Source organism: Sphingomonas sp. P4_D12 (assembly GCF_056401895.1).
The window spans coordinates 55,577-111,930 of record NZ_JBFUIL010000002.1 but is presented as its reverse complement, the minus strand read 5'-3'; the positions used below and the strand labels follow the sequence as shown (position 1 = coordinate 111,930).

54 protein-coding genes and 1 pseudogene (2 of these 55 running past the window's edge) are annotated in these 56,354 nt (G+C 65.2%); 27 read left to right on the top strand and 28 right to left on the bottom strand.

The features are described 5' to 3' along the window. From AC1DSD_RS03170 to AC1DSD_RS03160, 3 genes and pseudogenes are all read right to left on the bottom strand, one after another. Positions 1–1,633, bottom strand: the 5' portion of a protein-coding gene (locus tag AC1DSD_RS03170) for a TonB-dependent receptor (RefSeq protein ID WP_478028442.1). Its footprint begins 1,082 nt before the window's first position; 1,633 of the gene's 2,715 nt are visible here — the first part of the coding sequence; the start codon lies at positions 1,631–1,633; the stop codon falls past the left edge of the window. A gap of 420 nt (positions 1,634–2,053) precedes the next feature. Next, positions 2,054–3,091, bottom strand: a pseudogene (locus AC1DSD_RS03165) (glycoside hydrolase family 43 protein); the annotation flags it as partial. A gap of 4 nt (positions 3,092–3,095) precedes the next feature. After that, entirely contained in the window at positions 3,096–4,283 is a 1,188-nt protein-coding gene (locus AC1DSD_RS03160) for an arabinan endo-1,5-alpha-L-arabinosidase (RefSeq protein WP_478028441.1), read from the bottom strand. Positions 4,284–4,436: 153 nt separating this feature from the next. On the opposite strand from AC1DSD_RS03160, the gene AC1DSD_RS03155 reads away from it, so the two are divergent. Then, positions 4,437–5,186: a FadR/GntR family transcriptional regulator gene (locus AC1DSD_RS03155; RefSeq protein ID WP_478028439.1), complete on the top strand. Its 750-nt coding sequence runs from the start codon at positions 4,437–4,439 to the stop codon at positions 5,184–5,186. 128 nt (positions 5,187–5,314) lie between these two features. Here the strand turns inward: AC1DSD_RS03155 and araD1 are convergent, their stop codons facing one another. Next, positions 5,315–6,295 (bottom strand): AraD1 family protein, encoded by a 981-nt coding sequence (araD1, locus tag AC1DSD_RS03150; protein WP_478028438.1) that lies wholly within the window; start codon positions 6,293–6,295, stop codon positions 5,315–5,317. Positions 6,296–6,615: 320 nt separating this feature from the next. On the opposite strand from araD1, the gene AC1DSD_RS03145 reads away from it, so the two are divergent. The 15 genes from AC1DSD_RS03145 (at position 6,616) to AC1DSD_RS03075 (ending at position 27,704) form a co-directional block, all read left to right on the top strand. Continuing rightward, entirely contained in the window at positions 6,616–7,773 is a 1,158-nt protein-coding gene (locus tag AC1DSD_RS03145; RefSeq protein ID WP_478028436.1) for an aldose epimerase family protein, read from the top strand. 592 nt (positions 7,774–8,365) lie between these two features. Then, positions 8,366–9,340, top strand: coding sequence for a sigma-54 interaction domain-containing protein (locus AC1DSD_RS03140; RefSeq protein WP_478028434.1), 975 nt, complete (start codon positions 8,366–8,368; stop codon positions 9,338–9,340). A gap of 147 nt (positions 9,341–9,487) precedes the next feature. Next, complete coding sequence (locus AC1DSD_RS03135; RefSeq protein ID WP_478028433.1) at positions 9,488–9,883, top strand: DUF3467 domain-containing protein; 396 nt, start codon at positions 9,488–9,490, stop codon at positions 9,881–9,883. Between the two features lie 4 nt (positions 9,884–9,887). Then, entirely contained in the window at positions 9,888–14,291 is a 4,404-nt protein-coding gene (locus tag AC1DSD_RS03130; RefSeq protein ID WP_478028431.1) for an N-acetylmuramoyl-L-alanine amidase, read from the top strand. Positions 14,292–14,314: 23 nt separating this feature from the next. Further along, complete coding sequence (locus AC1DSD_RS03125) at positions 14,315–15,427, top strand: hypothetical protein (RefSeq protein WP_478028429.1); 1,113 nt, start codon at positions 14,315–14,317, stop codon at positions 15,425–15,427. Beyond that, positions 15,424–15,681, top strand: coding sequence for a hypothetical protein (locus AC1DSD_RS03120; RefSeq protein ID WP_478028427.1), 258 nt, complete (start codon positions 15,424–15,426; stop codon positions 15,679–15,681). Before AC1DSD_RS03125 ends, AC1DSD_RS03120 begins: the two co-directional genes overlap by 4 nt. Further along, positions 15,678–16,520, top strand: coding sequence for a hypothetical protein (locus AC1DSD_RS03115; protein ID WP_478028426.1), 843 nt, complete (start codon positions 15,678–15,680; stop codon positions 16,518–16,520). The genes AC1DSD_RS03120 and AC1DSD_RS03115 overlap by 4 nt, the downstream gene beginning before the upstream one ends. Further along, positions 16,517–17,971: a S8 family peptidase gene (locus tag AC1DSD_RS03110; RefSeq protein ID WP_478028424.1), complete on the top strand. Its 1,455-nt coding sequence runs from the start codon at positions 16,517–16,519 to the stop codon at positions 17,969–17,971. The genes AC1DSD_RS03115 and AC1DSD_RS03110 overlap by 4 nt, the downstream gene beginning before the upstream one ends. Positions 17,972–18,026: 55 nt before the next feature. Further along, positions 18,027–19,823, top strand: a complete 1,797-nt coding sequence (locus AC1DSD_RS03105; protein ID WP_478028422.1) for a hypothetical protein — start codon at positions 18,027–18,029, stop codon at positions 19,821–19,823. 42 nt (positions 19,824–19,865) lie between these two features. Beyond that, positions 19,866–20,918, top strand: coding sequence for a hypothetical protein (locus tag AC1DSD_RS03100; protein WP_478028420.1), 1,053 nt, complete (start codon positions 19,866–19,868; stop codon positions 20,916–20,918). A gap of 31 nt (positions 20,919–20,949) precedes the next feature. Next, positions 20,950–22,272, top strand: coding sequence for a hypothetical protein (locus tag AC1DSD_RS03095; RefSeq protein ID WP_478028419.1), 1,323 nt, complete (start codon positions 20,950–20,952; stop codon positions 22,270–22,272). Between the two features lie 10 nt (positions 22,273–22,282). Continuing rightward, positions 22,283–23,557, top strand: coding sequence for a hypothetical protein (locus AC1DSD_RS03090; RefSeq protein WP_478028417.1), 1,275 nt, complete (start codon positions 22,283–22,285; stop codon positions 23,555–23,557). A 9-nt stretch (positions 23,558–23,566) separates the two neighbouring features. Beyond that, complete coding sequence (locus AC1DSD_RS03085; protein WP_478028415.1) at positions 23,567–24,544, top strand: hypothetical protein; 978 nt, start codon at positions 23,567–23,569, stop codon at positions 24,542–24,544. Between the two features lies 1 nt (position 24,545). Next, complete coding sequence (locus tag AC1DSD_RS03080; RefSeq protein ID WP_478028414.1) at positions 24,546–26,171, top strand: hypothetical protein; 1,626 nt, start codon at positions 24,546–24,548, stop codon at positions 26,169–26,171. Between the two features lie 474 nt (positions 26,172–26,645). Next, positions 26,646–27,704: a ParB/RepB/Spo0J family partition protein gene (locus tag AC1DSD_RS03075; RefSeq protein ID WP_478028412.1), complete on the top strand. Its 1,059-nt coding sequence runs from the start codon at positions 26,646–26,648 to the stop codon at positions 27,702–27,704. On the opposite strand, the gene AC1DSD_RS03070 is transcribed toward AC1DSD_RS03075, so the two are convergent. After that, on the bottom strand, positions 27,701–28,828 hold the full coding sequence (locus AC1DSD_RS03070) for a GNAT family N-acetyltransferase (protein WP_478028410.1): 1,128 nt from the start codon (positions 28,826–28,828) through the stop codon (positions 27,701–27,703). The genes AC1DSD_RS03075 and AC1DSD_RS03070 overlap by 4 nt on opposite strands. Positions 28,829–28,963: 135 nt before the next feature. Here AC1DSD_RS03070 and AC1DSD_RS03065 point away from each other — a divergent pair, with 135 nt between their 5' ends. Beyond that, complete coding sequence (locus AC1DSD_RS03065) at positions 28,964–29,422, top strand: DUF2721 domain-containing protein (protein WP_478028408.1); 459 nt, start codon at positions 28,964–28,966, stop codon at positions 29,420–29,422. On the opposite strand, the gene AC1DSD_RS03060 is transcribed toward AC1DSD_RS03065, so the two are convergent. After that, entirely contained in the window at positions 29,419–31,002 is a 1,584-nt protein-coding gene (locus AC1DSD_RS03060; RefSeq protein WP_478028406.1) for an amidase, read from the bottom strand. The two genes, AC1DSD_RS03065 and AC1DSD_RS03060, sit on opposite strands and share 4 nt — an antisense overlap. An 80-nt stretch (positions 31,003–31,082) precedes the next feature. Here AC1DSD_RS03060 and AC1DSD_RS03055 point away from each other — a divergent pair, with 80 nt between their 5' ends. Further along, positions 31,083–32,540: a flavin-containing monooxygenase gene (locus tag AC1DSD_RS03055; protein ID WP_478028404.1), complete on the top strand. Its 1,458-nt coding sequence runs from the start codon at positions 31,083–31,085 to the stop codon at positions 32,538–32,540. 33 nt (positions 32,541–32,573) lie between these two features. Here AC1DSD_RS03055 and AC1DSD_RS03050 read toward each other — a convergent pair whose 3' ends face one another. The 4 genes from AC1DSD_RS03050 to AC1DSD_RS03035 all read right to left on the bottom strand — a co-directional run bounded on the left by AC1DSD_RS03050 (position 32,574) and on the right by AC1DSD_RS03035 (position 34,351). After that, positions 32,574–32,909 (bottom strand): hypothetical protein, encoded by a 336-nt coding sequence (locus AC1DSD_RS03050; RefSeq protein WP_478028402.1) that lies wholly within the window; start codon positions 32,907–32,909, stop codon positions 32,574–32,576. 376 nt (positions 32,910–33,285) lie between these two features. Then, positions 33,286–33,561 (bottom strand): DUF3175 domain-containing protein, encoded by a 276-nt coding sequence (locus tag AC1DSD_RS03045; RefSeq protein WP_478029012.1) that lies wholly within the window; start codon positions 33,559–33,561, stop codon positions 33,286–33,288. Between the two features lie 3 nt (positions 33,562–33,564). Beyond that, positions 33,565–33,714 (bottom strand): hypothetical protein, encoded by a 150-nt coding sequence (locus AC1DSD_RS03040; protein ID WP_157082174.1) that lies wholly within the window; start codon positions 33,712–33,714, stop codon positions 33,565–33,567. A gap of 100 nt (positions 33,715–33,814) precedes the next feature. Beyond that, positions 33,815–34,351: a hypothetical protein gene (locus tag AC1DSD_RS03035; RefSeq protein ID WP_478028400.1), complete on the bottom strand. Its 537-nt coding sequence runs from the start codon at positions 34,349–34,351 to the stop codon at positions 33,815–33,817. Positions 34,352–34,466: 115 nt separating this feature from the next. Between AC1DSD_RS03035 and AC1DSD_RS03030 the strand changes: the two genes are divergently transcribed. Next, complete coding sequence (locus AC1DSD_RS03030; RefSeq protein WP_478028399.1) at positions 34,467–34,835, top strand: PRC-barrel domain-containing protein; 369 nt, start codon at positions 34,467–34,469, stop codon at positions 34,833–34,835. Position 34,836: 1 nt separating this feature from the next. On the opposite strand, the gene AC1DSD_RS03025 is transcribed toward AC1DSD_RS03030, so the two are convergent. Both AC1DSD_RS03025 and uvrB read right to left on the bottom strand, forming a co-directional pair. After that, positions 34,837–35,562, bottom strand: a complete 726-nt coding sequence (locus tag AC1DSD_RS03025; RefSeq protein ID WP_478028398.1) for a hypothetical protein — start codon at positions 35,560–35,562, stop codon at positions 34,837–34,839. Between the two features lie 341 nt (positions 35,563–35,903). Then, the gene (uvrB, locus tag AC1DSD_RS03020) at positions 35,904–38,099 is read right to left on the bottom strand and encodes an excinuclease ABC subunit UvrB (RefSeq protein ID WP_478028396.1); all 2,196 of its coding nucleotides are present in this window, start codon (positions 38,097–38,099) and stop codon (positions 35,904–35,906) included. A gap of 83 nt (positions 38,100–38,182) precedes the next feature. On the opposite strand from uvrB, the gene AC1DSD_RS03015 reads away from it, so the two are divergent. Next, on the top strand, positions 38,183–38,725 hold the full coding sequence (locus tag AC1DSD_RS03015; RefSeq protein WP_478028394.1) for a DUF3617 domain-containing protein: 543 nt from the start codon (positions 38,183–38,185) through the stop codon (positions 38,723–38,725). Between the two features lie 68 nt (positions 38,726–38,793). Here the strand turns inward: AC1DSD_RS03015 and AC1DSD_RS03010 are convergent, their stop codons facing one another. Further along, positions 38,794–39,252: a hypothetical protein gene (locus AC1DSD_RS03010; RefSeq protein ID WP_478028392.1), complete on the bottom strand. Its 459-nt coding sequence runs from the start codon at positions 39,250–39,252 to the stop codon at positions 38,794–38,796. Positions 39,253–39,329: 77 nt separating this feature from the next. After that, complete coding sequence (locus tag AC1DSD_RS03005) at positions 39,330–40,487, bottom strand: MBL fold metallo-hydrolase (protein ID WP_478028391.1); 1,158 nt, start codon at positions 40,485–40,487, stop codon at positions 39,330–39,332. Between the two features lie 100 nt (positions 40,488–40,587). On the opposite strand from AC1DSD_RS03005, the gene AC1DSD_RS03000 reads away from it, so the two are divergent. After that, positions 40,588–40,830, top strand: a complete 243-nt coding sequence (locus AC1DSD_RS03000) for a helix-turn-helix transcriptional regulator (RefSeq protein WP_478028389.1) — start codon at positions 40,588–40,590, stop codon at positions 40,828–40,830. Continuing rightward, positions 40,827–41,336, top strand: coding sequence for a hypothetical protein (locus AC1DSD_RS02995; protein WP_478028387.1), 510 nt, complete (start codon positions 40,827–40,829; stop codon positions 41,334–41,336). Before AC1DSD_RS03000 ends, AC1DSD_RS02995 begins: the two co-directional genes overlap by 4 nt. 7 nt (positions 41,337–41,343) lie before the next feature. Here AC1DSD_RS02995 and AC1DSD_RS02990 read toward each other — a convergent pair whose 3' ends face one another. From AC1DSD_RS02990 to AC1DSD_RS02950, 9 genes are all read right to left on the bottom strand, one after another. Continuing rightward, entirely contained in the window at positions 41,344–42,690 is a 1,347-nt protein-coding gene (locus AC1DSD_RS02990) for a methyl-accepting chemotaxis protein (RefSeq protein WP_478029011.1), read from the bottom strand. Between the two features lie 96 nt (positions 42,691–42,786). Beyond that, entirely contained in the window at positions 42,787–44,151 is a 1,365-nt protein-coding gene (locus tag AC1DSD_RS02985) for an MFS transporter (RefSeq protein ID WP_478028385.1), read from the bottom strand. Next, the gene (locus AC1DSD_RS02980; RefSeq protein WP_478028383.1) at positions 44,148–44,612 is read right to left on the bottom strand and encodes an SAM-dependent methyltransferase; all 465 of its coding nucleotides are present in this window, start codon (positions 44,610–44,612) and stop codon (positions 44,148–44,150) included. The genes AC1DSD_RS02985 and AC1DSD_RS02980 overlap by 4 nt, the downstream gene beginning before the upstream one ends. Positions 44,613–44,622: 10 nt before the next feature. Beyond that, positions 44,623–45,540 (bottom strand): EamA family transporter, encoded by a 918-nt coding sequence (locus tag AC1DSD_RS02975; protein ID WP_478028381.1) that lies wholly within the window; start codon positions 45,538–45,540, stop codon positions 44,623–44,625. Further along, on the bottom strand, positions 45,537–46,019 hold the full coding sequence (locus tag AC1DSD_RS02970; RefSeq protein WP_478028380.1) for a hypothetical protein: 483 nt from the start codon (positions 46,017–46,019) through the stop codon (positions 45,537–45,539). Before AC1DSD_RS02970 ends, AC1DSD_RS02975 begins: the two co-directional genes overlap by 4 nt. Before the next feature lie 31 nt (positions 46,020–46,050). Next, the gene (locus tag AC1DSD_RS02965) at positions 46,051–46,416 is read right to left on the bottom strand and encodes a GIY-YIG nuclease family protein (protein WP_478028379.1); all 366 of its coding nucleotides are present in this window, start codon (positions 46,414–46,416) and stop codon (positions 46,051–46,053) included. A gap of 97 nt (positions 46,417–46,513) precedes the next feature. After that, positions 46,514–48,037, bottom strand: coding sequence for a fumarate hydratase (locus tag AC1DSD_RS02960; protein WP_478028377.1), 1,524 nt, complete (start codon positions 48,035–48,037; stop codon positions 46,514–46,516). Between the two features lie 50 nt (positions 48,038–48,087). Continuing rightward, complete coding sequence (locus tag AC1DSD_RS02955) at positions 48,088–48,495, bottom strand: hypothetical protein (RefSeq protein ID WP_478028375.1); 408 nt, start codon at positions 48,493–48,495, stop codon at positions 48,088–48,090. Positions 48,496–48,518: 23 nt separating this feature from the next. Beyond that, positions 48,519–48,953, bottom strand: a complete 435-nt coding sequence (locus AC1DSD_RS02950; protein ID WP_478028374.1) for a hypothetical protein — start codon at positions 48,951–48,953, stop codon at positions 48,519–48,521. Between the two features lie 144 nt (positions 48,954–49,097). Between AC1DSD_RS02950 and AC1DSD_RS02945 the strand changes: the two genes are divergently transcribed. Continuing rightward, positions 49,098–49,814, top strand: coding sequence for a haloacid dehalogenase type II (locus tag AC1DSD_RS02945; protein ID WP_478028373.1), 717 nt, complete (start codon positions 49,098–49,100; stop codon positions 49,812–49,814). Positions 49,815–49,826: 12 nt separating this feature from the next. Here the strand turns inward: AC1DSD_RS02945 and AC1DSD_RS02940 are convergent, their stop codons facing one another. The 4 genes from AC1DSD_RS02940 to AC1DSD_RS02925 are packed head-to-tail and all read right to left on the bottom strand — an operon-like array spanning position 49,827 to position 52,074. Beyond that, entirely contained in the window at positions 49,827–50,351 is a 525-nt protein-coding gene (locus tag AC1DSD_RS02940; protein WP_478028371.1) for a DUF1993 domain-containing protein, read from the bottom strand. 24 nt (positions 50,352–50,375) lie between these two features. Continuing rightward, complete coding sequence (locus tag AC1DSD_RS02935) at positions 50,376–51,035, bottom strand: glutathione S-transferase family protein (RefSeq protein WP_478028369.1); 660 nt, start codon at positions 51,033–51,035, stop codon at positions 50,376–50,378. Then, complete coding sequence (locus AC1DSD_RS02930; RefSeq protein ID WP_478028367.1) at positions 51,032–51,685, bottom strand: dihydrofolate reductase family protein; 654 nt, start codon at positions 51,683–51,685, stop codon at positions 51,032–51,034. The genes AC1DSD_RS02935 and AC1DSD_RS02930 overlap by 4 nt, the downstream gene beginning before the upstream one ends. A 14-nt stretch (positions 51,686–51,699) precedes the next feature. Continuing rightward, positions 51,700–52,074 carry a YciI family protein gene (locus AC1DSD_RS02925; RefSeq protein ID WP_478028365.1) on the bottom strand — a complete coding sequence of 125 codons (375 nt, stop codon included), beginning with the start codon at positions 52,072–52,074 and terminating at the stop codon, positions 51,700–51,702. 98 nt (positions 52,075–52,172) lie between these two features. On the opposite strand from AC1DSD_RS02925, the gene AC1DSD_RS02920 reads away from it, so the two are divergent. Together AC1DSD_RS02920 and AC1DSD_RS02915 are read left to right on the top strand one after the other, a co-directional pair. Beyond that, positions 52,173–52,667 (top strand): winged helix-turn-helix transcriptional regulator, encoded by a 495-nt coding sequence (locus tag AC1DSD_RS02920; RefSeq protein ID WP_478028363.1) that lies wholly within the window; start codon positions 52,173–52,175, stop codon positions 52,665–52,667. Positions 52,668–52,706: 39 nt separating this feature from the next. Then, the gene (locus tag AC1DSD_RS02915) at positions 52,707–53,873 is read left to right on the top strand and encodes a serine hydrolase domain-containing protein (RefSeq protein WP_478028362.1); all 1,167 of its coding nucleotides are present in this window, start codon (positions 52,707–52,709) and stop codon (positions 53,871–53,873) included. 6 nt (positions 53,874–53,879) lie between these two features. Here AC1DSD_RS02915 and AC1DSD_RS02910 read toward each other — a convergent pair whose 3' ends face one another. Beyond that, positions 53,880–54,878 (bottom strand): aldo/keto reductase, encoded by a 999-nt coding sequence (locus tag AC1DSD_RS02910; RefSeq protein WP_478028360.1) that lies wholly within the window; start codon positions 54,876–54,878, stop codon positions 53,880–53,882. A 91-nt stretch (positions 54,879–54,969) separates the two neighbouring features. On the opposite strand from AC1DSD_RS02910, the gene AC1DSD_RS02905 reads away from it, so the two are divergent. After that, on the top strand, positions 54,970–55,869 hold the full coding sequence (locus AC1DSD_RS02905; RefSeq protein WP_478028358.1) for a LysR substrate-binding domain-containing protein: 900 nt from the start codon (positions 54,970–54,972) through the stop codon (positions 55,867–55,869). A gap of 108 nt (positions 55,870–55,977) precedes the next feature. Beyond that, on the top strand, positions 55,978–56,354 hold the start of the coding sequence (locus AC1DSD_RS02900) for a putative bifunctional diguanylate cyclase/phosphodiesterase (protein WP_478028356.1). 2,239 nt of this gene lie beyond the right edge of the window; only the first 377 of its 2,616 coding nucleotides appear in the window; it begins with the start codon at positions 55,978–55,980; its stop codon lies beyond the right edge, outside the window.

The following is a 56,354-nucleotide window of genomic DNA, read 5'->3' as shown; positions in this document are numbered from 1 at the left end:
CTCCGGCCGGCCGGCCGGCAAGCGCCCGCAAGGTGTCGATATTGCCGCGGATCCAGCTGCTGGAGGTCAGCGCGAAGCCGTCGATGCCCACCCGGCCGTCAATGATGTTGTCCGACGAATTTGTCGAAAAGTTCGCGTAATTCGCCGTCGGCGTGAAGCCCAGCCCGTAGCCGCCCGTCGGCGTGCCGGCCGAATTGCCGGTGCGTTCGGCGTAGCGCGCGCCGATCTTGAAGTTCTTGAGGAAACCGCCGTTGAACGTGTGGAGAACGTCCGCATGCGCAGCATATTGCTCGCTGGTTGCGACATTGGCGTTATCGAACAACGTCAAGAAGTTGAGATTTGCCGGGTTCCTGATGTCGAACCCGTTGAAATTGACGCTCGGCGTCCGGTCGTTGTCGAAATTATAGTCGATCCGGGGAACCACAAAGGCGGTATCGACGACATATTGCCGACTGGTCACCTTGCTCTTGTTGTAGGTGATCTCGCCCGACAGCACCGTGTCGCCGGTGGTGTAGCGCGTCCCGAAGTTCGCCTGATATCCGTCGGTGACCTGATGAAAGGTCTGCTTGCTGGTGATCGTGAAGTTGTTGAGCGTGGTGATCGTGTGCGCCACGGGGCCACCGGTATCGCTTCCGGCCGAACCATCCTGAACGCTGGTGACGGTCACGCCTCCCGCCTTGGGCAGCCCGACGAAGAAGTCGACATCATAGTCCTGGCGATACCCCGTATAGAGACCGTCCAGGTAGAATTCGAGGTTGGGGGTCGGTCGCCACTGCAGCGCGACGTTGACGGACGGACGGGTACGATTGCCGTCGGTGACAAGGCCGCCCACCGTGTCGGGGATCCGGGTCGGATCCGTCGCTGACAGCGGATTGAAGCCGAAGTTGAAAGCGGTCTGATCCTCGTACTTGCGATTGTTGTACGAGGCCGCAACCAGGATACCGAACTCCCCGATTCCGGTCGTCCAACGGTCGCTGATCAGGCCGCTGAGGATGTAGCTGCCCTTGCCGCGCTGGTCCGAATAGATCCCGCGCGCGCCGCCGGCGATCTGCAATCCGTCAAAGTCGAACGGCCGCCGCAACCGGATGTCGATCGTGCCCGAAACGCTGCCCTCGATCTGTTCGGGCAGGTTGGTCTTGTAGACATCGACACCAGCAACCAGCTCCGCCGGAATGTCCTGCAACGCGACGCCCCGGCCGGTGCCGGTAAACGTCTCACGTCCGTTGATCAGCGTCTCGATGTCGGGCAGGCCGCGGACCAACACGGTTCCGACCTCGCCGCCGCTGCGCGAAACCTGGATACCAGTCACGCGCTGCAAGGCGTCGGACACGGTATTGTCAGGCAATTTGCCGATATCCTCGGCGACGATCGAGTCGACCACCTGCGAAGCGTTGCGCTTGATCGCCTGCGCACCCTGAAGGCTGGCGCGGACGCCGGTGACGACGATATCCTTGTCAGCGCCGTTGGCGGCGGCGGCATCGCCGGGGGCCGCGCCACCCGCGGGAGTTCCGGTCTGATCTTCAGTCGTGCCCGCCTGGCCGGGCTGCTGGGATTGCGCTTGCGCCGAGGCATTCGCCGCCGCGAACAACGCGAAGATGGAAACCGATGCTAAGATGAAAGGCTTGGGTGCCACGTGATCCTCCCCCAGAGATGGCAATGGGATGCGTTCTGACGACGCTAATTACTCCGACATAAATAAGTCGAGTCGCGCCGGTTCGCAAGCGGAATGTTGCGGCTTTCGGTGTTTCACGAGCGGACCGCCGAATCGCCGCACGTTAATCGCTCCGACTAGAGCGCGCTGCGAATGGGCGCATTTCGGCTATTCGCGGTGAAGAGCGTGTCGCGCTCGGCAGGACCAGGCGCCCGAGCGGCAGCATGTCGGCGTCGAGCCAGCGGCCTATAGGCGCTGCACTTCTCCACGCAGGGCTAGTTGCGCCTCGATCAGCGGCCATTCATCCCAGATATCGTCGGACATCCGCCACATCTTCGCCCGGGCGCAAAATGGGCAGCGCAAGCGACCGGGGTCTCGCCGGGCGAGAGGAGAGGATCATCGCCGCGATCGCAACGGGCCATTGGCGACCGGCACGCCGAAATCGGGTGTGCCGTCGGCGTGGTACCGGAAATATTGCATCCGCGTATGGCGATTGGGGTCGAACAGCGGGTCGCCCGTGATCTTCTCATAATCGCGCCCGTGATAGACGAGGACGTCGCGTCCGCGCTCATCAACGGTGAAACTGTTATGCCCGGGGCCGAACACCTTGTTCTCGCGCGAGGTCTTGAAGACCGGCACGGGCGACTTGGTCCAGTTCGCCGGGTCCATGATGTCGGCGGCGTCGCGGCAGGAGAGCATCCCCATGCAATAGCGCGCGTCGGTCGCGCTCGCGGAATAGGTCATGAACAGCCGGCCGTTTCGCGCGAGCACCGCCGGCGCCTCGTTGACTTTGAACCCCTGCACTTCCCAGTCGAGCGTCGGGACCGATAGCCGTGCAGGCTTGGCCGCAAGCGTCAGCGGGGTTGCGAGGGGCGCGATATAGAGGTTGGAATTGGTCTCGATCCCCGGCTCGCGCTGCGCCCAGGCGAGATAGCGCCTGCCGCGATGGACGAAGCTCGTCGAATCGAGCGTGAAAGTATCCCACGCCGTTTGCAGTTGGCCGAGCACCGACCATTTGCCCGTCATCGGGTCCGCGCCGTCGCATTCGATCGCGTAGGTGCGGATGCGGAACACGTCCTCGCCGCCACCGCTGGGTCCTGCGGCGAAATACATGACCCACTTACCGTCGATCAGGTGTAATTCCGGCGCCCAGATGAAGCCGGACATCGGTCCGCTGGCGAGATGCCGCCACAGCACCGCTTCACGTGCCGTGGAGAGGCCCTCCAACGTCCGCGACCGGCGCAGGACGAGCCGGTCATATTCGGGAACTGACCCGGTCATGTAATACCAGCCATCGTGGTGGCGAAACACCTGGGCGTCAGCCCGCTGCCTGACGACCGGATTGACAATCGTCGGCGCGGATGAGGTTCGGGCGAAGGCGGGTACGGCGGAAGTGGCGGCGGCCGCCGCCAGGAAATTACGCCGGGAAAGCTCTTGCATCACATCAATCCTCCGCTTGCGGCCAGCCGTCCGCACCCCAGTGAATCCGTGCGATCCTGAGTGTCGGCGCGCCGTTCTTTTCGCGATCATAAGCATGGTAGGCGAGATAATCGGTGCCGCGGTCGCGCAGCACCCCAACATGGCCCGGCCCACGAAAGCGTTCCTTTTCGGGCAGGTCGGCGCGCAGCAATATGGTGCCCCCACCCCGCATCATCGCGCTGCCGTCCTTGCCAAGATATGGCCCGATGATCGCGCGCGCACGGCCGACGACGGTATAATAAGTGCTCGCGACGCCCTTGCAGCAATAGTCGTAGCTGGCGATCAGCCAGTAGAAGCCGCCGTGATCGATGATGAACGGCGCTTCGACCGGATCGGGCGCGCCGGCCGGCACCGGGCGGCGCGCGATCGCACGGGGCGCCTCACCCTCCTTGGCCAACTTGCCCGTCTTCGGGTCGAGCGCAAAAAGCTTCAGCCCGGTCCAGAAGCTGCCGAGCGCGAGCCAGTGGCGCCCCTCCCGATCGATCACGAAATTGGGGTCGATCGCGTTGAAATCGCTCCGCTCGGTCGACATCACGACCAGCCCCTCGTCGCGCCAACCATAGCCTTGCGCCTTGGGGTCTAGTGTCGGGCTAGTGAACAGGCCGATCGCCGAGCGGTTCGACCCGAAAGTGGAGACCGCGTAATAAAGCCGGTAGCGTCCGTTCACATAGGAGATGTCAGGCGCCCACATGTCCTGCGTGCCGGGCACGGCCCGGGTCGCCCAGTCGGGCAGGCGATCGATCAGCGCGCCCGCCGCTGTCCAGTGAACGAGATCCTTGGACGTCTTTGCGCGAACGAAGCGCCCATTGTCGCTGCCCGTGCTGAAGACATAATAGGTATCGCCCTCGCGGATGATGACCGGATCGTGCGTCGGCACAAGGTCGCCCGTCAACTGGGCATTGAGCGGCGTACCCGGCGGCGCGGACGCAGCGACCGCGGCCGCGCGCGCAGACGAATCCGGGCCGACCCTTGGACCTTCATAAAGGCCATCGCCGGGATGCTCGACGAATTGGGTGAAGGTGCGCGTGCCGTAGATCGGCCGGGACATATCCGCACGGACGGTCGCGGTGGCGCTGTCTCGCGCCGTCGCGGTGGACGCCGTCACGACGACAATCGCGAGTGCACCCAGCATCGTCGTGACCCGTACCGTCAACTTGTCCTCCCCATCACCGCTGCGCCGGCTTTCCACCGTCACCATTGCGGCAACTACTCCGACATATTAGCGTAGTACGGCCAATGCAATCGTCGTTTGATCGCAAGCGTCGAACTGATAAGGGAGCGAGGGGAGATAAGAATGACGGATGAAATGTCCGCGCTCGATTCAGCGCGGCGTCGCCCCGATGGAGCGCGGCAACCTCGCGGCACGGGCCGCCGGCTGCACGGCGCCATCGCCCGCAAGCTCGGCACCGCGATCGTCTCCGGCGAATATGTGCCGGGGGACATTTTGTCTGGCGAGGTCGCCTTCTCCGAAGCGCTCGATGTCTCGCGCAGCGCTTATCGGGAGGCCGTGCAGGTGCTGGTCTCCAAGGGGCTGGTGGAGAGCCGACCCAAGGCGGGAACCCGCATCCTCCCGCGTGACCGCTGGAACCTGCTCGATCCAGATGTCCTCGCCTGGGCGTTCGCGGGGGAGCCCGACACCCACTATGTCCGCTCCCTGTTCGAGCTGCGCGCAATCGTCGAGCCCGCCGCTGCCGCACTCGCGGCCGAACGCCGCGACCGCGTCGAGCTCAAGACGATGAAGGATGCTGTGGCTGCGATGCGCCGGCATACGCTCGCGACCGAGGAGGGGTGCGCGGCCGACCGCGACTTTCATAACGCCATCCTGCGCGCGACCCACAATGACGCCCTCGTCGCGCTCTCCGCCACCGTCGGAGCGGCGGTCAAGTGGACGACCCAGTTCAAGCAACGCCAGCGCGCCCTACCGCGCAACCCGATACCCGACCATGCCCGCGTTTACGACGCCATCGCCGCGCAGGACGCCGACGCCGCCCGCGACGCGATGCGCGTGCTCGTCGACCTCGCGCTCGAGGACACGCGGAGCGCGATGCAGGCCTGAGCCGGCGATTTTTCTACCAATGGTTCGACCGAAATCTGCCGGCAGCGCATGAGCGTATTGGCGACCAACTCGAGCAGCGCGCGATCGCCAGACGATCTCTACTCGGCTGATCGGCCAGCGAATGGCCGTTATAGTGCGCGGACGGCCACGGTGCGCGGCTCGGCGGCGGCAATCGGGTTGCGGACCGGGAGCACAAAGGGTGCCGCGGAAATCTCGAACACGTCCCCGGCCTGCGTCTTGATCTCGTCACTGAATGACAGGGTCGCCGTGCCGAAGAAATGGACATGGACGTCGCCCGGTCGGCAGAACAGGTCGTATTTGAAGTGATGATGTTCCAGATTGGCCAGGCTGTGCGACATGTTGGCCTCGCCGGAGACGAACGGCTTCTCCCAAATCGTCTCACCGTCGCGAACGATGCGGCTGGTGCCCTCGACATGCGCGGGTAGGTCGCCCAGCAGCAGCTCGGGGCCGAGCGCCGCGGGGCGCAGCTTGGAATGCGCGAGCCACAGATAATTGCCACGCTCGGTGACGTGATCGGAAAATTCGTTGGCGAGCGCATAGCCGAGCCGGACGGGCATACCGTCACCGGCGATCAGATAGACTCCCGCGACTTCCGGCTCCTCACCCGCGTCGAGGGCAAAGGCGGGAGACGGCAGCGGGCTGCCCGGCGCGACGATCTGCGAGCCGTCGCCCTTGTAGAACCATTCAGGCTGCACGCCGGCTCCGTTCTCCGGCTTGCCGCCTTCGACGCCCATCAGGAACATCTTCATCGAATCGGTTTGCTGGGCGGCGTCGCTGATCGCGCGGTGCATTTTGTCGCGGCCCTCGGCCGAGCCGAGATGGGTGAGGCCGGTCCCGGTCATCAGCAGATGCGCAGGATCGGCATGGTCGATCGGCGCAAGCAGCTCCACCGTGCCGAGGTCGAGCGCTTCGCCCTCCCCGGCGGCATCGACGAGCGCGGCCAGCGTGGCGCCTTCGGCAATCGCCCGCCGTGCCAATGCCAGTGTCGTCTCGGCGCCCGGTACGATATGCGGCGCACCGCCGTCGCGCAGCGCCGCCACGCCCCGCAGGCCATCGGCGCCGCGATACTGAATCAAGGATAGGGTCATCAGGTCGTCTCCAAGTCAGCCCGCGGCTCAGGTCAGCACGAGCGCGCCAATCGATGCGGCGCGCGGCGTCAGAGGGATTGTCGCTGCGGAGGGCGGGCGGCAGCGGCCGGTCGGGTAGGTTCTGGAAAACACGCCGGTCGCAGGAGATCCGCGATCGCCGGCGCCCCACCCGAAGGCGCTGCGATGGAAACCGGAACCGAAAGCATCCGAAAAACCCCTCCTCGAGCGGCGGCGTTGCCGAAAGCAAATCGCGCGCCCGCCGCTTTACAATTTGTCTGAGTTTAAACTATAGAACCTACAGGTCAAATCAGGAGGGGAACATGGCAATTGCGCCATCCGCGGTAACTCGGCTTGCCGGCATTCTATCGGCAGTGTCCGGGCTGCTCGCGTCCACTAGCGCTTTCGCTGCGACGGCCGAGCGGTCGGCGTTCGGCATGCTTCCCGACGGCCAGGCGATCGAGGCCGTGACACTGACCGGCGCGAATGGGGTGAAAGCCCGAATCATCACGCTCGGCGCAACGCTTCAGGCGCTCGACGCGCCCGACCGCGCGGGAAAGATCGCGGACGTGACGCTCGGCTATGACGATGCGAAGAGCTATGTCGAGCATCCGAATTACTGGGGTCAGACGATCGGGCGCTATGCGAACCGGATTGCAGGCGGGAAGTTCACGCTCGACGGCAAAAGCTACCAGCTGACCCAGAACGACAAGGCCAATTCGCTTCACGGCGGCACCGTCGGCTTCGACAAGCGCGTGTGGCGAATCGTCTCGGTCAAGAACGGCCCGGTCGCCAGCGTCACCCTGGCGCTCACCAGCCCTGCGGGCGACCAGGGCTATCCCGGCACATTGCAGGTGACGACGACCTACACCCTCGACGACAAGGGTAGTCTCACCATCGATTTCGACGCGAAGAGCGACGCGCCGACGATCGTCAATCTCACCAACCACGCGATCTTCAACATGGCCGGCGAAGGCGCTCCCGGGGGTATCTATCGCCATCGGCTGACGATCCCCGCAAGCCGCTACACGCCGGTCAATGCCCTTTTGATCCCGACCGGCGAATTGAAGGCGGTAGCGGGCACCGTGTTCGATTTCGAGAAGGGGCGCATCATCGAGGACGGGATCCGGGACGGGCGCGACCCGCAGATCGTGATGGGGCGCGGCTACGACCATAATTTTGTGCTCGACGCCGGCAAGACCGCGGAGCCCAAGCTGGCGGCGCGGCTGGAAGACCCGGCCTCTGGCCGCGTGCTCGAGCTGTTGTCGGATCAACCCGGCGTGCAGATCTACACCGGCAACTTCCTCGACGGGACGCTCGTGGGCAAAGGCGGGCATCTCTATCGGATGGGTGACGGCATTGCGATGGAACCGCAGCTGTTCCCCGACACGCCCAATCAACCTTCATTCGGTTCGGCGCGCGTCGCGCCGGGGCAACCCTATCACCACCGCATGATTTACCGCGTGTCCGTGGCCCGCTGAGTTCCAGAGAGACCCGACTATAACGGCCGAGGCAGGCTTGCGCCCTGATTTCGGGCGTTCAACCCGTTGAAGGGGCGCCCCGAAGCTGCCATTCCTTCGCTTGAGAAGCTGCTGGGAGCTTTCTCGGTGGGAAAACGGTGGTCAATTACCGAGGACGCCGAACTGCCCCGTTGCAGCACGGCTTCTGCCAAGCGGCGACCGGAGGTTCGCCTTTGCCGTCGCCAAGTTCGCAAGACTGGTCGGACCTGAATCAAATCCTGACCGGGCCGCTGGATGAGGATCGCACGGGCGTCGGCACTTGTTTTCTGGTCGCGGTCGCTGCGTTTTTGCTTGGCTCACCTGTAACCATAATATTGAGATAGGCCGAGTTTATGCGGCGGTGAACCGTCCGTTTCGGGGCGGATTTGATTTGTCGACTCGGCGGATCTTGCCGTAACATGCAGCGACAGGTCGCAGCCACGACTGTCAGGGCGAAAACGCCGATCGTCACGAACATTGGAAGAACCCGACGCCGCAGGTTTACCTGACGGTAAGGGCAGCTTTCTCTGGAACGGCCGCGCTCAAGAGCGCGCAGCCGAACATGGGGCTGGTCTTGACTCAGGGGGGGGACATTGCGGCGCGGGACGGCCTGTTTGGCGCGAGCACGGCAATCTCCCAATTGCGCGGCTATCTCGCCAAGGTTGCGCTAAGCGACGCCACGGTGCTGGTGACTGGTGAGACGGGTACCGGCAAGGAGCGGGTGGCCAGTGCGGTGCATCGGTTGGGCCCGCGCGCGGCCCGGCCGTTCGTCGCGGTCAATTGCGCGGCGATTCCCGACAGCCTGTTCGAATCCGAGATGTTCGGCCACGAACGGGGCGCCTTTACCGGCGCGCAGTCCAGCTTCCCCGGTCGCTTCGTCGAGGCGGACGGAGGGACCCTGTTTCTCGATGAGATCGGTGAGATGACGCCGCCTGCGCAGGCAAAGCTGCTGCGCGTGCTGGAAGATCGCACCGTCACCCCGGTCGGATCGCTCCGCCGTCAAGCGGTGAACGTCCGGATTGTCGCGGCGAGCAACGAGCGGCTGGAGGAGCTCGTCGCCGAGCGCCGCTTTCGCGCCGACCTTTTCTATCGGCTCAACGTCGCGCGGATCGAGATGCCCCCGTTGCGTGCGCGGCCTGAAGACATCGGCCCGATCGTCGACCAGTTCATCGCCGAGCAGAACCGCCGCCGGTCGCTGCACGTAGGACGACCCGACACGGCATTGCTCGATCACATGCGGCGCTATGATTGGCCGGGGAACGTCCGCGAATTGCGCAATATGGTCGAGGCATTGTTCATCGATCCGCCCGACGGTCGCGCGGTCGGGGTCGGTGATTTGCCCCCCGCCTTCCGCCGCCTGTTCGAGCAGAATCGCTCGGCGGGTGAGCCCGAGCGCGAGCGGTTGGTCAATGCGCTACGCCAGACCAACTGGAACAAGGTCGAGGCGGCGCGGCAAATGAACTGGTCGCGCATGACGCTCTACCGCAAGCTTGCCAAATACGATCTCGATTCCGACCCGAACGGCGATTCCAATGATGTCACACTGTGACACTCGAGAGTGTAACATGCGACAGCCGGAATTATGGCTCAATCCGCCAGCTTTTCAAAAAAGCCCTGTAAAATAGATCGATAGCCTCGTTCGGGCAATTTGGCCCGAGCCTTGCTGAAGGATTCTCATCGCAACGCGAGAGGTTCCGTGACAGCAACCGACCTTGAGCCCGACCGTTACCCGGCAGGCGCCGCAGCGCGCCCCGACCGGCCGCCGCTCGCTTGCTATGCGAACTATTTCGAAGTCGGGCACAACGCGTTCGAGTTCCTGCTCGACGCCGGCCAGGTCGAGCCGCAATCGGGCGACATTCAGCTGATGAGCCGGATCGCCGTCAGCCCGGTTCACGCCAAGTTACTGGCTACCTTGCTCAACCAGTCGATCGCGCAGTTCGAACGCGCGCACCACGACATCCCCGACATTGCCGAGCTCGACGGCGACTTGTCGATCATCAACCCTCAGGAATTCGAACGGCGCGCGATCAACGCCCGCCGCAAGCGCACCGCCGCCGACGGCAGCGCGCATCCCCATCGTGACGAGAGGTAGAATCATGGCAGCGCAACTCCGCCCCAGAAGCCTGAAGGTGACCGACCGCTTCCCGATGCTCAGCTTCACCATCTGGACCGACAGCCCGCCGCGCGTCGCCGAAGTCGTGCTGGCGACCGACCCCGGGTTATTCGTCAGGAAGGAGGGGCGGACGCCATCCACTTTCTACACCAGCCGTGAGCACGGGATGCTTTCGGTGCCGCGTGGCGAAGCGGTCTATGTCGTGCCGCCCGAAGTGCTGGCGCGGTTCATTTCTGCCGACAAATTGTGGTTCGGACTCGCCACGGCGACGCCGCCAACCGCGACTGATTGGATGGTCGACGCGATGCCCACGGCATCGAGCCCGTACATCTCGCTCGGCGAGCTGAGTGACCGGGCGTTGCGCCGCGTCCGGATGTTCCCGACGCGCGTCAGCGGAGCCTATGTCGCCGGGCCCGCTTCGGTCGCGGAATGGGTTGGCGACCGCGCCCAGCCAGGCACGACGCCGGCCTCGCCCGCTCCCGCGGCGGGACAACCTGCGCCGGTCGGGAATAGTGGCACTTCATCGCCAACCACTGCTCCGCCGGCGCATCCGGATGTGCCTTATGACGATGGTTTTGGGCCGCTGCCCCCGCTCAAGGCCGTCGACCAGGGCCCGGTCGCGGCGCCGACAACCGCGACCCCACCCACGCCGGGTGCGATCGCGCCCGCTCCGGCGACGGCGACGGCGCCCGCGGCAACCGCGGCGGGCCTCGCCTTCGGCCGAGCGTTCGACGTCGATCCGGAGAATATGGGAATCGATGCCGCGCCCTACAGCGACGATTCCGCTTCACCACCGGTGGCACAGGCGAGCGCGCTGGCGCTGACCACCGCCGATTACAGCCGTGTCTCGCGTATCGCGCCATCGCCGGCCTTCACCGCGGGGCGCAACGGCACGACGATCGACCGTATCGTTATCCACATTACCGATGCGCCGACCACATCGAGCACGGTCAACACCTTCACCGCGGCAGGCGCCCAGGCCAGCGCGCATTATCTGGTCGGGCAGGACGGCGAGATCGTCCAGTTCGTCAACGAGGCCGACACGGCCTGGCACGCGAAAGGCGCCAACCGCCGTAGCATCGGCATCGAGCATGTCGCGATCAAGCAAGGCGGCGCCTGCTACCCCAAGCCGGGCGGCGGCCAGCAATGCTATCCCTATACCCCGCCGACCGACACGCAATATTGCGAGTCCGCGGCACTCGTCACCTATCTGTGCGACAAATACGGGCTGACGCCCGACCGCACGACGATCATCGGCCATCGCGAAGCCGATCCCAACACCAGCCATGGCTCGTGCCCCGACGGCGCCTGGGACTGGGATCATTTCATGAATCTGGTCAGCAACCGCTTCTGCGCGCCGCAACCGCAGCCGACCGGCCAGTCGCTCGGCGTCGCGCATGCGCTCGACGGGGGCGGCAACACGATCGAGATCAAATATCGCGCCTTCATCCCGTCGCCGCTGATCAAGGGGCCGCTGTCGGACTACGACCTTGGCAGCCACCTGATCGGTGGCGAGGATTTCGGCGGCGACAATCGCAGCTTCAGCTACGACCAGGGTACCAGCCGCGCCGAGATCACCGCGACGCTGACCCTGGGAGCCGACAGCGGCATCAGCGACCTGCGCACGGTCGACCGGCACTGGGGCGAATCGACCGCCTACGATTCGACTTACACCTATCATGTCGACGGCAAGCCCGATTGGTGGATGGACAAGGTCGCCGGTGGCCCCGGCCCGTCGCGCCGGGCACGGCTGGCGGTGAGCGATTCGAACCTTCGCATCTATCAGGGCGCATCGAGCACCAGCCGCAGCATCCTGGCGATGACCAGCCAGAGTTCGGTCGTGTCGATCGAAATGGCCGGCGCGCTGCCGCTGATCACCTCGCCCGACATCGATTCCGACGTCGCCATCTATCTCAAGCAAGGCGCCAACGGCCCCGAAGCGATGATCGTCGGCGACCATGACGGCTTCCCGGCGCATGAACTCTATATCAATCGCCAGTTGGTCTATTCCTATGACCCGGTGGCGAACGGCAAGGGGCCGGACTCGCTTATGGCGCCGACCGATCAGGATATCAGCACCAGCTGGATCCCGATCCAGGCGCTGCCATCGGCGGCGGCGCAGTCGCTCGGTGCGGCCGCGCGACGGGTGGCGGCGCGTGCGTCGCGGCGCCCCGCCCGGCTGTCGCACGCGATGGCGGGGTCGTCATTGGTATTCGCCGACGTGCCCGGCCATTGGCACACGGTCGACTACAAGCATGTGAAGCTGACCTCGGTGGCGTGGGACAACGCGCCCGATCAACCAGTCGCGTTCGTCTTCTTCGGCCATCCCAATGTCGATTTCGACGGCTCGCCGACCGCCTATCACCCCGACGACACCGGCGACGACAATCTCGCCAATGCGGTCAGCGACGACGGCCGCTGGGTCGGCGTGGTCGCGATGACGCCGTCCGATCCCCAGGTGGTGAACGGCAACGCGTTGCTCGACCAGCGCCCAGAGCGCGAGAAGAAGGGCCGCTATCCGGTCATTCAGCAAGCGAAGAACGGCGACCCGTCGCCGGGCTATTACGTCTCGCAGACGGCGCGCGCGGCCGACGCGTCGCAACCGGCCTACGCCCAGCGGCGCTATTTCGACGCTTCGCGCGTCCCTTATGGTGCGCTGTCGGGCAAGCTTCGCGACCAAGGCATGGCGCTCGGCGATTTCGGCCTCGCCATTCGCCACGACCAGGCGCTGCAGAGCCCGTTCTACTTCGTCGATTCGGGCGGGGCGCAGAGCTCGGCGCTGGGCGAAGGCTCGCAGAAAGTCGGCACCAATCTCGGCGGCAGCGGCCGCGGCAGTCGGTTCAACAACAATTTTCCGGTCAGTTTCATCGTCTTCCCGCACAGCGCCTCCGACCAGAGCGGGGCGCTCGACGACGCGGCCATCGGCTCGGGCGTCTCGGCCCAGCTTGCTCAGCTCGCCACCGCGAGCAATGCGCGCGACCTCGCGCTGCTGATGGCGGCGAACGAAGCGGCCCCGGGCGGCACGCCCGCCGGCAAGGCCGGCCTCGACACTTATGCCGCCGACCCCAGCCGGGCACTGCCGGGCAATTTCGCGACGGTCTGCGCCGGCTTGCGTGCTTTTGGCTTCGCGTTGCCCGACCCGGCCGCCGCGCAAAGCTATGGCAGTGTCCGCGCGCTCGATGCCGACGATTGGTCGATCAATTGGGACGAGGTCTATCCGATCCCGCAACCGACCGACAACAGCTGCTGGGCGACCGCCGCGGCGATGGTGATCGGCTGGCGCGACCGCCAGAGCGTCTCGCCCGAGCTGATCGCGCAATGCCACAACCTCACCAGTTCGCTGACCAGCGGCCTCGCGCCCGGCGACAAGCGCGCCTTCGCCAATGCGATCGGCCTGACGGTCGAACCCAATGCCTGTTACACGCCCGAGGGATTCCGCGGCGTGATCGAGGCGAACGGGCCGATCTGGGTCACCGCCGACGTCCCCGGCATCCACGCGATCGTCGTTACCGGCATGTATCGCAAGGACGGCGCCTATTACGTCCGCATCACCGATCCCTGGGACCGCGTGGTCGGCTCGCCCGGCGCGCCGGGCAATTATGCCGACACGCACCAGACCGGCAGCCAGTACATCATGACCTATGACGCCTTCACCACCGAGTTCGAGGCGGCGGGCAATATCGACCGGATCCAGTTGCTTCATTCCGGCGGAACGTTCGGCCACACGATCAACCGCGGCAGCGCGACGGGGGCGGGCTATGCCTTCTCGCTGGGCGCCACTCCGCCGCGCCGCGTGGTGGCCCGGACACACGCTCTGGCCGATCCCGCGGCCGGCGATGACGGGTTCGGCGTCGGCATCGCCCTGACGCGCCAAACCAGCAGCAAGAACGGGCGTAATTACGACCTCGCCCAACTTGCCGGCATGGTCCTGCCAGAGAACGCTCTGGCGGGTGGGGCAGGCGCGCCGGCAATGCCGGGCGAACGCGTGGTGCTCGACGACTGGCCCTATATCGAGGGGCCGAGCGGGCGCACCCAGGCGGGCGTCGCGATCGACTGGAAATTCCAGGGCGGCGCGGTCGGCGATATCGCCATCACCCCGACCGAGGGCCAGGTGCTCGACGGCTGGAGCGCCACGGTGCGCGCCGACATCTGCCGAAACGGCTCGACTCCCGAGCGGGTCGGGTTGAAGGTGCGGGTGACCACCACCTTCAGCCGCGCGGGCGAGGAGGATCAGGTCGCGGTCACCGAGGTGACGCTGTCGGGCGATGGCCGCCAGCAGACGCGGCACGGCGCCGATCACGCGCCGGCCGATCCGGTCGCGCGCCCCGCGCCCGCCCCAACGCCAGCTCCCGCTCCGGTCCCGCAACAGCAATTGCAGCCGGCCTGAGCCCGGCGCGCGGATAACGGCTGATGGCTCGCCTCATCCCTCCTCCGCCGCCGGCGCGCGGCAGCATCGCTCCGGCGATGGCGCTGGCGCGCGACGCTTTCGGGCGCGAGATCGCCGATCCGAGCGCCCCGGCGGGCGAAGAATCGACCGACGGCGTGCTGCCGGCGTCGGACACAACGACGACCGGCGGATCGACCGCGCCCAAGGAAAAGGCGACCGATGCGCTCGGGCGGCGCGCCGGCGCCTTGTCCGACGAGATCGATTTCCCGGCCTTCGTCGCGTCGCTGGTGCACGGCACATTCGATGCGATCGTCGACAGCTCGATCAAGCAGATGGAGGCCTTTGCCGACCTCGTCAGCGCGGTTTCCAAGCCGCTCGACCAATTCACCCAGGAAAACGTCACCCAGGGGCAGGCACGCGCCTGGCTGGTCGAGCAATATCCGCGCGACGTGACCCTGGTGCAGAATGGCGGCGACTATACGCTGGCGCCGCTCACCAAGCCCACCAGCAATGGCAGCAGCGACGACAGCGGCGACGACGCTGCCGAACCGAGCTGGCTCGCCGACTTCGGGGAGGACGGCAACGAATTCTCGACCGACACGCTCGAGAACAACATCCTGCCCAAGGCGCGCGAGCGCGTCGCGCAGCAGCGCCTGTCGACCCTGTCGACGATGGTGCTGCTCGGCATGCAGCGCGTCGTCATCAAGGACGGTTCGATCGGCGCGCGGCTACGCTTTCGCGCTGCGGCGACCGACAATGCCGCGGTCCAATATGCCACGTCGAACGACCCCGGCACCGGCGGTACCACCTGGGGAGCGCGTGGGAGCGAAGGCGCGATCACGAAGGTCTCGACGGTCGGCGTCAACGCGCAGTCCGACAGCGAGCTCAAGGCCGAATTGTTCGGCGACGTGAAGATCAACTTCGCGTCGGAAACACTGCCGCTCGATCGCTTCCTCGATGAGGCGCAGCGGACCTTGCTCGAACGCCACAGCCGCCAGGCGGCGCCGAAGCCCGCGGCCGCGGTGGCCGCCCCCGCCCCGGCACCGGCCGCTGCCTTGCCCGCTCCGCCGACGCCCGCGCCCACCCCCGTTGTCGCGCCGGCCCCCGCGCCCGCGCCCGCCGGAGCGCAGGCATGAACGGCCGCCGACCGCTCGGTGAATTGCTCGGCGATCTCGCCGATGCCGCGCACCTGATGGGCGGTGGCGGTGCCGTCCGCGCGCGATCGCTCGAAATGACGTTGCCGATCGACGTGCGGTTGGTGACGTCGGCCACGGGTACCGACGTAATCGGCGACGTCCCGTTGTTCGTCACGCGCACCGCCTTCGATCCCGAGCCCGCTCGGCTCGCGGTGACGTGGCACGCGGTACCGGCCGACGGAGGCGCGTCATGAACGGCACCGCGACGCTCCGGCTCGAAGACTTCATCCAGGCGGTGCAGAGCCAGCTCGACAACGCCCAGTCGGCGATGGCGATCAAGGCGCGCAACCTCAACCTGCCGCTGACCTTCGCGATCAAGGACATCAACCTCGATCTGCGCGCGCATGTCGAGTTCACCGACAGCGAGATCCGCATTCGCCCCGCCGGCCCGGGTGAAACCGACACCAGCATGTTCCACCTGGTGTTCACCGCGATCACGCGTCCGGCGATCGAGGAGAATGCGGTCGCGATGTCGGACGATCCCGACGACCAGCCGCTCGACGAACTCGGCGACGAGCTGACCAGCGACGAACGCAAGCGGCTCGAATGGGCGGGCGTGCGGACCGTCAAGCAACTCCAGCGCGCCGAGGAAAAGGGGTCGGTCCACACCATCGGCCGCGTCACCAACCTGTCGATCGACCGGCTGCGCAAGGCGCTTGACCGTTCGTCCGAACCTCTGGTCCAGCGCGTCGAGCCGGTGCGTCCGGCGCCGGGTGCCGATCCCGAAGCGCCACCGATGATCCGGGTCACCGGGCGCAACCTCATCCGCGGTAATCTGTTCCCGCACGTCCGGATCGGCGACAAGCCGGTGTCGATCCTGAAATCCGCGTCGAACGAGTTGCTCCTCGCACCGAGCCATGACCAATGGGCTGGCGAACTCGCGATCGCGCCCGAACCGGCGCTGTCGACCGCGATGAGTTTCGACCTCAGCGCGTTCGCGCCGGTCCGCCGTCCGGCCGACACCGCGCCCAAGCCCGTCCTGGCGCCGATCGGTATCGCCGCCATCCCCGAACCGATGGAGACGCGGCAATGACGATCCGCGCACTCGGCACGCCCTGGGCCTCGCCAGGCGAACGGCAATACAGTCTGCCGACCAGCTTGATGCTCAAGCTCGCGCTCGGGGAAGCGCCCGCGCACGTCCCCACGGTGCGCGACATAGCGCGCGGGGCACTCGCCGCCGCGACCTCGATCGACGGCGGTGCGATCGACCGCATCATCCGCGAACGAACGGGCGGGTTCCGCGCCGCGCGAATCTTCTCCGCTGTGGGTGCGCATGGCGCCGGGCATGGTCATCTCGGTTATGACGCGATCGAGCAGCAGACCGGGATGGCGCGGACGCTGATGCTGCGCGTCCCCACCGGCACGCCGGTCGGCCAACTCTGCCAGACGCTCGCGCAACTGCCGATGGTCGAAAGCGCCACGCCCAATTACGTCGCGGTGACTCCGTTCGACGCCGCCCACGCGCTCGCCGCGCCCGACAATGACGATGGCTGGGCGCCGCGCGAGATGGTGCGCCTGGCCGAGGCGCATGCGATCGAACCGGGCGACGACGGCATCGTGGTCGGACTGGTCGACAGCGGGGTCGAGAAGCATCCCGAATTCCCCCACACCTTCCGCGCCGGGTTCGACACGGTGCGGCTCGAAAGCGCGGACGTCGCGCCGGGCGTGCAACTGCTCGGCGATCATCGCCGCAGCGACGGCAATCCCGAGGATCGCTTCGTCGGCCACGGCATGGGCTGCGCCGGGATCATCGCGGGTGAGGGCCTGCGGATGCCGCGCGGTTTGGGCGGGGCGTGCCGGATCATCCCGATGCGCGCGCTGGCCGCGGCGCGGTTGCCGGGCAAGAACAATGCGGTCGGGCTGGGCGCGATCAGCGACCTCGACATGGCGATGAAGCTCGCGGTCGATCTCGGCGCCAAGGTCATCAACATGAGCTTCGGGACTGACGATTCCGCGCTGGCACCGCACAGCCCGAAACCGCACGCCGACACCGTCGCTTATGCCATCGCGCGTGGCTGCATCCTGATCGCGGCGAGCGGCAATAACGGGCGCGAGACGATCTATTGGCCCGCCGCTTATCCCGACGTGATCGCGATCGGCGCGGTCGGGGCGGATCGCCGCCCAACCGCCTTTTCGACGCGCGGCGACCATGTCGCCTTGTGCGCGCCGGGCGAGCGCGTGCTGACCACCGCGATCGACGGCTATCAATATGCCACCGGCACCAGTTTCGCCGCACCGTTCGCGGCCGGTGCCGCGGCCCTGCTCGTCGCGCGCAGCCATCGCCGCGCCCGGCCGATCGATGCCGAGACGGTGCGCAACATCCTGATGCGTACCGCGCAGCCCTTCGCCGCGAGCGGTGTCAACGGCTGCGGCGCCGGCATTCTCGACGCCGCGGCAGCGCTTGCCGCACTCGACCAGGATCTCGACCGCGCGCTCGGCCAGCCGAGCGACGGGGATGACGATGGAGGCGCCGATGACGGCTGATCCGACATCCCCACGCTGACCAGCCAATCCCGAACGAATTCAAGGAGACACCAAGATGAACACGATCAATCCCGAAACCCGGTTCCGCGACCTTGCCGACCGCGAGCGGATCGCGCACGATCGCCACGTCAATACGGTCGCACGCCTCGTCGCGATCGAGAAGAAGGGCCGCGCGCTCAGCACCGCCGAACAGGCCGAGAAGGAGCTGTCGGAAAAGATCCTCGACGAGATCGCCAAGAGCCAGCGCAACAACAGCAAGATGGATGAGGTATGCGATCCGCTGTTCGTCGCTGCGCGCACCTTGCTCAACACGCAATCTCTGATCAGCCCCGAGCTGCGCACCGAAGTCGACGGCGGCAAGTTGCTGTTCGACGTGGAAGAGAATCAGCCTTACTCGATCGTCGCGCTGACGATGGGTATCCTCGCGCTCGACGGCGCGACCGCGCCGCCGGTCATGTTGGTCCCGCAGCATACCAACAAGACGGGAATGACCATCGTCGCCGGTGGAAAAGGCAACGGCCTGACGATCTATCCAAACGTCAATCATCCGCTGATGGACACCTTCACGCGGCAATTCTTCGCTGCAGTGGGCGAGGCGCGGAGCTATGGCGAGCTTGCCGACCGCGTTCTCGTGCTGCTGGCGCGCGAAGGTGACCCCGACGGACGCGGCGGCGATGCGCCGGGGATCAGCACGCAGGAATATGCCGCAGTGTTGCGAGGGCTTGCCCAGCGCAAGGTGACTGTCACCGAGCCGCAATTGCGGCGCCGCGTCAACGAAGTGCTCGATCAGGTCCAGAATATCGGCGGCGAGGACAGCATCGCCGATCTCGGCATCGACTTGCCCGATCTCGAGGATCTCGCCGACCAGACCATCGTCGCGGAAAACGTCCGCGTGATGGGTCCGATGATCGTCTCGGCGATGTTCGAGGAGTTGAAAGTGTTCCAGGTCGTCGACCGCATCGTCGAGCAATTCCAGCACGGCATGCTGCCGATCGGCCCGGGCAATGCCGGCAAGATGCTCTACCGATATTGGCGCGAGGCGCCCAACCGGATGTCCGAACAGGAGCGCAAGAACTTTGCTGCGATCACGCTCGGTATCCCGGGCGGCGATCCCGGCGGGATGGTCAATCGCGAATTCAACGATCTGTGGATCCGCTTCGTCTCATCGGTCTCGTCGTTCATCCGCCAGAGCGAAGTCGATCAGTTGCTGCGTTCGGCGACGCCCAGCCCGATCAGCCACCAGCAGGTGCGCAAGGCTGCTCGCGATCTCGCCGGCAACCTGTCGCTCCACGGATACGGCATGGCGCATTATGCCGCGCGCGAGATCCAGTCGCAGGTCAAGTTCATGATCGGCCTGCTGCAGGATCCCGAGATCCTGGGCTCATACGGCGCCAAGGACATGTGGCAGGTGGTCGACCAGGTCGCGACCTACGAGCTTGGCGGGGCCAAAACCAGCTCGCGCTATCGGACGCTGGCGACGTGCGGGACGATCATCACGGCCTGGCTCGCCAATAACGTGGTGCGGGTCAACGCGGCGACCGGCCCCATCATCGACATCGATCAGGTGCGCAACCCGGATGTCGCCGCGACGCATCGCTCGACGATCGATCCGACCGACTACGACCTCGTCAACGCCTGCGAGCTGTGGCTCGCCGATACCGCGACGACCGACAGCCAGATCGAGGAATTGTCGCAGCCGCGCGAGGCACCGCAAATGACCTCCAAGCCGATCCAGATCCCCGCCATGGCCCGCGACATGCTCGACGGGATCGGCGACCTCGGGGTCGGGCTGGGGCGCGGAACGCCGGCGCACCCCGCTTACGCCAACGGCCATGGCTACCGCCCGAATTGACCTCGGGCGGTCGTCCACCCTCGAACACTTGAGGAACAGACAATGCCATTTCCTTCACGAGACGCGCCGCTGGTGCAGAGGGTCGAACACCGGCTCAAGAGCGCGGCGCGCGCGCTCGGCACCGCCGATCCGTTCGCGCCGTCGCGCGACCTGTTCATGCGGACCTTCGCCTATCCCGCCGACGATCCGCGCTATCGCGACAATGCGCTGATGCCGATGGCGGCGCCATTCGAGCCGAGCTTTTCGGAAACCCAACCGGGCAAACTGCGCTTCACGATCGAACCATTGCCGCCCCAGGCATCGTCGATCGACCGGCGCGACGAATCGACCCGCGAGATGCGGCGACTGGTCGGCAGTTTCATGGGGCGAGACGCATTGCGCTGGTTCGACCAGGCGAGCGAGCCGTATCGCGGTTTTGCGCGGCCCGGCGGCAACATGGATTACGGAGCCTTCTTCGGGTCGAGCTTCGATCGTGACGGCCTCTATGCGTCGAAAATCTATTACGAGTTGCCCGGCGGGCGCGGGTTGATCGACGACATGCCGGTCACGCTCGGCCGCATCGTCCAGGCCGCACTGCAATTGGTGCCGGGGCTCAAACCCTTGTTCACGACGATGGCGGCGCAGCGCGATATGGGCGGGCAACGGCTGACCTTCGCCTGCACCGAACCGTTGCGGCTTGCCGACCTCCAGCCGGTGATGGACGTGCTCGGCATCGGGCATCGCCTGCCGGGCATCATGCAGATGCTCGGGCTGGTGCTGGGTGGGCGTTTCGAGTTGCCCGCGCACGGCGCGCTGCTGGCGTTCGGCGAAGGGCCAAACGGCCCCGATTTCGAGATTTACGTCCTGCTCTCGGCGATTCCCGACGTGCCGCCCAGCTTCCTCAGCCTGCTCACGATGGGATTGGCCGAGCGTCCGCGCGGGCTTGCGGCGCTCGAACGTTGGATGGGCGCGTTCACGCCCGAGGACGAGCATTGGCCGGGTCGCTTCTCGATCGTCAGCCTGCGCACCGATGCGACCGCGCCACCGCGCGTCAGTCTCTACCTGCGCCCGGTCGAGTTCGAGTTGCCGCCCGAGGCGCTCCAAGCCGCCGCCTGACCCGAAAGACGCTTTCCCCGCGAGGTTCGCCATGTATGCCGCCGCTCAATCGATCGCTTCGCCGCCGCCCAGCCGGCCCGCAGGGCCGACGCCCGATCCGCACGTGCGGCAGAGCGTCGCGCAGTTGCTCACCCAATCGGATGCATTTCGCCGGATGTCGCCCGGTGACCAGCAGGACATCGCGCGCAACACCGCGTTGATCGCCGACTATCTGGCGCGGCCCGAAGGCATCCAGGGCAACCGCATCCCCGGCGGGATCGGCCAGCCGGCGGCGCAGGCGCTGGCCGAGGGCGACGACAAGTCGGCGGCGGAAGCGAGCTGGCAGGAACGCAACGCCGCGGTCGATGCGATCGGCAAGGACGAGTTCAAGGCGGACGCGGCGACCGCCGCCGCTAACACCGCCGGGTTACTGCTCAACCAGGTCCAGTTTCCGTCGTTCGTCTCGGCGCTGATCAGCGGCGTCTTCCAGTCGATCACCAAGAGCTCGATCGAGCAGATGCAGGCGTATCAGGAGATGATCGCCTCCGTCGCCAAGTCGCTCCACCAGTTCATGGACGACAATGTCTCGGACAATCAGGGACGCGACAATATGGTCGACCAGTTCCCCGATCTGTTCCAGATCGGTCAGAGCGACGACGATTGGGGCGACCAGCCTGCGGGTCCGAAGCTCGAGTTGCGCGAGGGTGTCGACGAAGGCGACGCGCTCAAGCAGGTCAACAACAAGCTCCAGTTCGAGAATGGGGCGCTCAAGAGCCTCGACCTGTCCGATGCCAATGTCGAAAAGGCGCTGATCGAGAACAGCCGGATGCAGCTCGCGCGCCAGCGACAGCAATTGATGGCCAGCATCGTGCTGATGGGGATCAATCGCATCGTCGTCACCGACGGCAAGATCTCGGCGAAGATCATCTACGACGTGCGCGCCAACGACACGATGTCGAAACGCCGCACCGCGAGCGCCGTCGACATGGCGCGCGACCGATATGGCAACGTCCAGCAGACCTCGTCGGGTTCGGGCAAGTATGACAGCGGCGGCAAGCGCGACTATAGCCGCAGCGACGGCAATACCGATTACAGCGCGGATTATTACGCCAAGGGCGAATATCAGTACGAGAACAAGCCGATCATCACCGCGCAGACCGCGGCGTCGGAAGCATCGACCGCCGCGCTCCAGACCAAGATCCAGCTGTCCGGCGCGGTCGACGTCAATTTCAAGAGCGACTATTTGCCACTCGACAAGATGGCGACGCCGCAGATGATCGCCGCGATCCAGGGCAATGCCACCCCGGCCGACCCCAATGTCGTGCCGAGCCCCAAAGCAGCCCCGGCGGCGCCGGCCCCGGCTCCGGCGGCTTGAGGGGGTCGCGATGCTCGTCGCCCCGCCACCGCGCTCGTCGCCTTCCCAGGGCGGCCTCCCGCCGACCAGCGCGGAAGCGTTCGACGCCACGCGCCCGGAAGTGCGGCGGCTGCTGACCGCCATCCCCTCTTTTCTCGATCTGCCCGACCATGAACGCAAGAAGATCGCCGCCGATACCGTGCGCGTGCTGTCGTACATCGCCGATCCCAACGGCGTTCGCTCGGAAATCGCCGAGCGCGAGGCACGCGGCGAGATAGCGCCGGTCGCGGCGACATCCGCCGCGCCGATCGCCGGCGCGCTGGCCGACCCGGTCGAGGACACAAAGAAGGCGCTGTCGCAAAGCCCGGGTTTTGCCGGCAAGGATTTCGTCGCAGGCGCGACGCAGCAGGGCGTCGAGCAATTCGGCCAGATGGTTCAGAAGGTCGACTTTCCCAAGTTCGTCGGCGGGCTGATCAAGAACGTCTTTCAGGCGATCGTCGAAAGCTCGATCGAACAGATGCGAGCTTATGGCGAACTGATCGCCAATGTCGCCAAGACCACCGACCAGTTCATGCGCGACAATATCGGCGAGGCCTCGGGCCGCGACTATCTCGCCGACGCCTATCCCGATACCTTGTCGGTCGGCACCAGCAGCAATGCCGACAGTTTCGCCGACGGCGACACGGCCGCCCAGCCGCCGCCGCGGCTCGCGGCAACAGGCGAGAATGCGGAGGTTCGCCTAGCCGAGATCAGCCGCGACATGAACGTCAATCCGCCGGTCACCGACCTGAGCGACGCCAATGCCGAATTGCGGCTGGTCACCGCCGCGCGGCTGCAGATGGCGAAGCAGCGCCAGCAATTGCTGTCGTCGATGGTCATGCTGGGGATCAACCGTATCGTCATCACCGACGGGTCGATCAACGCCAAGGTCATTTTCGACATGCGCGCTAGCGACACCGCCAACCGCCATTACACCGCGTCGATGAACGACCGCTCGGCCCAGAAATACAAGGAAAGCATGAAGGCCGAATATGGCAGCTGGTACACGCCCTACAGCGCCAGCGCGGCGTTCGAGGCGACGCAGGAACATGTCGCGACGGTCGGCTCCGCACTCGATGAGACCAGCGAGTCCAAGGCCGAGGTCAAGGCCAAGCTGTCGGGCGAGGTGCGGGTCAATTTCAAGAGCGACTATCTGCCGCTCGACAAGATGGCGACGCCCGAGATGATGTCGGTGATCCAGGGTAATTCGACGCCTTACAATCCCAACGCGAAAGCCGCCACCACGTCCGCCGCGGGGACGTCCTGAGCCATGGGCATGTCCGCCATCGCTCCGATCGCCGACGCACAGCTCTGCGCGGCGTTGTCGACTGGCGAGCGGCTGGTGGCACGCGCGACCGCGCCGGGCCTCGCCTTCGCGCTCGATCAGCTTGGCGATATCGACATTCCCGACGCCGCGACCGATCGCGTCGACAAGGCGCAATTGCGCGCATTGGCCTCGCTCTACCTTGCCGCCGATCTCGAACCCGCCGGGATCATCCCCGCGGTGGAAACGCTCGCAGGCCTGTCTGCGACCGGCGCCACGACGCTGGACCTTGGTGGCGCGGAAAAATTGGTCGCGACGTGGTGGCGCCACCGCAACGAGCGCGTCAGCGCGGCCGAACGCGGTGCCTTCTTCTCGCGCCTGTTTGGTACCTCGGCCGGTCCTGTCGCGGCAGACGCCGACCGCAATTTCCAATTCGAGGACCGCATGCTGGAATTGTGCGAGTCCCTCTACAAGCTCGACGAATTGTCGGCGGGCGATCCCTATGGCGGCAGCGCGCAACAGGCGAGGGTGCGCGCCGCGGCGCGAGCGCTGGTCCAGAACCTCGCCCAGGCGAGCGGCGGGATCACCGCGTTCATGGCGGGCGAGATCGTCCAGATGCTCAAGGACGCCTTCGCCATCGTCGGCCATCCGGACCTGCGCCATGCCTTCGGCGCGCGCGACGTGTGGGACGTAGTGACGGGCATTGCCCGCGCCGCCCACCGGCAGCCGGTTCAGCCAAGCCCCTATGTCCATCGCGGCAAGGCCGGGATGACGGTGATCGCCTGGCTTGCCGACATTGCCGATCGGGTTTCGGGAGCCGGGCCGTTGGTGGCTATCGGCGATGCCGTGGTAGGCGCGGCGGCCGACTGGATCGAGGCGACGCTCAGCATCGGCGAAAGCGTCGCCTCGGACGCCGCGCCCGCCGCTACGACGATCGCGCCGCCACCGCCGCCGCCTGCAAGTTCGTCCTGGGCCGCGCTGGGCGGCTGACATGGCGTCGGCTGCCTTTTTGGCGCCGGTGCCCGTCCCGCGGCCGGGCCGACCTGGCGCACGCGATGATGTCCGCCATAATGTCCGCGCCCTGCTGTCGACACAGCAGGGGTTCAACGCGCTCGACCAGGCGACGCGGCGCGATCTCGCGCGCGGACTGGTCAAGATCGGATCGGCCGCGCTCGACCATGACGATCTGCAAGCCGCCCGGCGTCCGCGCCCAGTGCTCGCGCTGGCGCAGAATGCGGGTTCAGAATTTTCGGGCGTCGCTGTCGACCGCGTCGCCGGCACGACCCAGGCGGTGCTCAACGCGGTGTCGTTCCCGCGCTTCGTGACCGAGCTGATCAGCGGCGTGTTCAAGGCGATGAACGATTCGAACCAGCAGCAGCTCACCGCGTTTGTAGAGCTGATTCGCAATGTCGCGCAGACCACCGAGGGATTTGCCGACAGCAATGTCGGGGTGGGCGGCGCGCGGCAATGGCTCGCCGAGCATTTCCCCGCCTCGTACGAAGTGCAGGGAGGCGACGACAGCGACAGCCTGCCCGAGGATCTGAGTGGCCTCAGCCCCGACGAACGGCGCGAGCGCCAGGCGGAGATCGAGGCCGAGCGCGCCGCCTCCACCCGGCTTGCGCTCAAATCGGGAGCGCAGCCGCCATCCGAGGCGATCCTGCGGAGCACCCTGGGCATCGCGCCAGGCGATCCGGTGCCGCCCGGATCGAACCCCGAAACGCTCGTGCCGTTCGTCCAGCAGACACTGGCGCGCAACCGCCAGCAATTGCTCGCGACGATGATCCAGATGGGCCTTCAGCGCATCGTCATCGAAAGCGGGCGGCTCAATGCTGCGATGAACTTCCACATCGATGCGACCAGCGCGGCAACCAACGACCGCGGCTCGCAATTCGACCTGCACAATACGACCAACGCCAGCGTCAATGCCAAATTCGGGCCCTGGGGCGCGGAGGCCAAGGTCCAGAACACGATCGGTTACGTCACGACCGATCGCACCCAGACCACCGAGAACATGCATACGGACGTCAATCTGAGCAGCGGGGTCGAGCTGGTGTTCCGCACCGATTACGTTCCGCTCACTCGGCTGGCCGGCGTCCAGGATGTGGAGCGAATCCGCGTCAATACGATCAACCCCGATGCTGAGGCGGCGCGGATCGCCAGCGACCGCACGGCGCGGCAGACGGCGGAATCGGCCGACGAAGCGGCTCGCGCCGCGCGACTGGATGCCGGCCTACGCCCGCCGTCCGCACCGTCGACGCCCGTGCCTGTTTCTGCGCCAGCGCAGCCGGCTTCGGGCCGAACGACGCCGACCGGAGCCGCTGCTGCCGGAACTCCCGTGACACCTGGGCATTCGGCGCCGGTAGCGGGGGCGCAGCCGGTGACAGGGGCGCAGCCGGTAGCGGGGGCGCAGCCGGTAGCGGGGGCGCAGCCGGTGGCGGGGGCGCAGCCGGTCGCAGGGGCGCAGCCAGTCGCAGGGGCGCAGCCAGTCGCAGGGGCGCAGCAGCCATCGGCCGGAACCGGAGCGCGGCCCGCGACAACCGCCGGCTCGCCCCCGGCAACGACGCCGACGGCAGTCGCTCCGGCATCGGCCTCCGCGGTACCGGCGCACGCCGGTTGACGCAGCGGGCCTTAGGGACACAGTTGTCCGCTTTATTCGATTGACCGTCAGGACGGCGAGCCGGCCTACGGCCCGACTCCAGTCATCCGATAGTTCACGTTCGTGATGTCCGCTTTCGCGGAACACTGGGCCAAAAAGCTGCCAGTCCGCAGTCGGCCCAATATCTGCCGTTGCCACTTAGGCCCTTTTGGCGAAAGTGACATGGCTTGGGGAGCGGTATTCGTAGGGCGTGCGTGGCGGTACACGATTACCCCAGTTTACTCTCGAGCGTGATTGCTACGTGATTGCTAAGCCACTTCCCAAGCCGCAGAGTCGTGGGATGACCTAATTTTTATCACACATATTCAAAAGATTATTCCAAGCCTCAGAGTGGCATATTCTAAAATCTGGTATTTCCGCTATTTACGGGTCTGACAATCGCCGGCCGACCGGAACGCTGGCGGCGGCGTCAAACCCGGACTATCGTAGCGCGCAATGACCGAGCGTCGCGACAAGCCCAGCTTTGCCAACCTGTTCAACCGCGCCCGCGCTGAGGCGGAGGGGACGGCGGCCGTTCCCCCGGCACCGCCCGCTGAACCGATGCCCTCCCAGTCGGCAGAAGCACCACCGCCAGTCGCACCCCGCCGCCGCGACGAATGGGCGTATGAAGCAATGCAATTCCTGGTCGACCCGGCACGCGTGCGTATCTGGCCGGGCAATGCGCGCATCTATGACGACCTCAATCCCGACAATTGCCGCGACCTGATCCAGTCGATCGCGACCGAAGGGATGCAGAAGGTCGCCGCGGTCGTGCGGCCGGTGTTCGACGACGCACTGTACGAATATGAAGTGATCGCCGGCACGCGGCGCCATTTCGCGGTGTCGTATCTGCGTGCGACCAGTATGCCGTCGCTGCGCTTCCTGATCCAGGTCGAGATCCTCGACGACGAGGCCGCCTTCCGCCTTGCCGATCTGGAGAACCGCGCGCGCAAGGACGTGTCCGACATCGAACGCGCGCGCAATTACGCGGCCGCGCTGCACGATCATTATGACGGCCATCTGACCCGGATGGCGGAGCGGCTGGCGCTGTCCAAATCCTGGCTGTCCAAGATGATCCGGGTATCGGCGCTGCCCGATCAGCTGCTCGCGGCGTTCGGGTCGCCGAGCGATCTCCATCTAAAGCCGGCCTATACGCTAGCGCAGAAGCTCGACGGGCCGGCCGGGCCGGTGATCATGGCGACCGCGATCCAGATCGCCCGCGCGCAAATGGCCCGCCGTACGGACGGTCTGGCGCCCTACCCCGCAGCGGAAGTGCTGCGGCAGCTGAACGACGCGTCGAGCCCCCCGCCCGAACAATCCGCCGAACTGCGCGGCCCCACCGGCCGGTTGGCGATGAGCGCGAATGCCAACAAGAACACCTTGACCGTGAAGCTGCACGCCGGCTCTGGCGTCACGCGCAAGGCGATCGCCGAAGCTGTGCGCGCCGCGCTCGATGCCGCCGAAGCGAAGGGTTTCTCGCTCGGCCTGTCGTCACCGAACGACGAGAGCGATTAGTCGTTGGTGCCAGTCGGCCTGGACGACTGATCCGGCGACTGTCCGCTCCGCCGCCACATCCCCTGAAGCACGCGGCCGAGCATCGATGGCGCACCGGGCCGGAGCAATAACCAGTCGCGGATGACCGGCCCCGGTTCGGCGCCGATCGTGCTCTTGTAACCGCTGTCGCCCGCGCCCCAATCGACCTTGGTCATACCCTGCTGCAGCGCCCGGACGAGATTGCGATAATAGAGGAGCCTGCCCGGCGAATGTTTGGCAAAGGCCGGATCATAGCTGTTGGCGATGGCGTATTTGAGCGTGCCCAGATTGAGGTCGAACGAAAAGGCGGCCGGAACCCCATCGACCGTCAACAGCGCCGCCGACATCATCTCGGCGATCACCGGATCGGCGGCGGCCTGGCGCCAGAACGCGCCATGGCCACGCTTGGTGAATTTGGCGTCGCTGCCATCGGTACGCGCGGCGATCCAGCTCTTCTGTTCGACCGTGGCAAGCTGGTCGAATCCGCCTCCCGCGAGATCTCCGCCGCTCAGGAAACGCCAGTCGAGCGCGCCATGATCCGCCAGATGCTTTTCGTGGAAGCGGTTCTTCTTGAGCGTCGATGCGCGCGGCCACGCCCCCTGGCGTTGCGCAGCGGCCATGTCGAGCAGATAGGAATCGGCCACGAAGCGGTCGAGCACGACCCAGCGTCGCCGCCTCGCCGCCGTGATCAGCCCGCTAACCGCAGGGTCGCCATCATAGGAGGGCCCGATGCGCAGGCCGTTGACCTCTTGCCCCAGTCGATCGACCAGCACGTCGAACGCGCCGTCCGATGCGTCGGCGCAAGCGGGGAAGCCGCGAAACGGCCAATAGCAACCGGGGATCGCGGCTAGCCTCGCGGCCTCGGGTCCGAGTCCGGCCAGCGGCAGCGCAATGACCGGATAGCCGTCGCGTTCGACGATCAAGGTCCGCGCGCGACCACCATAAGCGGCAATCGCTGCGGCGAACCATTGGTAACGGAGGAATCGGTATCCCTCGTCCGCTTGCTCCGCGACCGCGTCGATCAACGCCGACAGTCCGTCGAACGCAGTGGCGCGCATCGCGGGGGGCAGGCGGGTGAATTCGCTGAGCAACATCGGCTTGGTCATGGCGGCCGGCTATACCGGTCAGCTGTTACCAAGCCGTTTTTGGCGAAAAAGACATGGCTCGCGACCCTTTGGTGCAGGCGATCGCACACTCCTATCGCTTCCCTAATCGCCGTCAGCCCGTCATGATGCCCCGCGATGCAGCCCAATACCGTCTCGACGATCGCCCAGACCATCCAGCTGTCGCTGTCGCCGGTGTTCATGCTGACCGGTATCGGCGCCTTGCTCAACGTGCTGGTCGGCCGGATGGCGCGCGTGGTCGACCGGGTGCGCGACCTCGAGAAGCTCCATCCTTTATCCAGCGGTCCGGATCGCGACCGCTATGTCTCGGAACTGCGGATCCTCGACCGCCGCATCAGGGTGATCAATTTCGGGCTGTTCCTGGCAGTATCGAGCGCAGTGATGACGTGTCTGGTCGTCGCGCAATTGTTCGTTGCCGAACTGATTGGGCTGCGCATCGCGACGATCGTCGCCCTCACCTTCACGCTTGCGATGCTGCTATTGATCGCGGCGCTCGTCAGCTTCATCGTCGAGGTCCGCACCTCGCTGCTGGCGGTCAAGGTGCGTGAGGAGTTGCTCGAAGAGCGGCAGGGCTAGCGCTTACCCTCCACCCCGGCTCCCGCATCAGCCGTCGGCGCATAGGACGGCGCGACCCGCGCCTTCGATGCTTGCTCATAGACATAACCGGCTTCGAGCAGCTTGCCATCGCTATAGGCCGGGCCGATGAACGACAGTCCGGTCGGCAGACCTCGCACCAGTCCCATCGGTACGGTCAGATTGGGATAGCCCGAAATCGCCGGCAGCTCGGACGAACTCGGTCCGTTATACTGGTCGCCATAGATCGGATCGCTCAACCAGGCCGGGCCATAAGTCGGCTGCACCAGGATCGTCGCGTCAGCCTGTTTGAGCATGCCGTCGATCGCCGCTTTGGCGAGGCCGAACGATTTGTCGCGCTGCGCCTGATAGGTCGGCTCGCCCGTCCCCTTGGACTTCGCCGCCATCTCGAAAATCTCCTGCGCGAAATAGGGCATTTCGGCATCGGCATTAGCGGTGTCGAACGCGATCACGTCGTCGATCGTCCGCGTCTTCACGCTGGGCGGCGTCGAGGCGAGATATTTGTCGAGGTCGGTCTTCAGCTCGAACTTGAACACGTCGAACTCGGCGTCGGCCATGCCGTCGGTCTTGGCCCGCTGGACATCGACCAGCACCGCGCCCTGCGCCTTGAGCACCGCCAACGCCTGATCGAAGCGCGCAGCAACCAGCGGCGACATGTCGGGGCGGTAGACCGCGATCCGCGCTCCCTTGAGTGATGCGGCGGCCAGTCCGGCGGTGAAGTCCTTGCGGTATTTTCCCGCATCCTTGGTCGCCGGATCGGCCGGGTCGCTGCCGATCATCGCCGAGAACAAGATCGCGACGTCGCTGACACTGCGCGCCATCGGCCCCGGCGTGTCCTGGCTATGGCTAATCGGCACGACATAAGTGCGGCTGACCAGCCCGAGCGTCGGCTTCAGCCCGACCAGTCCGTTGATCGATGAGGGGCAGACCACTGATCCGTCGGTCTCCGTTCCCAGCCCCGCCGCGGCGAAACTCGCTGCCACGGCCGCGCCCGTCCCACTCGACGAACCGCAGGCGGTGCGATCGAGACCATAGGGATTGCGCACCAGTCCGCCGATCCCGCTCCACCCGCTCATCGCCTTGGTCGAGCGGATATTGGCCCATTCGCTGAGATTGGTCTTGCCCAGGATAACCGCGCCCTGCGCCCGCAGCAGCGCGATGACCGGTGCGTCACGATGGGTCAGATTGTCCTTGAGCGCCAGGCTGCCAGCGGTGGTCGGAACGGGATCCTTGGTTTCGATATTGTCCTTGATCAGGATCGGGATGCCGTCGAGCGGGCCAAGCAGCTTCTTCGCCTTGCGCCGCGCGTCGCTCGCCTTGGCTTGTGCAAGCGCATCGGGATTGATCGCGACGATCGCGCGCAACGCCGGACCTTTGCGGTCCATCGCCCCGATACGATCGAGATAGGCGCGCGTGATGTCGGCGCTGGTGTCCTGTCCCTTATCCATGCGCGATCGCAATTGATCGATCGAGACCTCGGTAACGGCATGTTGCGCCGGCACACCCTGCGCGATCGCGGGCAACGGTGTGGCGAGCAGGATCAGAGCGGCGAAGCGACGCATGGCGGTCCCCTTTTATGGCGCGCCTTCATCGTCCAACTCCTCCCCTTCGACAAGCGGGATGCGCACGTTATGCTATCGTCATGACTGCCCCGCTCGAAACCCAGGCGATCATCATCGGTGCCGGCATGTCGGGGCTGCTGGCGGCGATCCGGATGAAGCAGGCCGGGGTCGATTTCGCCGTCCTCGAAAAGAGCCTGGAGGTCGGCGGAACCTGGCTCGACAATTGCTATCCGGGCTCCGGCTGCGACGTGCCGAGCCACCTCTACAGCTACAGTTTTGCCGGCAATCCGCATTGGTCGCAGCTGTTCGCGCGCCAGCCGGAGATTCTCGACTATTTCCGTGACCAGGCGAATCGTTTCCAGCTGCGGCCGCATCTTTGCCTGGGCGTCGAGGTCGCGAGCGCCGATTGGGATGAGGCGGGCACGCGATGGACGGTAACGTCGATCGACGGCAATCGCTGGCGTGCCCCGGTGCTGATCGTCGCAACCGGCCAACTCAACCGCCCACGTACCCCCGATCTGCCGGGTCGCGAGAGCTTTGCCGGCGCGCAGATCCACACCGCACGCTGGCATGCCGATGCACCGATCGCCGGCAAGCGTGTCGGGGTGATCGGCACCGGCGCCAGCGCGATCCAGATCGTACCCGAAATCGCGGAGGAAGCCGCACATCTCACCGTGTTCCAACGATCGCCGCATTGGGTCATTCCCCGCATGGACGCGCCGATCGCACCAATGGTGAAGCGGCTCTTCGCGAGCGTCCCGTTGCTGAGAAAGGCGTTTCGCGCGTTGATCTGGCGACGGCTGGAGGCGACTCACCCGGCGATCGCCGAGCCGGGCGGCGCCAAGGCGCGCGAGATGGAGAAGATGGCGCTAGACTATCTCGCCGCGACCATTGCCGACCGCGATTTGCGCCAGGCGCTGACTCCCGATTTCCCGATCGGCTGTAAGCGCACGCTCGTGTCCGACGATTATTATCCGGCGCTCGTGCGCGACAATGTCACGCTCGAAACGCGCGCGATCGACCGGATCGAACCGGCCGGCGTGCGGCTTACCGACGGCACACTGATCGAGCTCGATACGATCGTCTGGGCAACCGGGTTCGAAACGCACGGCTTCGTCGCGCCGATCGCGATCAACGGGCCGGACGGGAGTCTGGCACAGGCCTGGGCGAACGGCGCCAGCGCCTATCGCGGCACCACCGTCGCCGGCTTCCCCAACCTGTTCCTGCTCTATGGCCCCAACACCAATCTCGGGCACAATTCGATCATCTTCATGGTCGAACGCCAGATGGAATATGCGCTGCCGGCCATCCTCAAGCTGGCGCGCGGCGATGCACGCCGGATCGCGGTCACGCCCGATGCGCACCACGCCTATAACCTGACGTTGCAGGCGCGGCTGGCCACCACATCCTGGGCAGCCGGGTGCGGCAGCTGGTACAAGACCGATGACGGCGTGATGCCCAACAACTGGGCCGGCAACACCGCCGAATTCGCGCGGATGATGAAGCGTTTCGATACCGAAGCGTACGAGATCGCCTGACCGTCGGGCCGGCTCAAGCGGCCGGCGCAGGCTTCAGCCTGACGTGTAGCCCAGCGCGTCGAAGGTGCGCTGCAGCCACCAGAAGCTCAGCCCGGAAATCACGACCACCGCAACCATCAGGCCCCAGCCGATCATGGTCAGTTTTCGGTTCGCGGCGTCGCGATAGCTCCAGCGCGCGCCGCCGATCAGGAAGAACAAGCCGAATACCAGCAAGGCGGGGACCAGCACGAAGATCTTGAGCGAATAACGGACTTCGGCGGCATGCGCCTGCGCGGCCTGTAACGGCTGCCAGATACCCCACCAGCCGAAACCGACAAAGGCAATCAGGCAGAGCAGCCCGCCCAGGCGATATTTCACATCCGCGGTCATGACGTCCCCGTTTTTGCCGTTCGATAGGCTATAAATGAAAAGAGGCTGCCGGGGATTCCCATCCCCGGCAACCTCCTAACATGGTCAGCGGCCGGAAGCTCCAGCCCGGAGGACCATGCGGACCGCTATTCCTGTGACCCTAAGCGTTGATTGAGGGAGGATACCCCCCGCAAAGGATCGGCGGACTTAGCGGCGCGTCCCCCGAACGAACTGAACCGACCCCATTGCTGAACCATGAGACATCGGATCACCTCCTTTCGCTTGTTGAAACACCGTGACCAACACTGGCCACGACCTCAATGTGAATCGTACGGACTCGTAATTCAAGTCTTGTAATGTTCGAGAAAATCGACGATTCTCTCCCGCCTGTTGCTTGTTAGCGCCCGAACGCGGCGCGGAGCTCTTCTTTTGCCTTTTCCAGCACCTTTTTCTGTTTCGCCGGCAGGTCCTTGCCCGCGCGGTTGATATAGAAAGTCAGCATCGACATCGCCGATTGGAACGGCGCCCCCTTGCGGCGACGACTGAGCTCGGCGGCGCGCTTGAGCGACAAGGCGATCGATTTCGGATCGTCGCGTGTGAAAACGTCCTTCTCGAGATCGAGCGCATCCGAATGCTCGGTGACGTCCTGCGACCATTTCTTTGCGGCCGTCATCACTCAATGCCGCTTGAAATATTGCACTTCGCGCTCGTGCTTCTCGGCGCCCTCACGCGTGTCGAATGTGCCGAGGTTGCGGCGCTTGTGCGTCTTGGGGTCGACCTTGCGCGAATAGAGCCGGTATTCGCCCGATTTGAGCTTGCGGATCATGTGTCATCTCCTCGCGATCGGAGCATCGCGCGGAAAAGTGGGAACCGGTTTTCCGCACCAGCGATGCGACAACAAGGGCACAACGTGCGAGGCGACGAACTTATCCCCGGCAATCCTCGATCACGCGGCCGAGTTCGGCATAAGGCGGCACGACCAAAGGCGCGGCGCCGGCGCGATCGACGACGAACCGCCCGCGGCTGAAGACCATCGCGTCGAGCATCGCATCGCTCGGTGCGAACTGGCTGGCGACATAACCGGCATCGCCGCCGGTCGCGCGCAGCGGGATCGAGCGCGTCAGCGTCGTCGTGCGGATCGTCGCCGCGTCGCCGGCCCCCTGGACCGAAAGATACATCGCCCCCCGCGTACGATCGCAGCGCAGGGTGAGCAGCGCATCGGCGCCGACCGGGCCGAACAAGGCGATCGAACCCACGCCATCCTTTCGATAGGCCCAGTCGCCCGGCGTGAACGGCCATTGGTTCCAGTCGGACGCGAGCGGCGGCGTGACGACCGGGGGCGGGCTCGGCTGCGCCACGGGCGGCGGCGCGGGCCGCGCGACCGGCGGCGGCGCGGGCGGCGGGACGCAGCCCGCGAGCAAGAGGGCGGCAGACGTTGCGACGGCGGCGAACTTGTAGCGCATCGTCCGACCATGACCGCGAGCGCTGCGCGCCTCAACCCCAAAGCGCCATTCGGGCGTGGATCGGCGACGTACGTCGCGCTACGATCGTTTCGCATTCAACCGCGAAAGGGCAAAAGTGGCCGAAACGAGCATCCAGCCGCTGGTGGCGGCGACCTTGGACACGACAATGAAGGTCCGGGGCCGGGACGGCGGCAAGACGATCGGTACGCTCCACGCGTTCATGGTGCACAAAAGATCGGGCCGGGCGATGTACGCGGTGCTGAGCCTTGGCGGTTTCCTGGGCGTCGGCAAACACTTCTACGCAGTGCCGATCCAGCTGCTCGCCTATGATCTCGCCGCCGATGCTTATGTCGCCAGCGTCGAACCTAAGACCCTGGAGGGCGGCCCCAATTGGTCGGGCGCAGCACCCGATTTCGACCAGGCCTATGCCGACCGACTGGCGAGTTACTATGGAGCGGACAAGCAGGATCTGACGGTCGGCTAGCTCAGCCGGTCAGGCTTTTTGCAAAGGCCTGCCAGGCCGGCGTCATGTTGAGCACGATGCGCACCACCTGCATCGCGAGGAAAAACGCGCCACCCCATTTGGTTGCCGTGTGCAGCCTGCCCAATGTGCGCAAATCGTAGGCGACCAGTGCAAGCAACAGGACGTCGGTCAGGATCATGCCGCCTAATGGGGGCGTCAGCGACAAATGGGTGAAACGGGTCACGCGCGCGAGCGGCGTCGTGAGAATAGCGAGCGTCCCCAGCAGCATCAGCCGTTTGTGCCAAGCGGAACGCTTGCGCATCGCCACGGCCCAGGCGGTCAGAACGGCGAAGGTCAGGATCGCCCCCAGCGGAAAGATCAGTGGAGGTCCCTGGGGAGGCAAATGCGCGGCAGCGGTGACCTGTTTGGTTATGATCGCCGTCGCGATCCCCAGCGGCACCATCGCCACCGCGACCAGCACCGCCACCGGCCCGACGATACGATGCACGTCGGCGCGCCCGGCGGAGATCAGACCGGTCTGAACCAGATAGAGCAGCATCCAGAGGGTGAAGACCACGCCATGGACATGAACAAGCAGTGACAGCCGCGGACCGCCAAATACGCCGGAGAGATAATAAGATGGCGCAAAGCCCGCGAAGGTCAGGACGATCATCGCCCCCGCCATGCCGAGAAAGAAGCGGCGCTCCCTGCTCAACCGCTCGTTAACACGCCCCGCGACCGTCGCCATGCCGATCTCCCTTTATTGCCGGGAAAGTCAGCCGCTGGAGCGGGAGAACGATAGGATAGAAACGACGTCGGGCGCTGTTCAACGCGAATTTGGCGTCTGCAAGCGGAATTCAGCCGGGCCAGGTCAGCCGCATTGCCCGCGTGGTAGAGCCGAACGGGGTAATCACGCCGCTCCGACAATGCCGGCCTTGCGCCGGCATCCACCGGACCTCCGACCCAGAAGGCGAGCCTTCAGTAGGAATCGTGAGGATCGGAACGGCTGCACGATAGACCCCGGCACAAGGCCGGGGTGACGGTTGGAAGAAGGGCATGACCCTATTACGCGGTCTTCGGCGCCCAGCTCTACCGCCGACTCCCGCTCCCGAATTTCTTCTGCACTTTCCCGTAGCGCGTCTTGCGCGTGCCCGGCTTGCCCTCGTTCGAGCGGCCCATCACCGGTGGCAACACGCGATCGTCGGCAGGCAGCCCGAGTTCCTCGGCTTCGAGTGCGCGGATTTCGTCGCGCAGGCGCCCGGCTTCCTCGAACTCGAGGTCGGACGCGGCCTTGCGCATCTTCTTTTCGAGTTCTTCGATATAGGCGCGCAGATTGTGCCCGACCATGTGCGGGCGGTCGTCGTCGATCGGGACGGTGACCTGATCCTTCGACGCGACGTGCGCGATGATGTCGCCGATATTGCGCTTGATCGTGGTCGGCGTGATGCCGTGTTCGAGATTATACGCTTCCTGCTTCTCGCGGCGGCGATTGGTCTCGTTGAGCGCGCGTTCCATGCTGCCGGTCATGCGATCGGCATAGAGGATCACCCGCCCCTCGACATTGCGCGCGGCGCGGCCGATCGTCTGGATCAGTGAGGTTTCCGAGCGCAGGAAACCTTCCTTGTCGGCGTCGAGGATCGCGACCAAGCCACACTCCGGAATATCGAGGCCTTCGCGAAGCAGGTTGATGCCTATCAGCACGTCGTAAACACCAAGCCTAAGATCACGGATCAGCTCGATTCTCTCCAGCGTCTCGACGTCCGAATGCATGTAGCGGACCTTGACCCCCGCCTCGTGCATATATTCGGTCAGGTCCTCGGCCATGCGCTTGGTCAGCGTGGTGATCAGCGTGCGATAGCCCATCGCCGTGGTCTTGTTGCACTCCTGGATGACGTCCTGGACCTGCTCCTCGACCGGGCGGATCTCGACCGGCGGGTCGATCAGGCCGGTCGGGCGGATGACCTGTTCGGCGAACACGCCGCCGGTCTGCTCCATCTCCCAGCCGCCGGGAGTCGCCGAGACATAAGTGGTCTGCGGGCGCATCGCGTCCCATTCGTTGAACCTGAGCGGCCGGTTGTCGATGCACGACGGCAGACGAAAGCCATATTCGGCAAGCGTGATCTTCCGCCGATGGTCGCCCCGCGCCATGCCGTTGATCTGGCCGATCGTCTGATGGCTCTCGTCCACGAAGAGCAGTGCGTTCTCGGGTAGATATTCGAACAGCGTGGGTGGCGGCTCGCCCGGCAGGCGGCCAGTCAGGAAGCGCGAATAATTCTCGATTCCGGCACAAGATCCCGTTGCCGCAATCATTTCCAGGTCGAAATTGGTACGCTGTTCGAGCCGCTGCGCCTCGAGCAACTTGCCTTCGATCTGCAATTCCTTGAGCCGCTCGGCCAGCTCGTGCTTGATCGCTTCCATCGCCTGCTTCAGCGTCGGCCCGGGCGTCACATAGTGCGAATTGGCGAACACGCGGACGTAATTCAGGCTCGCCACCTTCTTGCCGGTCAGCGGGTCGAACTCGGTGATGTCCTCGATATCGTCGCCGAAGAACGACACGCGCCAGGCGGTGTCCTCATAATGCGACGGGAAGATTTCCAGCGTGTCGCCCTTCACCCGGAAATTGCCGCGCTGGAACGCCGCGTCGTTGCGCTTGTACTGGAGCGCGACCAGCTTGCGCACGATCTCGCGCTGATCGACCGTCTGGCCTTTCTTGAGGTCGAAGATCATCGCCGAATAGGTTTCGACCGAGCCGATACCGTAGAGGCAGCTGACCGAGGCGACGATGATCACGTCGTCGCGCTCGAGCAGCGACCGCGTCGCCGAATGGCGCATGCGATCGATCGATTCGTTCACCGAGCTTTCCTTCTCGATGTACGTGTCCGACCGCGGCACGTACGCCTCGGGCTGGTAATAATCGTAGTAGCTGACGAAATATTCGACCGCATTGTCGGGGAAGAAGCTCTTGAACTCGCCATAGAGCTGCGCGGCGAGGATCTTGTTGGGCGCGAGGATCAGCGCCGGCCGCTGCAGCGTTTCGATCACCTTGGCCATGGTGAAGGTCTTGCCCGACCCCGTCACGCCCAGCAGCACTTGATCGCGCTCGCCGGCCAGCGCCGCTTCGGTCAATTCCTTGATCGCGCCCGGCTGGTCGCCTGACGGTTCGTAGTCGCTGACCAGCTTGAACGCCTTACCACCCTCGACCTTTTCCGGTCGCTCTGGACGGTGGGGGACGAAGGACTGACCGGTTTCGGGTTCAGCCAGGCTGGTGCGAATCTGGATTGCCATAGTTCGCGAATATGGTGACTTTAGCGCCCACCCGCAACAAAGCGGGAACGGTCGCGCCGAAATCCACCATGGAGAGAGAAAAGATGCGCACCACCACCCTGATCGTCGCCACCGCCGCGCTCGCGCTGGCCGCTTGCGGAGAGAAAACCAGCTCGACGACGATCACCACCAATTCGGAGACCGGTACCGTCACCACGACCGGCGACGCGCTGCCGACCGCAGCCTCGTTGAAGATGCAGCCGGGCAAGTGGGAGACCACGATCACGACGCTCGAAACCAAGACCAGTGGCCTGCCCGCAGGAATGCCGGCGGGCATGACACCCCCTAAACCTGCGCCACAGACGATCACCGCGTGCGTCACCCCCGACATGGCGACCAAGGGTCCGGGTGAGATGCTCAAGAACGCAAAGGTCGACTGCACGATCAAGAGCAGCACCTTCACCGGCGGCAAGATCGCGTCAGAGGCGTCGTGCAAGCTGCCCAACGGTACCATGACAGTGAACACGGCGGGATCGTACAGCCCGACTGAAGTCTCATATGATACCGAAAGCACGATCAGCGCCGGGCCAGTCAATGCGACGACCAAGACGCACACCGTCTCCCGTCGTGTAGGAGAATGCAGCTGATCTGATCGCACTACTCGTGACGGCGCGATTTTCTGCGTCGTCACGGGCCGCGAGCCGGTGGTGAAACGCTAATCCGTGCGCCGATACGCCACACGCCACATCACCACGGCGATACCGGCCGACATGATGCCCATGACCAAGGCGGTGGCGATGCCGCTCGCCCAGCGGAACAGCAAGGTACGCGCGTCCATCGCGGGCATTTCGACCAGGCCGTAAATCCAGGTCTGCCCGCCCAGGAACACGACGAAGCCGATCGCGGCGCCGAGCAGCGCTGCGCTGATCGGCCCGCGGCGACCCGCGGCGTGGAGCAGCATCCAGGGAAAGGCGGCAAGCGCAGTGACGGCGAGCGCGGTCAGCACCGATCCGATGACCAAAGCGATAGCCAGCGTGCCGATCGCGAAGGCGCCGCCGAACAGCATCAGCAGCACGGCGATCGCGCCGCCCATCAGCCCACCCGCGCCGATCGCCAGCCCAATGCGATCGAGCGACGTTTCGTAGCGGCGTCGTTGCGCCATTGTTCGGGACATTGCGACACCCCCTCCCCGGCGCTTCATAGCATCGGGCGCGACCGACCCCAAGCGGTCACGCGACCCATTGCGGTACATCAGCGCAGCGCCGCAACCGCCGGAGTGTCGAGACAGCGCAACAGGTTATCGCGGATGACCGGCGGACGCGCAGGCTGCGGCGCAAAGGCGGGCACGTCCATCGTCCGGCCGATCCGCACCGCGGAGAATCCGCGTTGTCCAGTACACGCCTCCGCCGCCGCCAGCAGCCGCGGCGGCGTGTCCCAGCCTTCATAGGACAGGCGGAACGTTCCCCAATGGATCGCGATCGCCTGTGCCGCGCCGAGCCGACGATAGACCTCAACCGCGTCGACCGGGCCGACATGGCTGCCTGCTGCCATCTGCCCGGCAGTGAAGCGGAACGCGCCGATCGGGATGAGCGCGAGCCGGATCGGACCGTAGGACGCCGCCTGGTCCGCCCATTTGAGATCGCCCGCGCCGGTATCGCCGGCGAAGAACAGATTGCCGCCTGGCAGTCGCACAACGAACCCCGACCAGAGCGCACGATTGCGATCGGCGAACCAGCGGCTGTCCCAATGATGGCCGCGATTGACGACCACGCTCACGCCCGGCCGGACCGCGATCTGGCCACCCCAATCGAGCGCGCGCGCGGGCACGCCGGCCTGGCCGATCACACTGTCATTGCCCAGGCTGGTGACGATCAGCGGATGGTCGCGGTTCCACAGCTTTTTGAGCGTCGCCAGGTCCATGTGATCATAATGATCGTGACTGACCAGCACGAGGTCGATCTTGGGCAGGTCCGCGAACCGGATGCCCGGCTCGGCGACGCGGGTCGGCCCGATCCCGAACGGCCCCGCGCTCTTGCTCCACACCGGATCGGTCAGGATGTTGAGCCCCTGTGTCTGCACCAGCACCGTCGCATGTCCGACCCAGGTCGCGAGCATCCGACCGCCATCGACACGTGCCGGGGGTTTGGCCGGCGTCACCGCGACGCGATCCGGCCAGATGGGGCGATTGTCGCGAGCGGTCACGTAGCGCAGCAGCGTGCCGGTGCCGCCCGGCGGCGACAGCGCATCATCTGCGCCGTCGGGATTGATGAAACGCTCGCCATCGAAATGATCGCTCGCCGGCCCGCGATAGTAACGCGCGTCGAGGAAGTCGGGGACGATCGTGATCGCCAGGCACAAGAGCACGACCAGCCAAAGCAGCCCGGCACCGACACGTTTCACCCACCGCATCCGCGCCCTCTATCCTATGCGGCGCGCCGAACAAGCCCTATTGACTCCTTCGACATTTCGTTGTGTAAACACAACATATAATCGCGAGAACACACTAATTATGCTCTATAACCGCATTGCCTTATTCCGGGCCGAACACGGTATCTCGCGCAAGGCGCTAGCCGAAGCCGTCGGCGTAAACCCGCAGACGATCGGCTATCTCGAGCGTGGCGACTACAAGCCCAGCCTCGAGCTCGCGATGAAGATCGCCGCCCAGTTCGACGTCTCGATCGAGCATCTGTTTTCCTTCACCCCCTTCGAGCCCGTGGCGGCAGTCCTGCGCCGGGCGGGAGATACCGCATGACGAGCAAACCCTTTACCCAGCGCCTCGACGACATCGCCAACCGCACGGGCATTCCGGCTCTGGCAAAGGGACCGCCGCGGCGGCGGCCGTTGCGAGGATTGGCGCTCATCTCACTCGCGCTCGGAACGGCGGGGATGGCGACCGCCCTGTTCGGCGGCCGCATCCTATTGATCGGCGATGGAATATTATTGGCGGGCTTCGTGCTGTCTGGCTGGCTGCCGCTCATGGGCCCGATCAAGCCGTGGATGTCGTTCACCGAGCGCGTCGACGAACTGGACGCGGAGATCCGTGCCAAGGCGTATTTGACCGCACTGCCGGTTATTCTGTTTTTCGCCGTGTGCGGGCTGGTCGGCCTGCCGATCCTGGCATGGGTTCAGCAGCGCCCGCCGGCCGAAATGGTCGCGTTGGGCGGATTCGCCGCGATGTATCTGTTGATCCTGTGGAATGCGATCCCGACGCTTCATGCAAGCTGGCGACGGCCGCCAGCCGAGGACCTGGAGGACTAGAGGCTAGTCAGCCCTGGTCCTCATAGGCGAATTGCAGGATGCCCCAATGGCGGCCTTCGACCGCGATCGAGGCGATCACCTGCTTGAGCAGCACGACGCTGCCATCGGCGACCTGACGTCGATAGGCTTTGAGGCAGAACGGGTCGGTGATCTTGCACTGCTGCTGCGTCTCGGTGAACTCGAACATCATCCCGCAGCGCGCATGTTCCAGGTTCCAGCCATCGTCGCCGGGGCGCTGCGCGTGTGAGCGCTCGGGCATCGCGACCGCACCGAAGCCGTTACGGTCGGTGAAGCTCATCCCGAAAAAGCCCTTATAGCTCCGCGCCTGTTCCTGATGCGGCCGCGCCGCGGGGATGATGAACGGCTGGACCGGGTGGGTGTAGAGCGGCGGATTGGTGCCCGGGATTTGCTCATAAGTGTCGCGGAACAGATCGGCGATCGAGATCCTGCCATCGGCGACCGCACGGGTCAGCGCGTCCGACACCTGTTTCGCGGCATCCAGGCCGAACGCGATGTACGGCGAATCGATCATCTCCACACCGCTCTCGGCGAAATGCTGGAGCAGGGTGTTGGTGTCGTCGCTGACCGTCGTCACGCGCTCCGACAGACGCTGCAGTCCATCGGCATTGGCGCCCGACGTGGTCGACAGCGCGCCCAGCCCAGTGCGGATATTGCCGACCGAGTCGACCATCGATCCGATGCGGTCGCTGACGCGCTCGCTCGATCCCGACAGATCGCGCATCAGCGCGCCGAGACGATCGACCAGCTCCTCGATGTCCTTGCTGCCCTGATGCGCGGTCTTGGCGGTCTCGACGCCATGCGCGACGCGGTCGAGCATTCCTGCGGCCTCGCCCGCCAGCGCGCCGATCGAGCGTTCAATCGTCTGCGTCGCCGCGGCGGTTTCCTGCGCCAGTTTCTTGACCTCGCCGGCGACCACGGCGAAGCCGCGCCCGGCGTCGCCGGCGCGCGCCGCTTCGATCGTCGCGTTGAGCGCGAGCAGATTGGTCTGGCTGGCGATCCCGCTGATCACTTGCGTCACGTGGCTGACCGAGGCGAGCGCCTCGTTGAATGCGCCCAGGCTAGCATGGATGCGGCTGACCTGGTCGATCAGGTCGACGACGTTGATCGAGGCGTCGGACAGCTGGCGCGTCGAATCCTCGATCACCAGCCGTGCCGCCGCGGTGCTGCGTCGCGCCTCCTCCGCCGCGCGCGCGACGTCGGTGCCGTCATCGGCCAGCCGTACCGCTTCGCCGCCGATCGTGTCGATCGTCGTCGCCTGCGCGGTCACGCGCTCGGCCAGTTCGGTAATGTCTGCTTGCAGGTCGAGCGTCCGGATGCCGAGCTCGCCCGACATCTTGGCCGCCTTCCGTACCGTTGCTGCGATGTCCAACCGCGTTGCCCCCTGAATCCCGCTGCTTTCAGCAACTAAACGGCCAGGGTTAACGAAGCTTTAGGCCCGTTTCGCTGCGATAGAAAACCAGCCGGCCACGCCGGCGATCACCGCCACCGCCGCGGCCAACCACAATGCGGCATGAAAAGCGTCGATCGACACGCCGCGGCCGCCGCCCGTCAGCACCAGCCCGATCAGCGCGACCGCGACCATGCCGCCGATCCTGGCGGTGGCGTTGTTCACTCCCGACGCCGCACCGGCATGGTGGCGATCGACCGATGCCATCACGGCGTTGGTCAGCGGGGCGACCGCCGCGGTCATGCCAATGCCGATCAGCAGCATCGATGGCAGGATATGCGGGAGGAACTCGATCGCCGCGCCCGGGATCATTCGCATCGCGGCGAAGCCGGCCGCGACCAGCAACGGCCCCGCCGCCAGCATCCAGCGCGCGCCGATTCGCTCGGACAACGCGCCGGCCGCGCGCGAGCCCGCGCCCATGATCAGCGGCAGCGGCAGGATCGCCGCACCCGCCGCGGTGGCCCGCCATCCGGTCGAGATCAACAGATAGGGCAGGAGCAACAGCACACCGCTCAGCGCCGCATAGAGCAGGAAGGTCAGCACGGTGATCGCACTGAAGCTTCGCGTTCCGAACAGGCCGAGCGGCACCATCGCCCGCTCGCCGCACCGGCTTTCCCACCACAGGAATGCCGCCGACGCGGCCACCCCGCCCGCAATATAATATGCCGCACCCTGGCCACCCGATGTAGCAATCGTCAGCCCCCAGACCAGCAGGCCGAGCCCGATCGTCGCGAACGCGCCGCCCGGCCAGTCGGGTTTCGCCGCTTCGGGGTCATGCCCGCCCTCGACCGCGACCACCGCCAAAATGGCGGCGGCAACGGCGATCGGCACGATCAGGCCGAACACCCAACGCCAGCCGGCGGCGTCGACCAGCCAGCCGCCGACGATCGGCCCGATCGCCGCGCCGATCGCGCCCGCCGCCGCCCAGGTCCCAATCGCCTTGGCGCGCGCCTCGCCATCGAAATCGGCGCCCAGGATCGCCAGGCTCGCCGGCGTCAGCAGCGCTGCACCGACGCCCTGCGCGATGCGCGCGGCGATCAGCCAGCCGAGCGTCGGCGCCGCCATGCAGCCGATCGAGGCCAGCGCGAACAGCAACAGTCCGGCCAGGAACACTGCCTTGCGCCCGAGCGAGTCGGCCAGCGCGCCGCCGATCAGAACGAGCGCCGACAGCGGCAGCATATAGCCATTGACGATCCACTGGATTCCCGCGGCATCCGCATCGAGCGCCTTCGCCATGGCCGGCAAGGCAACATTGACCACCGATCCGTCGATCATCGCGACGCTCGATCCCAGCACCGTCGCCCACAAGGCACCGGCGCCGGCGCGGTTGGGCACTGCGTCGGTCATGCCCGCCAATATCCCGCCATCAACTCGCTCGCCCAATCGGGCTGGCGCACCTCGCCGCGCGGCAGGAACTCGCGCAATACCGGCTTGATGTCGATCACCGGCGTGCCGTCGATCGCATCGAGACCGCGGACGTGAAGCCGCGTCCCCTCGACTTTCTCGATCCGGCAGACAGTGATGCCGATCCGATTGGGGCGGTTCTTGCCGCGCTGCGCGAAGATGCCGACCAGCGGCCAATCGGCGCGGTTGCGCGGATGACGCGCGCCGGTCTCGATCTTGTCCGGCGACACGCGATCGAACACGAAGGCGATCTCGGCATGGCTGAAGTCGCCCAACCCGGCCAGTGCCTCAGGCCCGAACCGCGGATCGAGTTCGATCACCGCGGTCTCGCGGTCCCAATCGTCATCGACCGCTTCGGCGCGGCCGCCGCGCACATAAGCGATCGCTTCGATATCGAACGCCATGCCTGTCTCCTCACCACGCGCCGGCAAGCGCCAGCACTACGCCGATCGCCACTAGCAGCAATCCCGCGACCTCGCTTTTGGCGGTCTTCTCGCCCAGATAGAAATGCGCGAACGCCATGGTGAAGGCGACCTCCACTTGCCCGACGATCCGCACCAACGCGACCGGCGCCGACGCGAAGCCGGTGAACCAGCAGGCCGATGCGACCGACGACATCAACCCGACTTGCGCGGCAGTGCGCCACTCGGTGAACACCTTGGCCACCTGATCGCGCTCGCGCCAAATCAGATAGCCGCCCTGCATCAGCGTCTGCAACGCGACCGTCACCGCCAGCACGATCAGCGCAGCGCGGATATGATCGGGCGTCGCGACTTCCATCGTCGCGCGACGGATCGCGATCGTCGTCAGCGCGAACACGAAGCCGGAGGCAATGCCGTAGCGCGCCGCTGGCTGGCCGAGCAAGTGCAACAGCTTGCCCGGTCCCATCCTTTTGCCGCCGGTCGACAGCACCATCACGCCGACCACACCGAACCCGATCCCGAGCCAGGTGAGAACGCTCAGATGATCACCGAGCAGCACCACCGACAGGATCGCGCTCTGCACCGCCTCGGTCTTCGAATAAGCCGTGCCGACGACGAAATTGCGCTCGCCGAACGCCATCAGCAGCAGATTGGTCGCGACGATCTGCGCAAGACCGCCAGCCGCGCAGAACAGGACGAACCACTGCCCCAAGGCCGGGAACGCCGCGGGCGCGATCACAAACTGATAGGTAAGCATCATCGCCACCGCGACCGGCAGGCCATAGAGATAGCGGACCAGCCCCGCGGCATTGACCGACAATGTCCGCGACATGCGCCGCTGCACAGCTGTCCGCCATGCCTGGAGTGCGCCGGCGAGCAGGGTCGCGGGCAGCCAGATCGGTAAGCTCACGCCTCGCGCGCCTGAACGGTACGCGCGAGGAACTCCAGGATCGCCTTCTCGTCCTTGCCTTTGGCCCCCCGGCCGACGCGGAACAGCAATGCGCCGAACACCATCATCGCCAGCGGAATGCCGCCGAACATCCCCCAGAATTCGAACGGCGCGCCGCTATAAGCCGCGAAACCGGCGGCGATCAGGAAGATCGACAAGAATCCGAACCAGAAGATCATGAAACCCGTGACGTTGCTCGCCGGTCCGATCTTTCCCTCGATCCGCGTCCCGCTGCCGTCGGGTCGCATCGTCGCGGTCAGCCGGACATTCATGTTGGTCTGGATATTGGGCCGATAGACGAACAGCATCATGTCCTGCTCGCTGCCATGTCCGGTGACGCCCTTTTTGGGCTTGGCCTTCTCGCCACCCAGCACGTCGCGCAGCTTTGTTGCTAGCGTGACTGGGTTGAGCGGCGAATGGAGGATGATCTTCCTACTCATTGAGGCGCACGATCCGATCTGATCGGGAAGCTCATTCGGGGTGCGCCTGCGCCGCAATCGTCGCCCCGGCGGAGGCCGGGGCCGCCACGTTGTCCGGCACGTGCTCCGCCCCACCATTCAGATGGTCCCAAAGATCATCCCAATTAGGATTCTGCTCCGAAATCAGGCGGCATTTCCATACGCGGTTCCAGTTCTTCAAGCGCTTCTCGCGAAGGATCGCATCGTCGATCGAGTCATGTACCTCGATCAGCACCAACCGCGTGCAGTCCCATTTCGCCGCGAAGGCTGACCCGCGCTTCTGACGATGGGCCTCGATTCGGGCTAGGCTCGACGTCACACCGATATACAACACGCCGAACGGCCTGTTCATCATGATATAGGTGTAGCCGCCTCGCATAGTCCCTCGTTGCCTCGGCGAAGGCCGGGGCCGTTACGTTATCTCGCTAGCGCCTCGCGTCAAACCCGGCGGCCCCGGCCTCCGCCGGGGCGACGAATTACACCCGCTCCAACAACTTCTCTTTCGCGATCTTCTCGCGCCACACCAACGGCGCCAATTGGTGAACGTTGTTCCCCTCGCTGTCGACCGCGACTGTCACCGGGAAATCCGCGACCTCGAATTCATAGATCGCTTCCATCCCCAGATCCTCGAACCCGACGACTTTCGATCCCTTGATCGCGCGCGCCACCAGATACGCGGCCCCACCGACCGCCATCAGATAGGCCGATTTCGCGTCCTTGATCGCCTCGGTCGCGGCCGGACCGCGCTCGGCCTTGCCGACGCAGGCGAGCAGGCCCTGGTCGAGCATCATGCGCATGAACTTGTCCATCCGCGTCGCGGTGGTGGGGCCCGCCGGACCGACGATTTCCTCGCCGACCGGATCGACCGGCCCGACATAATAGATCACCCGGCCCTTGAAGCTGACCGGCAATTCCTCGCCCTTGGCCAGCATATCGGCGATCCGCTTGTGTGCCGCGTCGCGGCCGGTCAGCATCTTGCCGTTGAGCAGCAGCCGGTCGCCCTGCTTCCAGCTCTGCACCACTTCGGGGGTCAGCGTATCGAGATCGACGCGGATCGCCGCCTTGTCGGGCGTCCAATTGACGTCGGGCCATTCGTCGAGCTTGGGCGCTTCGAGAAAGACCGGCCCCGACCCATCCAGCGTGAAATGCGCGTGGCGCGTCGCGGCGCAATTGGGGATCATCGCCACCGGTTTGCCCGCGGCATGGCACGGCGCGTCCATGATCTTGACGTCGAGGATGGTCGACAGCCCGCCCAGCCCCTGAGCGCCGATGCCGAGCGCATTGACCTTATCGAAAATCTCGATGCGCAGCGCCTCGATATCGGTCTTCGGCCCGCGCTCCTTGAGTGTCGCCATGTCGATCTGTTCCATCAGCGCCTTCTTGGCGAGCAGCACGCAATGCTCCGCCGTCCCGCCGATGCCGATCCCGAGCATACCGGGCGGGCACCAGCCCGCACCCATCTGAGGCAGCATCTCAAGCACCCAGTCGACGATCGAGTCCGATGGATTCATCATCTTGAACTTGGACTTGTTCTCCGACCCGCCGCCCTTGGCCGCGACGTCGATATGGACCTTGTCGCCCGGAACCAGCTCGACATGGAGCACGCAGGGCGTGTTGTCCTTGGTGTTGCGCCGCGTGAAAGCTGGGTCGGCGAGCACCGACGCGCGCAGCTTGTTTTCCGGGTTCAGATAAGCGCGGCGTACGCCCTCATCGACGACCTCCTGCATCGAGCGCGAGGTGTCGTCGAGACGGCAGTCCATTCCCCATTTGACGAACACGTTGACGATGCCGGTATCCTGGCAGATCGGCCGGTGCCCCTCGGCACACATCCGGCTGTTGGTCAGGATCTGCGCGATCGCGTCCTTGGCCGCGGGCGACTGCTCCGCCTCATAGGCGGTCCCGAGCGCGCGGATATAATCCATCGGGTGATAGTAAGAGATGAACTGGAGCGCGTCGGCGACGCTCTCGATCAGATCGGCTGCGCGAATGGTCGTGGTCATGAAGCTGCGCACTAGGCACGCGCAGCCCGCAGCGCAACGGCCCGCTGACTTCAGCCGAAGCGCCGCGCCAGTTCATCGATTGCGTCGATATGCTCCTGCCGGCGCTGCCCCGCGATCAACGCATAAGTCACACCGGTAACAGCGCCGAGCATGGCAATCATCACCACCGTAAAAATCACGGCGCCGATCGCGGCACCTCGCGCGCTCGGGATCAGGAGCACCATCGCAATCCCTGGCAGCCCGAGCATGATCGCGCCGCCCAAGGCATACCAACGCAATTTGTCCTTACCCTGTCGCCGTAGTTCGATGCGGATGAAAACACCGAACACAAGCTGGATCAGCAATATGAGGCCCCACAGCGCAATAGCTTGCGCGACGAGCGACCAGTGCGGGCCAACAAGGATCACGAACAAGACCGCCGGAAATGGCGCAGCAAAGAACGCAATTATCTGTCGCATCATCCGCTCCCCCAGACGTGCACTTATCCGAAATCGGCGTCTAGCGCAGCGATCCGCTTGCGCTGCCGCTGTGCCGGCGTCCCGATCCCGGCTAGCAACCAATAGAGCCCGCCGGTCACCCCGCCCGCGATCACGTAACTAACGGGAGCGATGATAACCTGCGCGGTAAGGTCGTAATAGCGGCCCAACCGTATCGCCATCCAGATGGCTATGCCGATCGACGGCACACCGTACATAGCCGAGCCGATTAGCGCATGCGCCATTAGTGTCGCCCGTTCGCCGCGCGCCAGCGTCAAGCGCAACGGGATGCCCAATATGACCTGCAATCCGAGCAGAATTACGTAGGTGGCGGCGAATGCCGCCGCTTGCGACCCGAACAGCGGCCGAACATGCAGGATCAGGGGCAGCAGTATAGCGGCTGGAATGGGCGCTATCAGAAAGGCGAAGAACGCTCGCATGAAGCGAGAGTGCCTCGCAAGACGGGGCTTTGTCATCCGGCAATTCGTTCGAATTGACGTAATCGCTCTTGGCGCCTTTCACCCACCGCTAATCGCAAACGATAACTCTGGCGCCGGACGGGATGATGGCAGAAGAAGGATTCAATGTTTCTGCCCAAAGCCCTCGCCTTCGACGTGTTCGGCACGGTGGTGGATTGGCGCAGCGGAATCGCTCGCGAGGCCGCTCCGTTGCTCGACGGCTTGGGCCGTACCGACATCACCCCCGAGGCGTTCGCCGACGGCTGGCGCGCGCGGTACCAGCCGGCGATGGCGCGCGTGCGATCAGGCGATCGGCCCTTCGTCATTCTCGACACGCTTCACCGTGAAACGCTCGAGGACTTGCTGGTCAGCCTGGAGATCGACCCCGGCGCGATCAGCGACGAGCGGCTGCATGATTTGACGCTTGCCTGGCACCGGCTCGATCCCTGGCCAGAGGCGGTCGCCGGGCTGACGCGGCTGAAGCGACGATTTCCGGTCGTCACGCTGTCGAACGGCAATATCGCGCTGATGCTCGATATGGCGCGGCGTGCCGCCCTGCCCTGGGACGCGATCCTGGGCGCCGAGGTCAGCGGTCACTACAAGCCCGATCCCGAAGCGTATCTCGCCACCGCCCGGGCGCTGGCGATTCAGCCGGACGAACTCTGCCTCGTTGCTGCGCATCACAGCGATCTCAGTGCGGCGCGCGGTTGCGGGCTGCTCACCGCTTATGTCGATCGTCCAATGGAATATGGCGGCCGCCCCGCGCCCGACCGCGGCTTCGCGCAGGATTGGGAATGGAATGTCAGCAGTTTGACGGAACTGGCCGACGCGTTTGGAGCCTGATCCCGCTTATCGTCATCCCGACCTCGTCCGTAACCGTCCCTCATAATCGCGCTTACCGATCGGAACGCCCCGCGTCCGCAATATGTCGTAGGCCGTGACCGCGTGAAAATGGAAGTTCGGCAGCGAAAAGGAGAGGATGAAGGTCTCCGCCATGAAGGCGAGCCGGCGCGGGCCGATCTGTAAATCCAGTTCCTTGCCCGCGCAGTCATTGACCTCTTCCGGCGTGAACGCCGCCAGCGCGGTCTCCGCTCGCCTGACCATCGCTTGCAGGTCGGCGAACGGCATCGTCCCGACGAGCGGCGGCGGATCGAACACGCTCCTGATCAGCGCTTCCACACCCCAGACAGCATGATGCGTCAGCGCCTCGATCTGGAAATGGAACGGCGCCATGTCGGGAAAGAGGCGAGCGTTCACGAACTCGTCGGGGTTGGCGCCATTCTCCTGGCAATGCTTGTCCGCGCGGTCGAGAAAGCCAGCGACGGCGCTCACCGTCTGTTGGAAAGTCGGCACGCTGAGATCGTAGAGTGACGTTGCCATCGCTGTTTCTCCCCGACTGCCGAGCTAGTCCCGCCCCTCGGGCGCGCCGAGCGGGAAATAATGACGGTATGGCCGAGCCTCATCGAGCGCTCGGGCATAGCTCGGGCGTGCGAGCAAACGGTCGCGATAGGCCCAGACGTTGGCGAACGACTTGGGGATGGCATGGCTCCAATCGGCGTAGAGCAATGCCGGCGCCGCCGCACAATCGGCCAGGCTGAACGCATCGCCCGCGGCCCATTCGCGCCCCGCCATATGCTTGTCGAGCAGGGCATAGGCCGTGTCGAGCGCGCCCTGCCACCTGGCATCGTCCTTCGCCTCGCGGCCAAGCGCACCATAGACAAGACGTTGCTGCGGATAGCTGACATAATTGTCGAAGAAGCGATCCCACATCCGCACGTCGACGGCCACGATGGGGTCGTTAGGAATCAGCGGCTTATCGGGATATTTGGCGTCGAGATATTCGATGATCGTCGTTGTCTCGAAGACCAGGCGCCTGTCATTGTCGCTGGCCCCATCGGTCAGCACCGGGAACCGCCCGATCGGCCACAGCGCAGCGAACTCGCTCGCCACCGGCTCGCTGCCGTCGAGCATCACTTCCTCGAACGCCACGCCCTTTTCGTAAAACGCCGTCTTGGCTTTCTGGCAATAGGACGAGAAGGGATGCGCATAGAGCTTCAAGGTCATTCGGCCTCTCCCTTCGCGAGCACGATGTGCAGCGCGCGCTCGCCCATCACCTGCTCGGTCGGGACGTAGCCGAGCGCGCGCAGGTCGATCCCCTCGAACATCGCCTCGCCCTGCCCCAACACGACCGGCGACACGGCGTAATGGAGTTCGTCGATCAGGCCGGCCTGCAGATATTGCCGCACGGTCGAAACACCGCCGCCGATCTTGACGTCGAGATCGCCCGCCGCCGCCTTCGCCTGCTCGAGCGCGCTTTCGATCCCATCGGTCACGAAAATGAAGGTGGTGCCGCCTTCCATCTCGATCGGCGGGTGCGGATGATGCGTCAGGATATAGGTCGGCGCGTGATAGGGCGGGTTGTCGCCCCACCAGCCCTTCCAGTCGGTACCGTTCCAGTCGCCGCGGATCGGCCCGTACATGTTGCGGCCCAGGATGAAGGCGCCGAACCCCGTCATCGCACGCTCACCAAAGCTGTTGTCGATGCCGGTCTCGCCGTCCTCTTTGCCGATCATGGTCTGGAAGAATCGCGTCGGAAAGAACCAGCCGTGCACCTCACGACCATTTTTCCCGAGCGGATCGTCCAGGCTCTGTTCGGGTCCGGCACCGAACCCATCGACCGATACCGAAAACGCACCAACACGTACCTTGCCCATCATCTCTCTCCCACTCACGGCCGCTCGATGAAATCGATTGGACGCACTTCGATTCCGCCGCGCCCGAATTTGTCGCCGAGATGCGTTCCCGGATGCAGCTTCGCGATCTCGACTGCCCCGTCGATATCATCGGCCTCGACGATGAAGAAGGCACCGAACGGCTCGGGCGTCGCTGCATAGGGACCGGCCTTCGCGACCACCGCGCCATCCTCGACGAACAGGGTCCGCGACTGTTCGGGCATGCCGAGCGCACCGATCAATTCGACCTTGCCACTCGCCTTCAGCGCGGCGTCGTGCGGCGCGCAGATCGCGCCGATCTCCTGGAAATCCGCGGGCTTCAACTCGGCGAAGCGCGCCGATTCGTAATGGCACAGGCACAGAAACTTCATCGCATCCTCCTCGCAAAACTGCTTGCAATTCGCAAGCGGTATATGCATCGGCTAAATTAAGCAGTTGCATTTTGCAAGCAGTTTTTTACAATGCATGCATGGCTGAGACGATGCGGTCGGGATGCCCGATCAATCTATCGATGGAGACTTTGGGCGATCGCTGGAGCCTGGTCATCATCCGCGACATCATGTTCGGCAATCGCCGCCATTATCGCGAGCTGCTCTCGCAATCGGAGGAGGGAATCGCTTCCAACATCCTGGCCGACCGTTTGAAAAAGCTGATGGAGCGCGGGCTGCTGACGCGTGCCGACGATCCCAGTCACAAGCAGAAGGCGATCTATAGCCTGACCGAACCGGCGATCCAGCTGCTGCCGGTGCTCGCCCAAATCGGCGCCTGGGGCCGCCGCCATCTGCCGACCACCCCCGAACTCGCGATTCGCGCGCAATTGCTCGAGGAAGGCGGACCACCTTTGTGGGAGGCGTTCATGGCCGAGCTGCGCCATGAACATCTCGGCACGCCATTGCCGCCGAACCACGAACCGGTATTGCCGCGATTGACCGCCGCGTACGAAGCGTTGGCTAATTGCGCCTGACCGGCGATACAGCGCGCCGGATTTCTTGGAGAGACTCGCATGCCGACCGGCCGATCATTGCGGATGATGAGCGCGGCCCTGGCGCTGCTCGCGATCGGCGCCACCGATCGGCCGCAACGCGTGTACAATACGCTCGACAATCGCAACCTGTCGGAATCGACTGTCGACCGCATCGTCCAGCGGATGATAACGGCGAACCAGGTTACCGGGCTTGGCGTCGCGGTGATCCGCAAGGGCAAGATCGTCTTCATCAAGAGCTATGGTTATGCCTCGCTGGAGAACAAGGCGCCGCTGACGCCGGCGACGATCATGCCCGGCGCCTCGCTGACCAAGGCGACCTTCGCCTGGATGCTGATGCAATTGGTCGCTGAAGGGAAAGTCGATCTCGACAAGCCGATCGATCAATATCTGGCCAAGCCGCTGCCCGACCATGCGGCTTATGCCGATCTCAAGGGCGACGAACGCTGGCGCAAGCTGACCTTGCGGATATTGATGAACCACAGCAGCGGCTTCGCCAATTTCCGCTTCTTCGAGGACGACAAGAAGCTGCGGTTCCACCGCGAGCCGGGTACGCGCTACGGCTATTCGGGCGAAGGCATGCATTTGGCTCAGTTCGTGCTCGAACAGGGTCTTGGCCTTGACGTGGGTCAGGAGATCCAACGGCGTGTCTTCGACCGCTTCCGGATGGGCGACACGTCGATGACCTGGCGCGACAGCTATGACGGCCGCTTTGCCTATGGCTACACCGCGGACGGTCAGCGCCAGCCCTTCGCGCATCGACGCAAAGTCGACGTGGCCGGATCGATGGCTACGACCTTGGCCGACTGGGCGCGTTTTCTTGCCGCGGTTTCGCGCAGCGACGGCCTGGGACTCGCCACGCATAGGGCCATGGTCCGCCCCACGATCTGGATCGACAGCCCTACCCAGTTTCCGACGCTGCGCGACGATCGCACCAATCGCTGGAAAGCCATGAAGCTGGGCTATGGCGTCGGCTGGGGCACGTTCGAAAGCCGGTTCGGCCACGCCTATTTCAAGGAAGGGCATGACGACGGCACCGAGAATTACGCGATGTGCGTCGACACGCGCCAGAGCTGTATCCTGCTGATGGCCAATGACAATCGCGCGGCGGCGATCTTCGTGTCCTTGACCAATCAATTGCTCGGGCCGATCGGCCTTCCCGCCGAATGGGAAGGCTACCGGCCCTAGGGCTTTTCATCCCCGCTCGCTGTCGAGCGAGGCCATGCCCTGCGCGGGATAGCGATCGCCTCGCACCGCGTCGCTCGGCACCGCCGCCTCGATCGCGGCAAGATCCTCAGCGCTGAGCGTCACGTCGAGCGCGCCCAGCGCTTCCTGCAGCCGCGTGCGGGTCTTGGCCCCGACCAACGGCACGATGTCTTGCCCCTGCGCCGCGACCCAGGCGATGGCGAGCTGCGCGGTGGTGATGCCCTTGGCATCGGCAATCGCCTTGAGCCGGTCCGCAATCTGCAGATTGGCCTCGACATTGCCCGCCTGGAACCGCGGCGAATGCGCGCGGAAATCGCCCGGCTGCGCGCCGCCCGACGCCTGCCAATGCCCGCTGATCAACCCGCGCGACAGCACGCCATAAGCGGTGACGCCGATGCCTAGTTCGCGCAGCGTCGGGAAGATGCTGTCCTCGGGCCCACGGCTGATCAGCGCATATTCGATCTGCAAGTCGACGATCGGGTGCACGGCGGCGGCGCGACGGATCGTCTCCGATCCCATTTCGGATAGGCCGATATGGCGGACATAGCCTGCCTGCACCATCTCAGCGATCGCGCCGATCGTCTCTTCGATCGGCACATCGGGGTCGAGCCGCGCGGGGCGGTAGATGTCGATATGATCCACCCGCAGCCGCTGCAGCGTGTAGTGGAGGAAGTTCTTGGTCGAGCGCGGGCTCGCGTCGAAGCCGATGAACGCCCCGGCCGGGTCGCGCAACCCGCCATATTTGACGCTGAGCTGATAAGCGTCGCGCGGCATACCGGCGATCGCGTCGCCGATCAGCATCTCGTTATGGCCCTGGCCATAAAAGTCGCCGGTATCGAGCAGCGTCATCCCGGCGTCGAGCGCGGCGTGAATGGTCGCGATGGCCTCGTCGCGGTCCGCCGGCCCGTACGCGCCCGACATGCCCATACACCCAAGTCCGATTGCCGAGGTCGTCGGTCCACTCTTGCCTAGCCTGCGCTGTTCCATCGTCTGTCTCCTTTGAAGATCGGCATATGGCGAAATGGCGATCGTACGATAAGCCATGACAAGCGAGACGCCCCGTGCGAAAATCCGTACAATGGCGACGCCCAATCTCGATGACTTCGCCCAATTCGCGGCCGTGGCTGCAGCCGGTGGTTTTCGTGCCGCGGCGCAGAGCAAAAACCTGTCGGCGTCATCACTGTCGGAAGCGGTGCGCCGACTCGAAAGTGATCTCGGCGTCCGCCTGCTCAACCGGACCACGCGCAGCGTCACGCCGACCGAGGCGGGACAACGGCTGCTCGATCGATTGACTCCGGCATTGGAGGAACTTGCCCACGCGGCCGACGATCTGGTCACCGAAAGCGGCCAGGTCAGCGGCACCTTGCGCCTCAATGTTCCCGGCATCGTCGCCTGGCACATCCTGCCGCCGATCGCCGCGCGGTTCCTTGTCGCGCATCCCGGCATCCGGATGGAAGTGACCGCTCAGGACGAGTTGGTCGACATTCTCGCGGCCGGGTTCGACGCCGGAATCCGATACGAGGAGCGCATCGACCGCGATATGATCGCGGTGCCGATCGGCCCGCGACGACAGCGCTTCGCCTGCGTTGCCGCTCCTGCCTATCTCGATCGCCACGGCACGCCCCGACACCCGCAGGACCTTGCCGGACATCAAAGGCTCGGCCACCGCTTCGCGAGCGGCAGGCTCGCCGCATGGGATTTCGAACGCGGGGGTCGCCGCTATCGCATCGCCCCCGATGGGCCGCTCATCGCGACGTCGATGCAGATGGAGATCGCGGCGGCGGTCGCTGGCCTGGGAATAGTGGCGGGGTTCGAAGAATTCTTTACCGCCGAACTGGCGCGCGGTATGCTGGTCGAAGTCCTGAGCGACTGGATGGAGCCGTTTCCCGGTCCCTCACTTTATTATCACAGCCGCCGCTTGATGCCGGCGCCGTTGCGCGCCTTCATCGATTTCATTCGAACCGAAGGCGCGAGCTGACTGCACCGTTTCGCCTCGACTCGGCCGTCTAGTTTAGTTCGGGCTGAAAGCACTTCCTAACGTCTTCGCGCTACGGGCGTGGTCATGTCCGTTCGTCCGAGCCGATCTGTGGCCGATGCAACGCGTTCCACCTGGGGCGCGCTGGCGCTCGACATCGACGCCACGCCGGAGACGATCGAGGCGCGATTGCAGCGCATTGGCGAGTTGAGCGCGGTCTGGCCGTTCGTGCTGTTCGCCCAGTTGCTCGCGCCGCTCGTCGTTGGCGTGATCGCGCATTATACCGGGCATGACGATCTTATCCGCCTGGCGGCGCTGCGCGGCGGCGTGATTGCCGCGGCATCGATCGCCGCTCTCGCCCAGCTCAAGCTCAATTTCGCGCGTTTCTGGCCGACCCATGTCCAGATCCGCACCCTGACGCTCTGTTCGGGCGCGCTTGGCGTCGGGCTCCTGTCACTACTGCCGCTGGTCGCGGCGTTTCCAGTGGG

Coding starts and splice junctions, on each gene's coding strand:
- AC1DSD_RS03155 (WP_478028439.1), top strand. CDS start 4,437: ATGTCCGCGCTCGATTCAGCGCGGCGTCGCCCCGATGGAGCGCGGCAA.
- araD1 (WP_478028438.1), bottom strand. CDS start 6,295: ATGACCCTATCCTTGATTCAGTATCGCGGCGCCGATGGCCTGCGGGGC.
- AC1DSD_RS03145 (WP_478028436.1), top strand. CDS start 6,616: ATGGCAATTGCGCCATCCGCGGTAACTCGGCTTGCCGGCATTCTATCG.
- AC1DSD_RS03130 (WP_478028431.1), top strand. CDS start 9,888: ATGGCAGCGCAACTCCGCCCCAGAAGCCTGAAGGTGACCGACCGCTTC.
- AC1DSD_RS03125 (WP_478028429.1), top strand. CDS start 14,315: ATGGCTCGCCTCATCCCTCCTCCGCCGCCGGCGCGCGGCAGCATCGCT.
- AC1DSD_RS03120 (WP_478028427.1), top strand. CDS start 15,424: ATGAACGGCCGCCGACCGCTCGGTGAATTGCTCGGCGATCTCGCCGAT.
- AC1DSD_RS03115 (WP_478028426.1), top strand. CDS start 15,678: ATGAACGGCACCGCGACGCTCCGGCTCGAAGACTTCATCCAGGCGGTG.
- AC1DSD_RS03110 (WP_478028424.1), top strand. CDS start 16,517: ATGACGATCCGCGCACTCGGCACGCCCTGGGCCTCGCCAGGCGAACGG.
- AC1DSD_RS03105 (WP_478028422.1), top strand. CDS start 18,027: ATGAACACGATCAATCCCGAAACCCGGTTCCGCGACCTTGCCGACCGC.
- AC1DSD_RS03100 (WP_478028420.1), top strand. CDS start 19,866: ATGCCATTTCCTTCACGAGACGCGCCGCTGGTGCAGAGGGTCGAACAC.
- AC1DSD_RS03095 (WP_478028419.1), top strand. CDS start 20,950: ATGTATGCCGCCGCTCAATCGATCGCTTCGCCGCCGCCCAGCCGGCCC.
- AC1DSD_RS03090 (WP_478028417.1), top strand. CDS start 22,283: ATGCTCGTCGCCCCGCCACCGCGCTCGTCGCCTTCCCAGGGCGGCCTC.
- AC1DSD_RS03085 (WP_478028415.1), top strand. CDS start 23,567: ATGTCCGCCATCGCTCCGATCGCCGACGCACAGCTCTGCGCGGCGTTG.
- AC1DSD_RS03080 (WP_478028414.1), top strand. CDS start 24,546: ATGGCGTCGGCTGCCTTTTTGGCGCCGGTGCCCGTCCCGCGGCCGGGC.
- AC1DSD_RS03075 (WP_478028412.1), top strand. CDS start 26,646: ATGACCGAGCGTCGCGACAAGCCCAGCTTTGCCAACCTGTTCAACCGC.
- AC1DSD_RS03070 (WP_478028410.1), bottom strand. CDS start 28,828: ATGACCAAGCCGATGTTGCTCAGCGAATTCACCCGCCTGCCCCCCGCG.
- AC1DSD_RS03065 (WP_478028408.1), top strand. CDS start 28,964: ATGCAGCCCAATACCGTCTCGACGATCGCCCAGACCATCCAGCTGTCG.
- AC1DSD_RS03060 (WP_478028406.1), bottom strand. CDS start 31,002: ATGCGTCGCTTCGCCGCTCTGATCCTGCTCGCCACACCGTTGCCCGCG.
- AC1DSD_RS03055 (WP_478028404.1), top strand. CDS start 31,083: ATGACTGCCCCGCTCGAAACCCAGGCGATCATCATCGGTGCCGGCATG.
- AC1DSD_RS03050 (WP_478028402.1), bottom strand. CDS start 32,909: ATGACCGCGGATGTGAAATATCGCCTGGGCGGGCTGCTCTGCCTGATT.
- AC1DSD_RS03045 (WP_478029012.1), bottom strand. CDS start 33,561: ATGACGGCCGCAAAGAAATGGTCGCAGGACGTCACCGAGCATTCGGAT.
- AC1DSD_RS03040 (WP_157082174.1), bottom strand. CDS start 33,714: ATGATCCGCAAGCTCAAATCGGGCGAATACCGGCTCTATTCGCGCAAG.
- AC1DSD_RS03035 (WP_478028400.1), bottom strand. CDS start 34,351: ATGCGCTACAAGTTCGCCGCCGTCGCAACGTCTGCCGCCCTCTTGCTC.
- AC1DSD_RS03025 (WP_478028398.1), bottom strand. CDS start 35,562: ATGGCGACGGTCGCGGGGCGTGTTAACGAGCGGTTGAGCAGGGAGCGC.
- uvrB (WP_478028396.1), bottom strand. CDS start 38,099: ATGGCAATCCAGATTCGCACCAGCCTGGCTGAACCCGAAACCGGTCAG.
- AC1DSD_RS03015 (WP_478028394.1), top strand. CDS start 38,183: ATGCGCACCACCACCCTGATCGTCGCCACCGCCGCGCTCGCGCTGGCC.
- AC1DSD_RS03010 (WP_478028392.1), bottom strand. CDS start 39,252: ATGTCCCGAACAATGGCGCAACGACGCCGCTACGAAACGTCGCTCGAT.
- AC1DSD_RS03005 (WP_478028391.1), bottom strand. CDS start 40,487: ATGCGGTGGGTGAAACGTGTCGGTGCCGGGCTGCTTTGGCTGGTCGTG.
- AC1DSD_RS03000 (WP_478028389.1), top strand. CDS start 40,588: ATGCTCTATAACCGCATTGCCTTATTCCGGGCCGAACACGGTATCTCG.
- AC1DSD_RS02995 (WP_478028387.1), top strand. CDS start 40,827: ATGACGAGCAAACCCTTTACCCAGCGCCTCGACGACATCGCCAACCGC.
- AC1DSD_RS02990 (WP_478029011.1), bottom strand. CDS start 42,690: ATGTCGGGCGAGCTCGGCATCCGGACGCTCGACCTGCAAGCAGACATT.
- AC1DSD_RS02985 (WP_478028385.1), bottom strand. CDS start 44,151: ATGACCGACGCAGTGCCCAACCGCGCCGGCGCCGGTGCCTTGTGGGCG.
- AC1DSD_RS02980 (WP_478028383.1), bottom strand. CDS start 44,612: ATGGCGTTCGATATCGAAGCGATCGCTTATGTGCGCGGCGGCCGCGCC.
- AC1DSD_RS02970 (WP_478028380.1), bottom strand. CDS start 46,019: ATGAGTAGGAAGATCATCCTCCATTCGCCGCTCAACCCAGTCACGCTA.
- AC1DSD_RS02965 (WP_478028379.1), bottom strand. CDS start 46,416: ATGCGAGGCGGCTACACCTATATCATGATGAACAGGCCGTTCGGCGTG.
- AC1DSD_RS02960 (WP_478028377.1), bottom strand. CDS start 48,037: ATGACCACGACCATTCGCGCAGCCGATCTGATCGAGAGCGTCGCCGAC.
- AC1DSD_RS02955 (WP_478028375.1), bottom strand. CDS start 48,495: ATGCGACAGATAATTGCGTTCTTTGCTGCGCCATTTCCGGCGGTCTTG.
- AC1DSD_RS02950 (WP_478028374.1), bottom strand. CDS start 48,953: ATGCGAGCGTTCTTCGCCTTTCTGATAGCGCCCATTCCAGCCGCTATA.
- AC1DSD_RS02945 (WP_478028373.1), top strand. CDS start 49,098: ATGTTTCTGCCCAAAGCCCTCGCCTTCGACGTGTTCGGCACGGTGGTG.
- AC1DSD_RS02940 (WP_478028371.1), bottom strand. CDS start 50,351: ATGGCAACGTCACTCTACGATCTCAGCGTGCCGACTTTCCAACAGACG.
- AC1DSD_RS02935 (WP_478028369.1), bottom strand. CDS start 51,035: ATGACCTTGAAGCTCTATGCGCATCCCTTCTCGTCCTATTGCCAGAAA.
- AC1DSD_RS02930 (WP_478028367.1), bottom strand. CDS start 51,685: ATGGGCAAGGTACGTGTTGGTGCGTTTTCGGTATCGGTCGATGGGTTC.
- AC1DSD_RS02925 (WP_478028365.1), bottom strand. CDS start 52,074: ATGAAGTTTCTGTGCCTGTGCCATTACGAATCGGCGCGCTTCGCCGAG.
- AC1DSD_RS02920 (WP_478028363.1), top strand. CDS start 52,173: ATGGCTGAGACGATGCGGTCGGGATGCCCGATCAATCTATCGATGGAG.
- AC1DSD_RS02915 (WP_478028362.1), top strand. CDS start 52,707: ATGCCGACCGGCCGATCATTGCGGATGATGAGCGCGGCCCTGGCGCTG.
- AC1DSD_RS02910 (WP_478028360.1), bottom strand. CDS start 54,878: ATGGAACAGCGCAGGCTAGGCAAGAGTGGACCGACGACCTCGGCAATC.
- AC1DSD_RS02905 (WP_478028358.1), top strand. CDS start 54,970: ATGGCGACGCCCAATCTCGATGACTTCGCCCAATTCGCGGCCGTGGCT.